Origin of the sequence: Synechococcus sp. N26, assembly GCF_900473975.1 — a bacterium.
GTDB lineage: Bacteria > Cyanobacteriota > Cyanobacteriia > PCC-6307 > Cyanobiaceae > Parasynechococcus.
Genome location: NZ_UCNM01000002.1, coordinates 274,730 through 328,611, shown reverse-complemented (window position 1 = coordinate 328,611; position 53,882 = coordinate 274,730). Strand labels below are relative to the sequence as shown.

At 63.0% G+C, this 53,882-nt stretch carries 61 protein-coding genes and 1 tRNA gene (2 of these 62 running past the window's edge); 32 read left to right on the top strand and 30 right to left on the bottom strand.

The window, feature by feature from the left end; all coding sequences use genetic code 11:
- A protein-coding gene (gene uvrB / locus DXY33_RS01720) for an excinuclease ABC subunit UvrB (RefSeq protein ID WP_115131481.1) crosses the window boundary here: on the bottom strand, nucleotides 1-1,259 show its 5' portion. 775 nt of this gene lie to the left of the window's left edge; only the first 1,259 of its 2,034 coding nucleotides appear in the window; the start codon lies at nucleotides 1,257-1,259; its stop codon lies off the left edge, out of view.
- Between the two features lie 71 nt (nucleotides 1,260-1,330).
- Between uvrB and DXY33_RS01715 the strand changes: the two genes are divergently transcribed.
- Together DXY33_RS01715 and mutS are read left to right on the top strand one after the other, a co-directional pair.
- The gene (locus tag DXY33_RS01715) at nucleotides 1,331-1,786 is read left to right on the top strand and encodes a GNAT family N-acetyltransferase (RefSeq protein WP_115131480.1); all 456 of its coding nucleotides are present in this window, start codon (nucleotides 1,331-1,333) and stop codon (nucleotides 1,784-1,786) included.
- 52 nt (nucleotides 1,787-1,838) lie between these two features.
- The gene (mutS, locus tag DXY33_RS01710; protein ID WP_115131479.1) at nucleotides 1,839-4,544 is read left to right on the top strand and encodes a DNA mismatch repair protein MutS; all 2,706 of its coding nucleotides are present in this window, start codon (nucleotides 1,839-1,841) and stop codon (nucleotides 4,542-4,544) included.
- Between the two features lie 11 nt (nucleotides 4,545-4,555).
- On the opposite strand, the gene DXY33_RS11905 is transcribed toward mutS, so the two are convergent.
- The 6 genes from DXY33_RS11905 to DXY33_RS01685 form a co-directional block, all read right to left on the bottom strand.
- The gene (locus tag DXY33_RS11905) at nucleotides 4,556-5,344 is read right to left on the bottom strand and encodes a hypothetical protein (protein WP_136975405.1); all 789 of its coding nucleotides are present in this window, start codon (nucleotides 5,342-5,344) and stop codon (nucleotides 4,556-4,558) included.
- A gap of 2 nt (nucleotides 5,345-5,346) precedes the next feature.
- Entirely contained in the window at nucleotides 5,347-6,135 is a 789-nt protein-coding gene (locus DXY33_RS01705) for a glycosyltransferase family 25 protein (RefSeq protein ID WP_115131478.1), read from the bottom strand.
- On the bottom strand, nucleotides 6,135-6,341 hold the full coding sequence (locus tag DXY33_RS01700; RefSeq protein WP_136975404.1) for a hypothetical protein: 207 nt from the start codon (nucleotides 6,339-6,341) through the stop codon (nucleotides 6,135-6,137). Before DXY33_RS01700 ends, DXY33_RS01705 begins: the two co-directional genes overlap by 1 nt.
- A 340-nt stretch (nucleotides 6,342-6,681) precedes the next feature.
- Complete coding sequence (gene ribH, locus DXY33_RS01695) at nucleotides 6,682-7,158, bottom strand: 6,7-dimethyl-8-ribityllumazine synthase (protein ID WP_115131476.1); 477 nt, start codon at nucleotides 7,156-7,158, stop codon at nucleotides 6,682-6,684.
- Nucleotides 7,159-7,221: 63 nt separating this feature from the next.
- Nucleotides 7,222-7,410 (bottom strand): photosystem II reaction center protein PsbZ, encoded by a 189-nt coding sequence (gene psbZ, locus DXY33_RS01690; RefSeq protein ID WP_006850156.1) that lies wholly within the window; start codon nucleotides 7,408-7,410, stop codon nucleotides 7,222-7,224.
- Between the two features lie 113 nt (nucleotides 7,411-7,523).
- Nucleotides 7,524-8,282 carry a DUF561 domain-containing protein gene (locus tag DXY33_RS01685; RefSeq protein WP_115131475.1) on the bottom strand — a complete coding sequence of 253 codons (759 nt, stop codon included), beginning with the start codon at nucleotides 8,280-8,282 and terminating at the stop codon, nucleotides 7,524-7,526.
- A 59-nt stretch (nucleotides 8,283-8,341) separates the two neighbouring features.
- On the opposite strand from DXY33_RS01685, the gene tilS reads away from it, so the two are divergent.
- Nucleotides 8,342-9,322, top strand: a complete 981-nt coding sequence (gene tilS / locus DXY33_RS01680; RefSeq protein ID WP_115131651.1) for a tRNA lysidine(34) synthetase TilS — start codon at nucleotides 8,342-8,344, stop codon at nucleotides 9,320-9,322.
- Here tilS and DXY33_RS01675 read toward each other — a convergent pair.
- The gene (locus DXY33_RS01675; RefSeq protein WP_115131652.1) at nucleotides 9,270-9,917 is read right to left on the bottom strand and encodes a precorrin-8X methylmutase; all 648 of its coding nucleotides are present in this window, start codon (nucleotides 9,915-9,917) and stop codon (nucleotides 9,270-9,272) included. The genes tilS and DXY33_RS01675 overlap by 53 nt on opposite strands.
- Before the next feature lie 9 nt (nucleotides 9,918-9,926).
- On the opposite strand from DXY33_RS01675, the gene holA reads away from it, so the two are divergent.
- The 3 genes from holA to DXY33_RS01660 are packed head-to-tail and all read left to right on the top strand — an operon-like array spanning nucleotide 9,927 to nucleotide 13,240.
- Entirely contained in the window at nucleotides 9,927-10,892 is a 966-nt protein-coding gene (gene holA / locus DXY33_RS01670) for a DNA polymerase III subunit delta (RefSeq protein ID WP_115131474.1), read from the top strand.
- A gap of 47 nt (nucleotides 10,893-10,939) precedes the next feature.
- Nucleotides 10,940-12,745, top strand: a complete 1,806-nt coding sequence (locus DXY33_RS01665) for an aspartate kinase (protein ID WP_115131473.1) — start codon at nucleotides 10,940-10,942, stop codon at nucleotides 12,743-12,745.
- Nucleotides 12,746-12,778: 33 nt separating this feature from the next.
- Nucleotides 12,779-13,240, top strand: coding sequence for a hypothetical protein (locus DXY33_RS01660; protein WP_115131472.1), 462 nt, complete (start codon nucleotides 12,779-12,781; stop codon nucleotides 13,238-13,240).
- Here DXY33_RS01660 and DXY33_RS01655 read toward each other — a convergent pair.
- The 3 genes from DXY33_RS01655 to DXY33_RS01645 are packed head-to-tail and all read right to left on the bottom strand — an operon-like array spanning nucleotide 13,226 to nucleotide 17,248.
- Complete coding sequence (locus DXY33_RS01655) at nucleotides 13,226-15,265, bottom strand: ribonuclease J (RefSeq protein WP_115131471.1); 2,040 nt, start codon at nucleotides 15,263-15,265, stop codon at nucleotides 13,226-13,228. The genes DXY33_RS01660 and DXY33_RS01655 overlap by 15 nt on opposite strands.
- Nucleotides 15,266-15,317: 52 nt before the next feature.
- Nucleotides 15,318-16,226: a 4-hydroxy-tetrahydrodipicolinate synthase gene (dapA, locus tag DXY33_RS01650; RefSeq protein WP_115131470.1), complete on the bottom strand. Its 909-nt coding sequence runs from the start codon at nucleotides 16,224-16,226 to the stop codon at nucleotides 15,318-15,320.
- Complete coding sequence (locus DXY33_RS01645) at nucleotides 16,226-17,248, bottom strand: aspartate-semialdehyde dehydrogenase (protein WP_115131469.1); 1,023 nt, start codon at nucleotides 17,246-17,248, stop codon at nucleotides 16,226-16,228. The genes dapA and DXY33_RS01645 overlap by 1 nt, the downstream gene beginning before the upstream one ends.
- A gap of 157 nt (nucleotides 17,249-17,405) precedes the next feature.
- On the opposite strand from DXY33_RS01645, the gene tig reads away from it, so the two are divergent.
- From tig to DXY33_RS01620, 5 genes are all read left to right on the top strand, one after another.
- Nucleotides 17,406-18,815: a trigger factor gene (tig, locus tag DXY33_RS01640; RefSeq protein WP_115131468.1), complete on the top strand. Its 1,410-nt coding sequence runs from the start codon at nucleotides 17,406-17,408 to the stop codon at nucleotides 18,813-18,815.
- 43 nt (nucleotides 18,816-18,858) lie between these two features.
- A complete protein-coding gene (gene clpP, locus DXY33_RS01635) occupies nucleotides 18,859-19,533 on the top strand; it encodes an ATP-dependent Clp endopeptidase proteolytic subunit ClpP (RefSeq protein ID WP_115131467.1) in 675 nt (224 codons plus the stop codon).
- A gap of 90 nt (nucleotides 19,534-19,623) precedes the next feature.
- Complete coding sequence (gene clpX, locus DXY33_RS01630; protein ID WP_115131466.1) at nucleotides 19,624-20,973, top strand: ATP-dependent protease ATP-binding subunit ClpX; 1,350 nt, start codon at nucleotides 19,624-19,626, stop codon at nucleotides 20,971-20,973.
- A gap of 4 nt (nucleotides 20,974-20,977) precedes the next feature.
- Complete coding sequence (locus DXY33_RS01625; RefSeq protein WP_115131465.1) at nucleotides 20,978-21,616, top strand: lecithin retinol acyltransferase family protein; 639 nt, start codon at nucleotides 20,978-20,980, stop codon at nucleotides 21,614-21,616.
- 23 nt (nucleotides 21,617-21,639) lie between these two features.
- Entirely contained in the window at nucleotides 21,640-23,508 is a 1,869-nt protein-coding gene (locus DXY33_RS01620) for a DNA polymerase III subunit gamma/tau (protein WP_115131464.1), read from the top strand.
- A 56-nt stretch (nucleotides 23,509-23,564) separates the two neighbouring features.
- On the opposite strand, the gene DXY33_RS01615 is transcribed toward DXY33_RS01620, so the two are convergent.
- Together DXY33_RS01615 and DXY33_RS01610 are read right to left on the bottom strand one after the other, a co-directional pair.
- Nucleotides 23,565-24,884 (bottom strand): glycosyltransferase family 2 protein, encoded by a 1,320-nt coding sequence (locus DXY33_RS01615; RefSeq protein ID WP_115131463.1) that lies wholly within the window; start codon nucleotides 24,882-24,884, stop codon nucleotides 23,565-23,567.
- Between the two features lie 24 nt (nucleotides 24,885-24,908).
- On the bottom strand, nucleotides 24,909-26,468 hold the full coding sequence (locus DXY33_RS01610) for a SpoIID/LytB domain-containing protein (RefSeq protein WP_115131462.1): 1,560 nt from the start codon (nucleotides 26,466-26,468) through the stop codon (nucleotides 24,909-24,911).
- Nucleotides 26,469-26,525: 57 nt separating this feature from the next.
- Here DXY33_RS01610 and rpmI point away from each other — a divergent pair, with 57 nt between their 5' ends.
- From rpmI to DXY33_RS01595, 3 genes are read left to right on the top strand one after another with little or no spacing between them, the layout of a single operon-like run.
- A complete protein-coding gene (rpmI, locus tag DXY33_RS01605) occupies nucleotides 26,526-26,723 on the top strand; it encodes a 50S ribosomal protein L35 (RefSeq protein ID WP_006852081.1) in 198 nt (65 codons plus the stop codon).
- Nucleotides 26,724-26,779: 56 nt separating this feature from the next.
- Nucleotides 26,780-27,127: a 50S ribosomal protein L20 gene (gene rplT, locus DXY33_RS01600; protein ID WP_011363098.1), complete on the top strand. Its 348-nt coding sequence runs from the start codon at nucleotides 26,780-26,782 to the stop codon at nucleotides 27,125-27,127.
- A gap of 11 nt (nucleotides 27,128-27,138) precedes the next feature.
- Complete coding sequence (locus tag DXY33_RS01595; RefSeq protein WP_115131461.1) at nucleotides 27,139-27,657, top strand: hypothetical protein; 519 nt, start codon at nucleotides 27,139-27,141, stop codon at nucleotides 27,655-27,657.
- Between the two features lie 38 nt (nucleotides 27,658-27,695).
- On the opposite strand, the gene DXY33_RS01590 is transcribed toward DXY33_RS01595, so the two are convergent.
- The gene (locus DXY33_RS01590; RefSeq protein WP_115131460.1) at nucleotides 27,696-28,241 is read right to left on the bottom strand and encodes a hypothetical protein; all 546 of its coding nucleotides are present in this window, start codon (nucleotides 28,239-28,241) and stop codon (nucleotides 27,696-27,698) included.
- Between the two features lie 51 nt (nucleotides 28,242-28,292).
- Between DXY33_RS01590 and DXY33_RS01585 the strand changes: the two genes are divergently transcribed.
- The 4 genes from DXY33_RS01585 (at nucleotide 28,293) to DXY33_RS01570 (ending at nucleotide 31,807) form a co-directional block, all read left to right on the top strand.
- Nucleotides 28,293-29,111, top strand: coding sequence for a thiazole synthase (locus DXY33_RS01585; protein WP_115131459.1), 819 nt, complete (start codon nucleotides 28,293-28,295; stop codon nucleotides 29,109-29,111).
- A 92-nt stretch (nucleotides 29,112-29,203) separates the two neighbouring features.
- Complete coding sequence (gene psb34 / locus DXY33_RS01580; protein WP_115131458.1) at nucleotides 29,204-29,377, top strand: photosystem II assembly protein Psb34; 174 nt, start codon at nucleotides 29,204-29,206, stop codon at nucleotides 29,375-29,377.
- 74 nt (nucleotides 29,378-29,451) lie between these two features.
- Entirely contained in the window at nucleotides 29,452-30,648 is a 1,197-nt protein-coding gene (locus DXY33_RS01575; RefSeq protein ID WP_115131457.1) for an NAD-dependent epimerase/dehydratase family protein, read from the top strand.
- 13 nt (nucleotides 30,649-30,661) lie between these two features.
- Nucleotides 30,662-31,807: a glycosyltransferase family 1 protein gene (locus DXY33_RS01570; RefSeq protein ID WP_115009694.1), complete on the top strand. Its 1,146-nt coding sequence runs from the start codon at nucleotides 30,662-30,664 to the stop codon at nucleotides 31,805-31,807.
- On the opposite strand, the gene mrdA is transcribed toward DXY33_RS01570, so the two are convergent.
- The 5 genes from mrdA to cbiD all read right to left on the bottom strand — a co-directional run bounded on the left by mrdA (nucleotide 31,804) and on the right by cbiD (nucleotide 37,402).
- A complete protein-coding gene (gene mrdA, locus DXY33_RS01565) occupies nucleotides 31,804-33,591 on the bottom strand; it encodes a penicillin-binding protein 2 (RefSeq protein WP_115131456.1) in 1,788 nt (595 codons plus the stop codon). The two genes, DXY33_RS01570 and mrdA, sit on opposite strands and share 4 nt — an antisense overlap.
- Nucleotides 33,588-33,977 (bottom strand): hypothetical protein, encoded by a 390-nt coding sequence (locus DXY33_RS01560; RefSeq protein ID WP_115131455.1) that lies wholly within the window; start codon nucleotides 33,975-33,977, stop codon nucleotides 33,588-33,590. Before DXY33_RS01560 ends, mrdA begins: the two co-directional genes overlap by 4 nt.
- 9 nt (nucleotides 33,978-33,986) lie before the next feature.
- Nucleotides 33,987-34,598, bottom strand: a complete 612-nt coding sequence (locus DXY33_RS01555; RefSeq protein WP_114988848.1) for a hypothetical protein — start codon at nucleotides 34,596-34,598, stop codon at nucleotides 33,987-33,989.
- A 78-nt stretch (nucleotides 34,599-34,676) separates the two neighbouring features.
- Nucleotides 34,677-36,263 carry a glutamine-hydrolyzing GMP synthase gene (gene guaA / locus DXY33_RS01550; protein ID WP_115131454.1) on the bottom strand — a complete coding sequence of 529 codons (1,587 nt, stop codon included), beginning with the start codon at nucleotides 36,261-36,263 and terminating at the stop codon, nucleotides 34,677-34,679.
- A 32-nt stretch (nucleotides 36,264-36,295) separates the two neighbouring features.
- Nucleotides 36,296-37,402 carry a cobalt-precorrin-5B (C(1))-methyltransferase CbiD gene (gene cbiD / locus DXY33_RS01545; protein WP_115131453.1) on the bottom strand — a complete coding sequence of 369 codons (1,107 nt, stop codon included), beginning with the start codon at nucleotides 37,400-37,402 and terminating at the stop codon, nucleotides 36,296-36,298.
- 38 nt (nucleotides 37,403-37,440) lie between these two features.
- Here cbiD and DXY33_RS01540 point away from each other — a divergent pair, with 38 nt between their 5' ends.
- Together DXY33_RS01540 and DXY33_RS01535 are read left to right on the top strand one after the other, a co-directional pair.
- Nucleotides 37,441-38,589, top strand: a complete 1,149-nt coding sequence (locus DXY33_RS01540) for an alanine--glyoxylate aminotransferase family protein (RefSeq protein WP_115131452.1) — start codon at nucleotides 37,441-37,443, stop codon at nucleotides 38,587-38,589.
- A 32-nt stretch (nucleotides 38,590-38,621) separates the two neighbouring features.
- Nucleotides 38,622-38,693: transfer RNA gene (locus DXY33_RS01535), tRNA-Gly, on the top strand.
- A gap of 351 nt (nucleotides 38,694-39,044) precedes the next feature.
- Here DXY33_RS01535 and DXY33_RS12145 read toward each other — a convergent pair.
- Both DXY33_RS12145 and DXY33_RS01520 read right to left on the bottom strand, forming a co-directional pair.
- Nucleotides 39,045-39,263: a hypothetical protein gene (locus DXY33_RS12145; RefSeq protein ID WP_038551887.1), complete on the bottom strand. Its 219-nt coding sequence runs from the start codon at nucleotides 39,261-39,263 to the stop codon at nucleotides 39,045-39,047.
- 38 nt (nucleotides 39,264-39,301) lie between these two features.
- Entirely contained in the window at nucleotides 39,302-39,625 is a 324-nt protein-coding gene (locus DXY33_RS01520) for a chemotaxis protein (protein ID WP_115131450.1), read from the bottom strand.
- Between the two features lie 83 nt (nucleotides 39,626-39,708).
- On the opposite strand from DXY33_RS01520, the gene DXY33_RS01515 reads away from it, so the two are divergent.
- The 3 genes from DXY33_RS01515 to DXY33_RS01505 are packed head-to-tail and all read left to right on the top strand — an operon-like array spanning nucleotide 39,709 to nucleotide 41,038.
- Complete coding sequence (locus tag DXY33_RS01515; protein ID WP_115131449.1) at nucleotides 39,709-40,221, top strand: AbrB family transcriptional regulator; 513 nt, start codon at nucleotides 39,709-39,711, stop codon at nucleotides 40,219-40,221.
- Nucleotides 40,222-40,254: 33 nt separating this feature from the next.
- On the top strand, nucleotides 40,255-40,656 hold the full coding sequence (locus DXY33_RS01510) for a DUF6554 family protein (protein ID WP_115131448.1): 402 nt from the start codon (nucleotides 40,255-40,257) through the stop codon (nucleotides 40,654-40,656).
- 22 nt (nucleotides 40,657-40,678) lie between these two features.
- Nucleotides 40,679-41,038, top strand: coding sequence for a hypothetical protein (locus DXY33_RS01505; protein WP_244275807.1), 360 nt, complete (start codon nucleotides 40,679-40,681; stop codon nucleotides 41,036-41,038).
- Here DXY33_RS01505 and DXY33_RS01500 read toward each other — a convergent pair.
- A complete protein-coding gene (locus DXY33_RS01500; RefSeq protein WP_115131649.1) occupies nucleotides 40,993-42,597 on the bottom strand; it encodes a DEAD/DEAH box helicase in 1,605 nt (534 codons plus the stop codon). The two genes, DXY33_RS01505 and DXY33_RS01500, sit on opposite strands and share 46 nt — an antisense overlap.
- Nucleotides 42,598-42,758: 161 nt before the next feature.
- Between DXY33_RS01500 and DXY33_RS01495 the strand changes: the two genes are divergently transcribed.
- Nucleotides 42,759-43,154, top strand: coding sequence for an HNH endonuclease (locus DXY33_RS01495; RefSeq protein ID WP_114988841.1), 396 nt, complete (start codon nucleotides 42,759-42,761; stop codon nucleotides 43,152-43,154).
- Between the two features lie 3 nt (nucleotides 43,155-43,157).
- Here DXY33_RS01495 and DXY33_RS12140 read toward each other — a convergent pair whose 3' ends face one another.
- Nucleotides 43,158-43,325 (bottom strand): hypothetical protein, encoded by a 168-nt coding sequence (locus tag DXY33_RS12140; protein ID WP_170950894.1) that lies wholly within the window; start codon nucleotides 43,323-43,325, stop codon nucleotides 43,158-43,160.
- A 32-nt stretch (nucleotides 43,326-43,357) separates the two neighbouring features.
- On the opposite strand from DXY33_RS12140, the gene DXY33_RS01490 reads away from it, so the two are divergent.
- Entirely contained in the window at nucleotides 43,358-44,311 is a 954-nt protein-coding gene (locus tag DXY33_RS01490) for an SDR family oxidoreductase (RefSeq protein ID WP_115131447.1), read from the top strand.
- On the opposite strand, the gene DXY33_RS01485 is transcribed toward DXY33_RS01490, so the two are convergent.
- Nucleotides 44,265-44,474 (bottom strand): hypothetical protein, encoded by a 210-nt coding sequence (locus DXY33_RS01485; RefSeq protein WP_244275805.1) that lies wholly within the window; start codon nucleotides 44,472-44,474, stop codon nucleotides 44,265-44,267. The two genes, DXY33_RS01490 and DXY33_RS01485, sit on opposite strands and share 47 nt — an antisense overlap.
- Between DXY33_RS01485 and pdxA the strand changes: the two genes are divergently transcribed.
- Nucleotides 44,455-45,471 carry a 4-hydroxythreonine-4-phosphate dehydrogenase PdxA gene (gene pdxA / locus DXY33_RS01480; protein ID WP_115131446.1) on the top strand — a complete coding sequence of 339 codons (1,017 nt, stop codon included), beginning with the start codon at nucleotides 44,455-44,457 and terminating at the stop codon, nucleotides 45,469-45,471. The genes DXY33_RS01485 and pdxA overlap by 20 nt on opposite strands.
- A gap of 1 nt (nucleotide 45,472) precedes the next feature.
- Here the strand turns inward: pdxA and accB are convergent, their stop codons facing one another.
- A complete protein-coding gene (gene accB / locus DXY33_RS01475; RefSeq protein ID WP_115131445.1) occupies nucleotides 45,473-45,949 on the bottom strand; it encodes an acetyl-CoA carboxylase biotin carboxyl carrier protein in 477 nt (158 codons plus the stop codon).
- Nucleotides 45,946-46,509: an elongation factor P gene (gene efp, locus DXY33_RS01470; RefSeq protein WP_011363074.1), complete on the bottom strand. Its 564-nt coding sequence runs from the start codon at nucleotides 46,507-46,509 to the stop codon at nucleotides 45,946-45,948. Before efp ends, accB begins: the two co-directional genes overlap by 4 nt.
- 65 nt (nucleotides 46,510-46,574) lie before the next feature.
- On the opposite strand from efp, the gene DXY33_RS01465 reads away from it, so the two are divergent.
- On the top strand, nucleotides 46,575-47,651 hold the full coding sequence (locus DXY33_RS01465; RefSeq protein ID WP_170950893.1) for a peptidylprolyl isomerase: 1,077 nt from the start codon (nucleotides 46,575-46,577) through the stop codon (nucleotides 47,649-47,651).
- Entirely contained in the window at nucleotides 47,648-48,634 is a 987-nt protein-coding gene (gene thiL / locus DXY33_RS01460; RefSeq protein ID WP_115131443.1) for a thiamine-phosphate kinase, read from the top strand. Before DXY33_RS01465 ends, thiL begins: the two co-directional genes overlap by 4 nt.
- A 90-nt stretch (nucleotides 48,635-48,724) precedes the next feature.
- Here thiL and gap read toward each other — a convergent pair whose 3' ends face one another.
- Nucleotides 48,725-49,750, bottom strand: a complete 1,026-nt coding sequence (gap, locus tag DXY33_RS01455) for a type I glyceraldehyde-3-phosphate dehydrogenase (protein ID WP_115131442.1) — start codon at nucleotides 49,748-49,750, stop codon at nucleotides 48,725-48,727.
- On the opposite strand from gap, the gene DXY33_RS12135 reads away from it, so the two are divergent.
- The 4 genes from DXY33_RS12135 to DXY33_RS01440 are packed head-to-tail and all read left to right on the top strand — an operon-like array spanning nucleotide 49,749 to nucleotide 52,588.
- A complete protein-coding gene (locus DXY33_RS12135) occupies nucleotides 49,749-49,901 on the top strand; it encodes a hypothetical protein (RefSeq protein ID WP_170950892.1) in 153 nt (50 codons plus the stop codon). The genes gap and DXY33_RS12135 overlap by 2 nt on opposite strands.
- 9 nt (nucleotides 49,902-49,910) lie before the next feature.
- On the top strand, nucleotides 49,911-51,320 hold the full coding sequence (murC, locus tag DXY33_RS01450) for a UDP-N-acetylmuramate--L-alanine ligase (RefSeq protein WP_115131441.1): 1,410 nt from the start codon (nucleotides 49,911-49,913) through the stop codon (nucleotides 51,318-51,320).
- Entirely contained in the window at nucleotides 51,317-52,222 is a 906-nt protein-coding gene (gene murB / locus DXY33_RS01445) for a UDP-N-acetylmuramate dehydrogenase (protein ID WP_115009713.1), read from the top strand. The genes murC and murB overlap by 4 nt, the downstream gene beginning before the upstream one ends.
- A gap of 24 nt (nucleotides 52,223-52,246) precedes the next feature.
- The gene (locus DXY33_RS01440; RefSeq protein ID WP_115131440.1) at nucleotides 52,247-52,588 is read left to right on the top strand and encodes a YbaB/EbfC family nucleoid-associated protein; all 342 of its coding nucleotides are present in this window, start codon (nucleotides 52,247-52,249) and stop codon (nucleotides 52,586-52,588) included.
- Here the strand turns inward: DXY33_RS01440 and rsgA are convergent.
- The 3 genes in view from rsgA to dnaJ are tightly spaced (at most 25 nt apart) and all read right to left on the bottom strand, a layout consistent with a single transcriptional unit that may run on beyond the window.
- The gene (rsgA, locus tag DXY33_RS01435; protein WP_170950914.1) at nucleotides 52,563-53,444 is read right to left on the bottom strand and encodes a ribosome small subunit-dependent GTPase A; all 882 of its coding nucleotides are present in this window, start codon (nucleotides 53,442-53,444) and stop codon (nucleotides 52,563-52,565) included. The genes DXY33_RS01440 and rsgA overlap by 26 nt on opposite strands.
- A gap of 25 nt (nucleotides 53,445-53,469) precedes the next feature.
- Nucleotides 53,470-53,697 carry a sulfurtransferase TusA family protein gene (locus DXY33_RS01430; RefSeq protein ID WP_115131438.1) on the bottom strand — a complete coding sequence of 76 codons (228 nt, stop codon included), beginning with the start codon at nucleotides 53,695-53,697 and terminating at the stop codon, nucleotides 53,470-53,472.
- Nucleotides 53,694-53,882, bottom strand: the 3' portion of a protein-coding gene (gene dnaJ, locus DXY33_RS01425; protein WP_115131437.1) for a molecular chaperone DnaJ. The gene runs 948 nt beyond the window's last position; 189 of the gene's 1,137 nt are visible here — the last part of the coding sequence; its start codon lies off the right edge, out of view; the stop codon is at nucleotides 53,694-53,696. Before dnaJ ends, DXY33_RS01430 begins: the two co-directional genes overlap by 4 nt.

The window sequence follows — 53,882 nt, the reverse complement described above, 5'->3', positions numbered from 1 at the left end:
ACCGGATCAAGCACTCCTGTGGGGCGAATCACCTGCTCAGCCACCTCACCTCCGCTCACCTCCATCTCCCAATCACCGGGGGTGGCTGAGACGAACACGGTCTGGCGTGCCTTCTCCCAGAACTCGGCACCCTTCAACGGTCGGTTATCGGCCGCACTGGGCAGGCGGAAGCCGTGCTCGATCAGCACCTTCTTGCGGGCCTGGTCGCCGTTGTACATCGCCTGCAGCTGCGAGCAAGTGACGTGGCTCTCGTCCACGATCAACAGCCAGTCGTCCGGAAAATAATCAATCAAGCACTCCGGCGGCGTGCCCTCCTCGCGGCCGGCCAGATGGCGAGCGTAGTTCTCTACCCCGTTGCAATAGCCCACCTGACCCAACATCTCCAGGTCGTACTTGGTGCGCTGCTCGAGCCGCTGGGCCTCCAGCAACTTGCCTTCGCCGTTGAGCACGTCCAGCCGCTCCCGCAGTTCGGAGCGGATGGCGCTAATGGCGGAATCCAGCCGATCTTTGGGGGTTACGAAGTGCTTGGCCGGGTAGATGTTCACCGCATCCATGCTCTGCAGGATCTCGCCGGTGGTGGGGTCGAGATAGCGAATCGCTTCCACCTCATCGCCGAACAGCTCGATCCGCACCAACCGGTCTTCGTAGGCCGGGCCGATCTCCAGCACATCCCCCTTCATGCGGAAACGGCCGCGGGCGATTTCGGTGTCGTTGCGGCTGTACTGGTTGTTCACCAGCTCCCGCAGCTGGCTGCGGATGTTGAGGGTCTCGCCCACTTCGAATTTCACCGCAGCCTTGAGGTATTCGCTCGGAATCCCCAGGCCATAAATGCAGCTGATCGAGGCCACCACGATCACGTCGCGCCGTTCAAACAACGAGCGCGTCGCCGAATGGCGCAGCATGTCGATCTCCTCGTTGATCGACGCCGTCTTGGCGATGTAGGTGTCGCTGACCGGTACGTAGGCCTCCGGTTGGTAGTAGTCGTAATAGGAGATGAAGTACTCCACGGCGTTCTCCGGGAAGAACTCCCGCAGCTCGTTGCAGAGCTGGGCCGCCAGGGTTTTGTTGTGGGCCAGCACCAGCGCCGGCCGGCCGGTCTGGGCGATCACGTTGGCCATCGTGAACGTCTTGCCCGTGCCCGTCGCCCCCAGCAGGGTCTGATAGCGCTCGCCGCTGTTCACCCCCGCCACCAGCTGCTTGATCGCCGTTGGCTGATCACCCTTCGGCGAATACGGAGCCGTGAGGTCGTAGGCGGGCATGGGTGCGGAGCCAGACGGCGGCCGTCAATTATCGCCGGGGAGCAAGATGAAGTGCTGCGGCTCCCCCACCCGTGACCCCGATCCGGCTGGTTCACCATGCCCCCGGTGCCCCCGGCCTGCGTTGGCTGGGCCTCGGGCCGGATCTGCACCCCAGCCGGGCGCTGCTCAAGCTGCAACGGCTGTTCGATCGCCACGCCTTCTGGGCCCGCGGCCGCAGCTTTGCTCAGCTGCGGCGGTTGCTGGCTGGTAGCGATGCCGTGGTGAGCCTCTGGCGCGGCAAGCGGCTGGTGGGCTTCGGCCGGGCCACCTCCGATGGCTTCAGCCGGGCCGTTCTCTGGGACATCGTCGTGGCCGGCGACCTGCAGGGCCACGGCCTCGGCCGCCGGGTGATCGAAGAACTGCTGCACACCCCGCCGGTAGTGGGAGTAGAGCGGGTGTATCTGATGACCACCAAGAGTGCCGGTTTCTACCGGCAACTGGGCTTCCAGGATGCGGACCCCCAACAGCTGATGGTGCTGCGCCGCTGAGGCATCTCAATCCTGTTGAGCCCGGTACGATCCGAATCCGTTAGATCAGCCGATGCCACGGTCCGCGTCCCAGTCCCCAGACGACGCCCTTCAGGGCAATCTGTTCGGGGCGCCTGAGCCGGCCGCACCGACTGCACCCACCAGCGAACCTGAGGCCGCCAACCACGACCTCAGCGACGACGAACTGGGGGCCGATGCCGCCGCCCGGCCCCGAATCCGCCAGGCCACGGCGAGCGGGGGCAGCAGCGAATCCCCAGATGCAAGCGATTCAGAAACCAGCAGCGACGAACCGGCCTGGGCCCACCACAGCCAACTTGATCCGCTGCAGCTGACACCGATGCTGCGCCACTACGTTGAGCTCAAATCGGCCCATCCCGAGCGGGTGCTGCTCTACCGCCTGGGCGACTTCTTCGAATGCTTCTTCGAAGACGCAATCAAACTCTCCCGGGTGCTGGAACTCACCCTCACCGGCAAGGAAGGCGGCAAGGCGATCGGCCGGGTACCGATGGCCGGCATCCCCCACCACGCCGCCGAGCGCTACTGCGCCGAACTGATCAAGCAGGGCTACAGCGTGGCCCTCTGCGATCAACTCGAAACCAACCCCACCAAAGGTGCCCTACTCAAGCGGGACATCACCCGGGTGCTGACCCCCGGCACCGTGCTGGAGGAGGGCATGCTCAGCTCGCGGCGCAACAACTGGCTGGCGGCGGTGGTGGTGGAGCCGGCCGAGGGAAATCAACCACTGCGCTGGGGACTGGCCAGCGCCGATGTAAGCACCGGCGAGGTTCAGGTGATGCAACGTGAGGAGAGCAGCACCCTGCACCAGCAGCTGGCCCAGCAGGAAACTTCGGAATTGCTCTGGGCCGCCGCTTTCGATGCCGAGCGTCCGGCCTGGTGCCCGGAACAAATACGGCTCACGCCGATGGCCAGCACCCCCTTCAGCCCAGTGGAGGCGGAGCGCACCCTGCAGCAGCACTACGGCCTCAGCAGCCTCGATGGCCTCGGCCTGCCGGAACATCCCCTGGCCCTGCAGGCCCTCGGCGGGCTGCTGAGCTACCTGCAGGACACTCAACCCCTGGAGGAGGACAGCCACATCCCCCTGGAAGTGCCAGCGATTGTGCACCGCGGAGATGCCCTGGTGCTGGATGCCCAGACGCGCCGCAACCTCGAGCTCACTGCCACCCAGCGAGACAACCAGTTGCAGGGTTCGTTGCTCTGGGCCATCGATCGGACCCTCACCGCCATGGGCGGCCGATGCCTGCGTCGCTGGCTGGAAGCACCGTTGATGGACCGCGAGGCTATTCAGCAGCGCCAGGATCTGGTGAGCAACCTGGTGAGTGAACGCAGACTGCGGCAGGCGATCCGCCAGCTGCTGCGGCCAATCGGCGACCTGGAGCGGCTGGCCGGCCGGGCCGGAGCGGGCCATGCCAGTGCCCGCGATCTAGTGGCCATCGCCGATGGCCTGGAACGGATGCCCCAGCTCACCGCTCGGCTGGAATCTGCGATCAGCGCAGGGCCGAAGTGGTTGCAGCAGCTGCTCAGCCCCGATCCAGCCCTTGCCGAGCTGGCCCGGACGATTCGCCGCAAGCTGGTGGAGGCTCCACCACTATCTCTATCAGAGGGCGACCTGATCCATGACGGCGTCGACCCGCTGCTGGATGGGCTGCGCAACCAACTGGACGATCAGGATGCCTGGCTCAGCCACCAGGAGCAGCAGGAGCGTCAACTCAGTGGCATCAGCACCCTGAAACTGCAGCACCACCGCACCTTCGGCTATTTCCTGGCGGTGAGCAAAGCCAAGGCCACCGCCGTGCCAGACCACTGGATCCGGCGTCAGACCCTGGCCAACGAGGAACGCTTCATCACCCCGGATCTCAAGGAACGAGAGGGCCGCATCTTCCAGCTGCGGGCACGGGCTTGCCAGCGGGAGTACGAGCTGTTTTGCCAGCTGCGCGAGCAAGTAGGAGCCATGGCCGCCCCGATCCGCCAGGCGGCCCGCGCCGTTGCTGCCCTCGATGCCCTCAGCGGCCTGGCCGATGTGGCCGCCAGCGGTGGCTACTGCGCACCAACCATCACCGACGGCCGGGGGCTGCGGCTGGAGGCTAGCCGCCATCCGGTAGTGGAGCAACGGCTGGTGGAAACCGCTTTCACCCCCAATGATGTGCAGCTCGGTGAAGGCACAGATCTTGTGGTGCTTACGGGCCCCAACGCCAGTGGCAAGAGCTGCTATCTGCGCCAGATCGGCCTGCTCCAATTGATGGCTCAGATCGGCAGCTGGGTTCCGGCCCGCTCTGCCACGATCGGCATTGCCGATCGTATCTTCACCCGGGTGGGTGCTGTAGATGATCTGGCCGCCGGCCAGTCCACTTTCATGGTGGAGATGGCCGAGACCGCTAACATCCTTCATCACGCCAGCGACCGTTCCCTGGTACTGCTCGATGAGATCGGGCGGGGCACCGCCACCTTCGATGGGCTATCGATCGCCTGGGCCGTTAGCGAACACCTGGCTGGCGTCCTGGGCAGCCGTACGGTGTTTGCCACCCACTATCACGAGCTCAACAATCTGGCCGCTGAACGCGACAACGTGGCCAACTTCCAGGTGACGGTGGAGGAAACCGGCGACGATCTGGTCTTCCTCCACCAGGTGCAGGCCGGCGGCGCCAGCCGCAGTTACGGCATCGAAGCGGCACGGTTAGCCGGCGTTCCCATGACAGTGGTACGACGGGCCCGTCAGGTGCTCCATCAGCTGGCGGCTTAAGCACAGGAAAATCAATACGGCCGAAGAACCCCTATATCCGCGAGTTGAACCATCAAATCAGCCAAGCAAATCTTTAACTCAGGGTCATCACCCTTACAAAACAGAGTACGTCTTAAAAGTGTCAATGCATCACGACTCAATAATAAATCTACCTCATCGTCTGTACGTGTACAACCCGCCGAAGCAAGGTGCAGTTTAGGACTAGTCACAAACGGGACAATAGTGCTCCAGGAATTAGAAACTTTAGCCATCGCAATATCAACAGCATGCAAAGAATCTGCTGTATTCAAAATTTCTTGGAGCTGCACGCAGAGGCGACCTGCAACTTCAGGAGCCATCAAGAGAGAATTCAGGCAAGGAATCTTAAATCCATCAGTCACTTCTAGCCATTGCCTACCATCACGCCTGGCCGCAGCAACAGCATGAAGCAAGCCTAAACATTGGCGAGGGGAAACATAGGCATCTGTGCAGAAAACATGCTTACGCACTGCAAGACCATTGAGCAGATCATCCTCAACCAGCCTTACAAACGAATCCGAGATATCGATATCATCTTCCATTAAATGAACCACAGAAGCAGATGATTGACTCGCCCGATCAAGCATGCGAATCCAACCCTGCCAAGCACCCCACTCTCCTTGCTTCAATCCTCGACAAGATGCTTCAGCAACATCACCTTCGACTCCAGCAACTCGTTGATAGTGAACAGAAAGTCCTAATTCGCCCAAACGCTTCCGCATCCAAAAAGCTCGCTCCCCACATCGATCCAGATTGAGCCAGAACCCTTCCAAACCAGCCATCACTAACTCGCTCCAAAATCGAGAGAGCGCTGGCGCTGAGCCGTCATAGAAGTCGCTTGGTCGTTCTCAGCCAAAACCAAAGGCGGAATAACCACAGAAGCCTGAAGATCCGGATACAAACGATTCATCTGAGCATCCAAGGTCATAGATGGCACCTGGGGGATGCCTCGACCGACTAGCAACGGTTCGGCCTCAAAACGCGGCAAACCATTGAACAAATTCTGTGCTCCACGGGGGGTCACCACATAACCCGGTAAACCCAGGGCTTTCTCCAAACGAACGACTCGCCGGTTCGGCTGTTGATCCAAAACTGACCTGATCTGCCGAAGCGAGGGGAACGCTGGTTCAAACAAACTGATGCAGTCGACACCTGAGAAGACTTCTGCGCGCAACACAGAGTTCAAGTTCCAACCCAACAACAGGACATCTATTTCTTCAGAAACCTGCTCAAGAGCTTCAGAACAACACCGCTGCCAATCCGACGCCACCATGACGTCGTCCTCCAGCACGCAGATTGGCCGGTTGAGTTCAAGACAGCGCCGCCACATCAGGAAATGACTCAGACCGGAACCGATTGCACCCTTGCTCCAACCGCTCTGCCAAGCCTTGGGCACTCGTCGGCTCTTGGAAATCGCATCCCACTGCTCAACGCCATCCACCCCATCGACAAACACATAATCCAACGCCGTTTCACCATTGCGCTGGGCAAAAGCAGCACGACGTTCCTGCGAGCGGCGCAGGGAAATCACCTGTGCTGGAAGCTCTAAAGCTTGGAAAAGGTCAGCTGGCATCAATCAGGCCGCTCCGTCTGCTGCAGCAACGTCAACACGTATCCCGGCCGCTGCTGATGCCCGTAGGCCACTGCCTCCTGCGAAATCGGATCAGGATGCAGGTTATCCAGCCCAGAAGTGGAACTCCCAGCAAATCCCCCCTCGAGATGCTGCAGCACATGAATGGATTCATGGCTGATCAAGGTGCAGCGAACCTCTGGGCTCATCGGACGTTGCTTGATCATTATCGAACGCAACCGACACAATCCGGCCCGATAGGTAGCGCCCTCTCCAGGTGGCTCCGGCTGTCCATCCTTCACTTTTATTGCCAGTCTGTGGCCTTCCGCAAGCAGCAAATCGGCTAAGGCTGGATTGTTCTGACAGGTGGGATAGGTACCGGGAGCAGCTTTGGAGTAGTCAAGCGCAACGTACTTGCGACGAACCCGATATGTCTGACTGCGGTGAGGCAACACGCTCGAACACAGCCAAACGCAAGCTGCCGATCACCAACACACACGGCGGAGGACATAGAGGCAGCAAACAGCCTCCCCAGACCATCCTGATTGATCAGGGCAAAGCCTTCATCAGGCTGCCCATCTCCAAGGCTTCCAAGCCATAACTCCAGCCCAGATTGCTCTTGATGCCCGCCCGCTCGAGGGCCTGCTGCATCGTGTCGGTGGTCAACACACCGAAAATTACCGGCACGGATGTGTCGCGGGCGACCGCAGCAATGCCCTTGCTTGCCTCAGCCACCACCACATCGAAATGGGGCGTGTCGCCGCGAATCACAGCCCCCAGGGTGATCAACACCTGGTACTTGCCGGAGCGGGCCATCTGCTGGGCCACAATCGGCAATTCAAATGATCCTGGAACCCAGGCTACATCGAGATTGGCGCTGGTTGCGGACACATCCACCCCGTGACGCTTGAGGCAGTCGAGACAGCCGCTCAGCAGCTTGGCGGTGACAAGATCATTGAAACGGGCCACGACAATGCCGACGTGCAGCCCAGCTGCGTCAGAGAAACGTCCTTCAAATGTAGCCATTGGGAAGGTGCCGACTGAATCTCAGCCATCGTGGCACCCGCCAGGTTCTGACTGAGGCTGAACTCAGACGACGAAGAAGCTCACACCCCAGTTCAAAAGCACCAGTGCTACCCACACAGCACTGCCAAGCAGGATCAGACGGTTAGAGCGGCCGCTGTCCTCACTGGAGGCATACAGCACCGGAACCGCAACGATCAAAGCGAAGGACGCCACCACCAGGGCCAGGACGGTCAGCGTGTTGATGAACTGCATGGGACTGGAAGTTAGGGATCGATTTTCACATGAGAGCTGTTGCTCCCGCGAGTGAGCAGAGCACTCTTCACACCATGAAGGGGAAGAGGCCTCCGCTCAGAGCAGATTCCGGTTCAGACGCGGGTCGCGACAGCGCTGCCGAGGGCATCACGCAGTCCACGCACCACCGCCACCATCGCCAACTCATCCTGCAGGCGGTTCACGGCAGAACCAACGCCCACGCCGGCCGCACCGGCAGCGGTGGCCATCGGCAGCGTCACCGCCGAAAGACCCGAAGCACACAGAACGGGCACATCGACGGCGCGGCTGATGCTGTGGGCCGCCGCCAGGGTCGGAGCAGCCTTCTCAATCAGGCCCAGGTGACCAGCACTGAAGGGTTTGGCACTGGTGCCGCCCTCGGTCTGGATCAGGTCGGCTCCGGCCGCCACCAAATCGATGGCCAACTGCTCCTGCTCATCCATCGGCAAAACGTGGGGCACGGTAACGCTCAACACCACGTTGGGCAGCAGTTGGCGGGTGCGGCGGGTGAGCTCCAAAACCTCAGCCGCATCAAAAATCCGGCCCTGGGGATAGAAAGCGTCGTAGTTGCCGATCTCCACCATCAGCGCACCGGCTTCTACTGCCGCGGGGAACTGCTCAGGCTCCACCGACGACACGCACACGGGCACGCCACCGGAGGCCTCGATCGCCAGACGCACCAGGGCGGGGTCGCAGGCCACGTCGATCAGATCAGCACCGCCACGCCCGGCGGCACGGGCGACCCGCTCCACACTGGCGGCATCGAAATTCATCAGGCCAGCGATCACCTTGAGCGCAGAGCGCTGCTCAAGGCTGCGCTGCAGAGAAACGGGCAGCTGCTGAAGACGGGTCATGGGGGACTGGACAGCGATGCCCTGATTCTCACACCGTGGGGGAAACGCACCCCTGCTTCTTGGGCTGGACTTCCTGGCATGACGGCCTGCACCGGCGCCTGCTGATGCAGCCGCAGCTGCTGCCCCAGGGCAGCTCTCTGCTGCTGGCGGTGTCCGGCGGACAGGACTCCATGGCCCTGCTGGCCTTGCTGCAGGACCTAACGCCCTTGCATGGCTGGAGCCTGAGCCTGTGGCACGGCGATCACCGCTGGCATGAGAACTCCAGCCGAATCGCCACCGAACTGAGCAACTGGTGCCAACAGCGGCAGCTCCCCCTGAAGGTGGACCAGGCAGCCCCAGGGCAGGTACCCAGCGAAAACAAGGCCCGGCAGTGGCGTTACGAACGGCTGACCCAACGGGGCCGCCAAGCGGGCGCCGATGTGGTGACGGGCCACACCGCCAGCGACCGGGCCGAAACAATGCTGCTGCAGCTGGCCCGCGGCAGCGACCTGGCCGGCCTGGCGGTCCTGCCCAGCGTCCGCCCCCTCAGCCCGGAAGGGCCGCTCCTGCGCCGCCCACTGCTGCACCTGCAGCGCCACGACACCCTCCAGATCTGCCGAAAGCTGGCGCTGCCGATCTGGGAAGACCCCAGCAACCAATCCCCGGAATTCGCCCGCAACCGGATCCGCATGGAGGTGCTTCCGGTGCTGGAGGCGTTGCATCCCGGCAGCACACAGCGGATGAGCGATCTGGCCGAAAGGGTGTCCCAGGTGCGGGACAGTCAGACGGAACTCAGCCGGATGACCCTGAAGCTTCTGGAAACTGCTGCGGGCCTGGACCGCCGCGGCCTGGGGGCATTGAGCTCAGCCAGCCGCCGCCTGCTGCTGGCGCAGTGGCTGCAGCAGCAGGGGGTGCCAGCCCTGCCGGCCAGCCAGCTGGGCGAGCTCAGCCGGCGACTGAAAAGCGGTGCCCCCGGCGGTGCGGCCGATCTTGCCGGGGGCTGGCAACTCAGCTGGAAAGGGGCGGAGCTGGTGCTGCAGCAGCGCGCAGCAGAGCATTGACCGCCGCGGCCACCAAACCCGCTCCACCCCTGCTGCTCTCCAAACGGATCTGGGCTAGGCCACTGGCCGCCAGATGCTTCTTGCTTTCCGCCACCCCCACAAAACCCACCGGCATGCCGATCACCAGGCTGGGGGCTGGAGCACCGGCGGCCACCTGCTGCAACAGCACCTCAAGGGCAGTTGGCGCACTGCCGATCAGCACTACCGGAGCCGGTAACGCCAGCGCGAGTGCGCGCCAGGCCTGCTCCATGCCCACCGCCGTGCGTGTTGAACCCGCCGGCACCGCCTCAGGTGCCCACTCCAGCACCGTATGCACCGCACTGCCGAGGGTGCGTTGGGCCATCGGGGCCACCGCCGCCGCCGCCATCGCTGTGTCCGTCAGGATCGGCGCTCCCTGCTTCAGCGCTGCCAAACCCTGCTCACAGGCCCCCTCGCTGAACCGCAGCAGTGTTCCCAACGAGAGATCACCGCTGCTGTGCACCAGCCGTTCCAGCACCTGCTGTTGCAGCGGTGGCAGGCCTGTATCCCCCAGTGCCGCCCGGATCCGCCGGATGCTTTCGGTGAAGATCGGGTGGTCCTGGGCCATCCACGCCATCATCAACCCATGCCGATCCATCTGCTCTGGGGTGATGACGCCGCTGCGCGGGACCGGGCCATCGATGCCCTGATCGGCAAGGTTGTCGACCCCAGCTGGAGCAGCCTCAACCTCAGCCGCCTGGATGGGGCCGACGCTGGTCAGGCCCTGCAGGCCCTCGAGGAGGCCCGCACTCCTCCCTTCGCCACGGGCGAACGGCTGGTGCTGCTGCAGCGCAGTCCGTTCTGCAATGGCTGCCCCAGTGAGCTGGCTGACCGGTTTGAGGCCGCCCTCGAGCTCATCCCCGACAGCAGCCACCTGGTGCTGGTGAACCCTGCCAAACCGGATGGTCGCCTGCGCACCACCAAAGCCCTGCAGAAACGAATCAAAAGCGGGCTCGATCAGGAGCAGAGCTTTCCGCTGCCGGCCGCCTGGGATGGCAACGGCCAGCGCCAGCTGGTGCAACGCACGGCCGAAGCCCTGGGCCTGAAGGTGGAGCCGGATGCCATCGATGCCCTGGTGGAGGCCATCGGCACCGATAGCGCCCGGCTCGAATCGGAACTGCGCAAGCTCTCCCTGCGGGACACCAGCATTTCCGCCGCACGGGTGCAGGAGCTGGTGGGAGGGCGCTCCACCAACGCCCTGGCCGTGGGCGATGCCCTGCTGGAGGGCAACCCCGGCGAAGCGATCGCCCGCTGGGATGCCCTGATCGAAGCCGGGGAACCAGCCCTGCGCATCGTGGCCACCCTCACCGGTCAAATCCGCGGCTGGCTCTGGGTGAGCCTGCTTGAACAGCAGGGGGAACGGGATGTGGCGGTGATCGCCAAAGCCGCTGGGATCAGCAACCCCAAACGCATCTACGTGATGCGCAAGCAGCTGCAGGGCCGCACGCCCAAGCGCTTTCTCTCACTCCTGGGCCGTCTCCTGGAGGTGGAGGCCCGGCTGAAACGCGGCGCTCAGCCGGGCGACGCCTTCCGCGACGGCCTGCTGGGCTGATCGCTGCCCGCCAGGTGAGAAAATCCAGCGTTGCTGAAGCCCGGTCCATGGCCCTCCTGGTGCAGAAATTCGGGGGCACCTCCGTCGGCAGCGTGGAACGCATCAAGGCGGTGGCTGATCGGATTGGACGTTGCCGGGAGGAGGGGCACGACGTGGTTGTGGTGGTCTCCGCCATGGGCCACACCACCGATGAATTGACCGGTCTGGCCAACGCCATCACCTCTGCCCCCACCCAGCGGGAGATGGACATGCTGCTGGCCAGTGGCGAACAGGTGTCGATCGCCTTGCTGGCGATGGCCTTGAACGCCCAGGGAGTCAGTGCGACGTCGATGACCGGTCCACAGGTGGGCATCGCCACGGAATCCACCCATGGCCGGGCCCGGATCCTCGGGATTCGCACCGACCGAATCCGCAACCGCCTCGCGGCTGGCCAGGTGGTGGTGGTGGCCGGTTTCCAGGGCACAAGCACCAGCAGCGATGGCCTTAACGAAATCACCACCCTCGGGCGCGGGGGCTCCGACACCTCCGCTGTCGCCCTGGCGGCGGCCCTGGGCGCCGATGCCTGCGAGATCTACACCGACGTTCCGGGTGTGCTCAGCACCGATCCGCGCAAGGTGTCCGATGCCCAGCTGATGGAGACGATCAGCTGCGACGAAATGCTGGAACTCGCCAGCCTTGGGGCCTCCGTGCTGCATCCCAGGGCCGTTGAGATCGCCCGCAACTACGGCGTGAACCTTGTGGTGCGCTCCAGTTGGAGCGATGCCCCCGGCACCCGGATCACCAGCCGTTCAGCCCGTCCGATCAGCAGCAGTGGCCTGGAGCTGGGCAGCCCTGTGGATGGGATGGAGGAAGTGGACGGACAGGCCGTGCTCGCCCTCTCCCACATTCCCGATCAACCTGGGATTGCCGCACGCCTGTTTGAAACCCTCTCCGAGGCGGGAATCAATGTGGACCTGATCATTCAGGCCACCCATGAGGGCAGCAGCAACGACATCACCTTCACGGTGGCGGAAGCGGATCTCGAGCTGGCCCGCGCTGTAAGCCAGAAGGTGCTGGATCAACTGGGCGGCGATCTGGCATCCGAAGCAGGGCTGACGAAGCTGAGCATCAGCGGTGCCGGAATCATGGGGCGCCCTGGCATTGCCGCCGGCCTGTTCAACTGCCTGTGTCAGCAAGGCATCAACCTCCGCCTGATCGCCACCAGTCAGGTGAAGGTGAGCTGCGTGATTGATTCCGGCGCCGGCAGCAAGGCGGTTCAAGCCGTACAGGAGGCCTTCGACCTGGAGGACTCGCAAATCCGCATCAATCCCACCGACAACGGCAACGGGGAGCCGGAAGTGCGCGGCGTCGCCCTCGACCGCGACCAGGTGCAACTCAGTGTTCGCCAAGTGCCCGATCGACCCGGCACCGCAGCGGCGCTGTGTTCAGCCCTGGCGGACAACAGCATCAGCCTCGATGCAATCGTTCAATCGGAACGTCAGCACAGCGACGGATCGCGCGACATCACCTTCATCCTGCGCAAGGACGACCGCGCCCGCGCCGATGTGGCCCTGGCCCCCCTGCTGGCCCAGTGGCCCGGTGCCGCTCTGGAGGATGGTGAGGCCATTGCCCGGGTGAGTGCTGTGGGCGCGGGGATGCCGGCAACGCCCGGCACAGCGGGGCGGATGTTCCGTGCGCTGGCGGACGCCGGCATCAACATCGGTCTGATCGCCACCAGCGAAATCAGAACCAGCTGTGTGGTGGCCGAAGATGCTGGGGTTCAGGCACTCCAGGTGGTGCACGCCGGATTCGGACTGGGAGGTGAGGAGCGTCACACCGCCCAAGGCACCGCTTCACCGCACGACCCCGACTAACGGACTACAACGGGGGGACTGGCCCCCCAACGCGTGGACGCCGATTTCGAGCAGCACTACCAAGCCGCGGAACGGGTGCTGCAGGGTGACGTGGACGCCACCATCGCCGCCCTGGCGGAACAGGGGCTGGAGCGCTGCCGAGCAGAAGACACCGCCAGCGGAGCAGGTTCGACGCCAGCAACCAACGGCGCCATCCCAGACCTGCTCAGGGATCCCTCCGGCACTCCGGTCCCAAGCCCAGAGCCAACGGTCACGCCGGAAGCCAGTTCAAACGTCGAGGTGGAGATGGCGAACCAGGAACCAGCACGCAGCGAAGAAGAGCTACCCGTCGCCATCGACCCCACACCCCAGGAGCCTGCTGCCAAAGATCTCTTAGAGAACTCATGGCTCCGCGTTCAACTCCAGCCCGACATCAAAAACCCCACCGACTCCGGAGAGCCGATGGGGCTGATTAACAGGATCAAAGGGGTCTTGGTCCGATCAGCTGGCCGCTGAACGACGACGACGGGTGCGGCCTGCAGGCATCTCCGGCTCCGGGGAAGCAGGGGCTGCCTTTTCAGCCACCGGTTGAGGAGCCACTTTCTCCACCACTGCGGTTGCCGACGCAGCACGCACAGGGGCTGGGGTTGCCGAGCCAGACCGGCCGTTGCCCTGGTTATTCCGCACTGGAGCGGGAGTGCCACCGCCACCGCCGTTGCGACGGCCATAGGGAGAGCCACCGCCACGGCCACCGCGACCGCGGGGAGCCGGACGGTCATCGGGCTCAGCATCGGCACGGCCCTTGTAGACCGGTGTGCCGCCAGGGGCCGGCTGCACCAGACAGAGGATCAGCGGCTCCACCTGCAGTTCACGACGCATCCGGCGGCCAAGGCCCACCTCCACTTCACGCTGCACACCCATCCAGTCCACCTCCGGTGCCTTGCCACCGGTGTTGCGGCAGAGCTGCTTCCAGCGGTTTTCAAGCACCCACTTGATTTCGCGCTCCACCCACAACGACATCTTGCGGGCATCAGCTGTGGTGACCACACCCCGCAGGTTCACCCGCGGCGGAGCCACCATGGCGCCATCGGTGCTGATGGCAGCGAGGATCGTCACCACGCCGTCTTCCGCCAGCTGCTGGCGTTCCTTCAGCACCCGGGCATCAACGATGCCGTTGCGGGATTGATCCAGTAGCTCGATGCCCGCCTTCACGGCATTGCCTTTGCGGATCGAATCCGGGGTGAGCTCCACCACATCACCGTTGTCGATGATCAGAGTGTTGTCGACCGGAACCCCCATCGCATGGCCGGTGCGGGAGTGCTGCACCAGCATCCGGTGCTCACCGTGCACCGGCACGAAGAACTTGGGCCGGGTGAGGGCCAGCATCAGTTTCTGGTCTTCCTGGAAGCCATGGCCGGAAACATGGATGCCTTCGCCCTTTCCGTAAACGACCTTGGCGCCAAGCATCATCAGCTTGTCGATGGTGTTGACCACAGAAATCGTGTTTCCCGGGATCGGGCTGGCCGAGAAGATGATCGTGTCGGTGGTCTTCACCTTCACCTGGGGATGCTCACCGCGGGAAATGCGGCTCAGGGCAGCCAGCGGCTCACCTTGGCTACCGGTCATCAGCAGCAGGGTTTCGCGATCGGGCACATCGTTGATCTGCTTGATCGGCACAAACAGTTCATCCGGCGCGCGCATGTAGCCCAGTTCCCGCGCCTTGGCGATCACGTTGAGCATCGAGCGGCCCAGCAGCCCCACCTTGCGGCCGTTCTTCAGGGCCAGCTCCAAAATCATCGATACGCGATGAATCGAGCTGGCAAAGGTGGTGACAATCACCCGCCCTTCGGCATTGGCGATGTGGCGATCCAGGTTGGGGAAGACCGAGCGCTCCGGCGGGCAGAAGCCAGGAACCTCGGAGTTGGTGGAATCGCTGAACAGACAGAGGACGCCCTTGTCACCGTGGTGAGCCAGGCGGGCCATGTCGAAGTTTTCGCCGTCGACCGGGGTGTGGTCGAACTTGAAGTCACCCGTGAAAATCACCGTCCCCACTGGTGTGGAGATGGCCAGCGAGAAGCTGTCGGCCATCGAGTGGGTGTTGCGGATGAACTCCACTGAGAAGTGCTGACCCACCTTCACCACATCGCGCGGACCGACGGTCTGCAGGGTGGTGCGGTCGCGAACACCGGCCTCATCCATCTTGCCGGTGAGCATCGAGAGGGCCAGCCGCGGCCCGTAGATCACCGGAATGTTGAAGTGCTTGAGGTGATGGGCGATGCCACCGATGTGGTCTTCATGACCATGGGTGACGATCATGCCGCGGATCCGCTTCTGGTTCTCGCGCAGAAAGCTGGTGTCGGGCAGCACCACATTCACCCCGTGCATGCCGTCGCTGGGGAAGGCCAGACCGGCATCCACCAGCATCAGGTCATCGCCGTACTCGAACACACAGGTGTTCTTGCCGATCTCGTGGAGACCACCCAGGGGAATCACCCGAAGGCAGGGCTCCTGACCCTTGCTGGATCGCGCGTTGTTGGCCATGGAAAACGATGGGTAAAAGAACGGGTTGCGTGAGCCGATAAGCCGGACCGGGCTAGGTCTGACGGAGGGCGGCCATGGCGGTGGAGAGCGAACGTTTCATGTCGTCAGAGAGGGGGCACAGGGGCGGACGGGGCGCACCGACAGACCAGCCATTGAGTTCCAGGGCAGCCTTGACGGGAATCGGATTGGTGGTGGCGAACAGGGCCTTGAACAGGGGAATCAACGCGTCGTGCAGGGCGAGTGCGGAGGCACCATCGCCGTTCAGATAGGCCTCGATCATGGCGCGGATCTCAGGGCCCGCCACATGGCTGCCCACACTCACGACGCCCACGGCACCCACCGCAAGCATCGGCAGGGTGAGGCCGTCGTCACCGCTGTAAATCGCCAACTGCGGACCGCAGGCCAGCCGCAAAGCCGTGACCTCTTCCGTAGTGCCGCTGGCGGCCTTGAAACTCACCACATTGGGGCAGTCCATCAGCCGGGCCACCGTGGCCGGGGCGATGCTGCAACCGGTGCGGCCAGGGATGTTGTAAAGCATCAACGGCAGCTCAGGTGCCGCTTCAGCGATGGCCCGGAAATGGGCCTCCAGACCCTCCTGGGGAGGCTTGTTGTAGTAGGGCACCACAACGAGAGCACCATCGGCACCGGCCGCCGCCGCATCCTTGGTGGCCTCCACCGCTTCCGCTGTGGAATTGCTGCCCGTGCCCGCCAACACCTTGGCGTCACTGCCCACAGCATCACGAACGGCCTGCAGCAGTTGCAACTGCTCGTCCCAGCTAAGGGTCGGCGATTCACCGGTGGTGCCGCACACCAGCAATCCATCGGATCCCTGATCCACAAGATGCCGGGCCAGGTTTGCGGCAACGCTGAGATCCACAGCACCGCTGGCATCAAAGGGGGTCACCATCGCGGTGACCACACGGCCGAAGGGAGTTGGGGAGAGGGTGGCGGCCTGGGTCATCACTTCTGAATCAATAGTTCAGCGATCTGAACAGCATTCAGCGCCGCTCCTTTGCGGATCTGATCCCCACACAGCCAGAGCTCCAGAGCATTGGCATCACTGATGTCCTGACGGATCCGGCCGATCGCCACCGGGTCGCGACCGGTCACATCCGTCGGCATCGGGAAACGGTTCGCCGCCGGGTCGTCAATCAACTCCACACCAGGTGCAGCCGCGAGCAGCTCACGTGCCTCATCAACCGGGAAAGGGGACTCGAACTCGATGTTCACCGCTTCGGAATGGGCCCGCAGCACGGGCACCCGCACGCAGGTGGCGGTGAAGCGCAGATCCGGCAGACCCATGATCTTGCGGGTCTCGTTCACCATCTTCATCTCCTCCTCGCAATAGCTGTTGGCCTGCAGGGGAGAGTTGTGCAAAAAGAGGTTGAACGCCAGGGAGTAGGGCAGCACCTCTCCTTTCGGAGTGCCACCGTCCAGCACCGTCTGCGACAGGTTTTTCAGCTCCTCCATGGCCCGGGCACCGGCACCACTGGCGGATTGATAGGTGCTCACCACCACCCGGCGCATCGCCCGCTTGGCCGCCAAAGGAGCCAAAGCGAGGGTGAGCAGGATCGTGGTGCAATTCGGATTGGCGATCACGCCCTTGTGGGCGAAGACCGCATCGGAGTTGACCTCGGGCACCACCAGCGGCACACCCTCCTCCATCCGGAAGGCACTTGAGTTATCCACCATCACCGCACCGGCGGAGGTGATCGCCTCGCGCCACTGCTTGGAAACAGAACCACCGGCTGACGCCAGCACCAGGTCGACCCCCTCAAAGGATTGGGCCGAAACCTCTTCGACCGTGAGGGTGCGGCCATTCCAGGTTTGGGTCTGGCCGGCCGAACGGGCCGACGCCAGCAGCTTCAGCTCGCCAACGGGGAAACGGCGCTCTTCAAGCAGCAGCAGCAGTTCCTGGCCAACAGCACCGCTGGCTCCGAGAACTGCAACGTTGAGAGGGCGATTGGGAAGGGTCGAAGACAAGCGGTGGAGTGGACGATCTGAACGAAAAACCGTCGTTTCTCAGATCCGACATCACTGCGTAGAGAACGTGATGCCGATCGAGCGACGCGCTCAGCTTACCGATCCAGCCTGAATTCACCGGTTGCATAAAGTGCTGGGCTGCCCTTTCCCTTCCCCCATGAGCGCTGCAGCCCTGAAGGTGACCACCGAAGCCCGCCCCAGCAGCCGCCTGGCGGTGACGGTCACCGTTCCTGGGGAGCGCTGCAAGACGAGTTACGAAGACGCCATCACCAGCCTCAGCCGCAGCATCAACCTGCCGGGCTTCCGCAAGGGCAAGGTGCCGCGCACGGTGCTGGTACAGCAGCTCGGAGGCGTGCGGATCAAAGCCACGGCTCTGGAAAAGCTGATCGATAACGCCTGGCGTGACGCCATCCAGCAGGAATCGCTGGAACCGATCAGTCAGCCTGATCTGAGCAGTGGTTTCGACGGTCTGCTGGAGAGCTTTGAGCCCGGCAAGGAACTCACCTTCACCCTGGAGGCCGACGTCGCCCCGACGCCGAAGCTCAAAACCACCAAGGGCCTGAAGGCGGAATTCGAAACCGTCGCCTACGACGCCTCACGGGTCGACGCGATGCTTGAGGACTCCCGCAAGCAGATGGCCACGGTCGTTCCGGTGGAAGGTCGTGCCGCCAAGAACGGCGACATCGCTGTGCTCGGCTTCAAAGGCACCTACAGCGATGACGGCAGCGAGATCGAGGGCGGCAGCGCCGATTCGATGGATGTGGACCTGGAAAACGGCCGGATGATCCCCGGCTTCATCGAAGGGGTCATCGGCATGAAGGTCGGCGAAACCAAAACCGTGGATTGCCAGTTCCCTGACGACTACCCGAAGGAGGACGCCCGGGGACGTAAGGCCGCCTTCGAGATCGAACTGAAGGACCTCAAGACCCGCGAACTGCCCGAGCTGGACGACGAATTCGCCAAGCAGGCCAGCGAACAGGAGACCCTGGCGGATCTGCGCAAAGATCTGGAGCAGCGGCTCAAGGACGACGCCGAACGCCGTCAGACCAGCAACCGCCGCGATGCCCTCGTCGCCGCCCTGGTGGAGCAGCTGGAGGTGGAGCTGCCGGAAGCCCTGATCCAACAGGAAAGCCGCAACCTGCTGGAGCAGACCGCAGCCCAGTTCGCCCAGCAGGGCATGGATGTGAAATCGCTGTTCACTCCCGACCTGGTGCGCAACCTGATGCAGAACTCCCGCCCTGAGGCCGAGGAGCGTCTGCGCCGCAGTTTTGCCCTCACCGCCCTGGCTGAAGCGGAGGACATCAAGCTCGACGACAAAGACGTGGACGCCAAGATCAAGGAGGTGAAGAAAGAGCTCTCCGCCGACGCCAAGATCGATCCCGAGCGCCTGCGTCAGGCCGTGATGGACGACCTGATGCAGGATCGTCTGATGGGATGGCTGGAGGAGAACAGCACCCTCACCGAAAAGGCACCGGCTGCCGATGACAGCAAGCCTGCGGCCAAGAAAAAGCCCGCCGCCAAGAAGACCGCGGCCAAAAGCAAGTCCAAGGCGGACGCCAAGGACTGAGCAACGCCCATAGATTGACCCAACTTCACCGCATACCGATCGCGTGATCGACGCCCGCAGTCACCACCCCATCCAGAACCGCTGGCGGGCCGCCATGCCCGTCTCGGCACCGGGGCCGCTGCCCACGGTTGTGGAACAGTCCGGTCGCGGCGACCGCGCCTTCGACATCTATTCCCGCCTGCTGCGGGAGCGAATCATCTTCCTTGGCACCGGCGTGGATGATGCCGTTGCCGATGCCCTGGTGGCGCAGATGCTGTTCCTCGAAGCCGAGGATCCCGAAAAGGACATTCAGATCTACATCAACTCACCAGGCGGTTCGGTCACCGCTGGTCTGGCGATCTACGACACGATGCAGCAGGTCGCCCCTGACGTGGTGACAATCTGCTATGGACTCGCCGCCAGCATGGGTGCCTTCCTGCTCTCCGGTGGCACCAAGGGCAAGCGCCTTGCCTTGCCGAATGCCCGGATGATGATTCACCAGCCTCTCGGTGGTGCCCAGGGGCAGGCGGTGGACATCGAGATCCAGGCCAAGGAAATCCTCTACCTCAAGGAAACCCTGAACGGGTTGATGGCGGAGCACACCGGCCAGCCGCTCGACAAGATCTCGGAAGACACCGACCGCGACTACTTCCTTTCTCCGGCAGAAGCGGTTGAATACGGCCTGATCGATCGCGTGGTGGACAGTTCCGGGGACGGAGGAATCATTACGGAGGGCTGACAGACGCCCTTCCGTTCTCGATCCTGTGTGTTCAGGGAGACCCCATCGGTTGATTCCTGAGTTGTTCTCCTGTGTGGTGCCCAGCGTTCGATGGCCAAGTTCGACGCCCATCTGAAGTGTTCGTTCTGTGGGAAATCCCAGGACCAGGTGCGCAAGCTGATCGCCGGACCTGGCGTCTACATCTGCGACGAATGCATCGATCTCTGCAACGAGATCCTTGATGAAGAGCTGGTGGATGGTCAGGGCAACCCACGCCACAGCCATGAGCCGAGCCGGAAAGCCACGCCAGCCGCCCGCAAGAGCAGCAAACCGGCCCCGACCCTGGCCTCCATTCCAAGACCTCAGGACATCAAGAGCTTCCTGGATCAGCAGGTGGTCGGCCAGGACGCGGCCAAGAAAGTGATGTCGGTGGCGGTCTACAACCACTACAAACGTCTGGCCTGGCAGGGGGATGGCCAGGGCGAAACCGAGGAAACGGCAACCCGGCTGCACAAGAGCAACATCCTGCTGATCGGACCCACCGGCTGCGGCAAGACGCTGTTGGCCCAGACCCTGGCCGAAATGCTGGACGTGCCCTTCGCCGTGGCCGATGCCACCACCCTCACCGAAGCGGGCTACGTGGGTGAGGACGTCGAAAACATCCTGCTGCGGCTGCTGCAGAAGGCCGATATGGATGTGGACCAGGCCCAGCGGGGGATCATCTACATCGATGAGATCGACAAGATCGCCCGCAAGAGCGAGAACCCCTCGATCACAAGGGATGTGTCCGGCGAAGGTGTGCAGCAGGCCCTGCTGAAAATGCTGGAGGGAACTGTGGCCAACGTGCCGCCCCAGGGCGGGCGCAAGCACCCCTATCAGGACTGCATCCAAATCGACACCAGCGAGATCCTGTTCATCTGCGGTGGTGCCTTCGTCGGTCTGGACGACGTGGTGCAGAAACGCATGGGCCGCAATGCCATCGGCTTCATGCCTAGCGACGGCCGTGGACGCAGCCGCGCCAACCGCGACCTTGAGGCCGCCCAAGTGCTGCGGCACCTTGAGCCGGATGACCTGGTGCGCTACGGCCTGATCCCCGAATTCATCGGCCGGATGCCGGTGAGCGCCGTGCTGGAGCCGCTGGACGAAAGTGCGCTGCAATCGATCCTCACCGAACCCCGCGATGCTCTGGTGAAGCAGTTCCGCACCCTACTGAGCATGGACAACGTGCAGCTGCAGTTCGCCGATGACGCCATCGAGGCGATCGCCCAGGAGGCTCACCGGCGCAAGACCGGTGCCCGCGCCCTGCGCGGCATCGTTGAGGAGCTGATGCTGGACCTGATGTACGACCTGCCATCGCAGACATCAGTCAAGGAGTTCACCGTCACCAGGGCGATGGTGGAGGAACACACATGCGGCAAGGTGCTGCCCCTGCCTGGCACGGAACAACAGAAGACCGCCTGAAGTCTTGGCTGCCGCTGACCACCTGGAGGTGCCGCGTCAGCACGGCCTGTTCAACCACCACGGCATCGACCTCGGGGACGGAACCGTCGCCCACTATCTGGAAGGGCGTGAAATCCTGCGCAGCCCCTTGGAGTATTTCAGCCAAGGGCAACCGTTGCGGGTGATCAACTACGTCGAGGCGTCTCCGCCTGGTGTGACCCTGCGCCGGGCCATGAGGCGCCTGGGAGAACAGGACTACAACCTGCTGTTCAACAACTGCGAGCACTTCGCCACCTGGTGCAAAACCGGACGGCATCGCAGTGGGCAGGTGGACACCGTGCTGGAACGGGCCCGCCACTGGAGCGGGCTGATGCCTTCGGCGCTGATGCGGGGCCTGGAGCTCCTGGTGCAACGGGGCCTGCTTGATGACGACGCCCGCGCCATGGCCAGGCGGGGTGTGGAGAAGTTGGAACGCCTGCGCCTCTCGCTGCTGCACAAGTTGGAGGGTCTGCTGAAACGGGCAGGAAAGGGAACGGATCGCCGGCTGTTGCTCACGGGCCAAAGCCTGGCCGATGAATTGGCCGCCGTCGAAGACCTCAAACAACGAATTGATGCCCTGCTCCAGCAGCACCCCGCCCTTCCAGGCTCCGATTCCTCTGAGTAATCTCCTCTCAACGCTCGCGGCGCATGAGTTCGGCCTACCAGCCGCTGCATCACAAATACCGACCCCAGCGCTTTGATCAGCTGGTGGGGCAGGAGGCGATCGCCGCCACCCTGGGCCACGCCCTTACCAGCAATCGCATTGCCCCGGCCTATCTGTTCAGCGGCCCCCGCGGCACCGGCAAAACCTCCAGCGCCCGCATCCTGGCCCGCTCGCTCAATTGCCTGAACAGCGAGGGGCCCACACCAGAGCCCTGTGGCATCTGCGAGCTCTGCACCACGATCGCCGCCGGCACCGCCCTCGATGTGATCGAGATCGATGCCGCCTCCAACACCGGCGTCGACAACATCCGCGAGCTGATCGAACGCTCCCGCTTCGCACCGGTGCAGGCCCGCTGGAAGGTGTACGTGGTGGACGAGTGCCACATGCTCTCCACAGCAGCCTTCAACGCCCTGCTGAAAACCCTGGAGGAGCCACCGCCGCAGGTGGTGTTCGTGCTCGCCACCACTGACCCGCAACGGGTGCTACCGACGATCCTGAGCCGTTGTCAACGCTTTGATTTCAGGCGCATTCCTTTGGATGCCCTCAACAATCATCTGAGCTGGATCGCCGAACAGGAAGCGATCGAAATCAAGCCTGAGGCCATTCATGTGGTGGCCCAGCGGTCCCAGGGAGGCCTGCGGGATGCGGAAAGCCTGCTGGATCAGCTGAGCCTGCTGCCGCCGCCGATCGAAGCCGCTGCGGTGTGGGATCTGCTGGGGGCCGTGCCCGAACAGGAGCTGTTGGAGCTGGTGGGGGCCATGAGCAGCGCCGAACCTGTGCAGCTGCTGGAAGCCACCCGCAACCTGCTGGACCGGGGCCGGGATCCCGGAGCCGTGCTGCAGGGTCTGGCCGGGATGCTGCGGGATCTGGTGCTGATGGCCGCCGCTCCAGAGCGACTGGAACTCACCAGCGTGTCGCCCCAGTTCCGCGAGCAGCTGCCCGCCCTTGCCAAGACCATCGGCAGGGTCCGCCTGCTGCAATGGCAAGCGCAACTGCGCGGCACCGAGCAACAACTGCGCCAAAGCGTGCAGCCGCGCCTTTGGCTGGAAGTGCTGCTTTTGGGGTTGCTGGCGGAACCGCTGGCAGCTCAGAGCGCAGCCGCCGCTCCGGCCCCAAGACAACCAGCGACAACACCAGTCGCACCTCCGACTCCCACTCCTTCCGGCGCAGCGCCTACAGCAGCTACAGCCCCAGCAATCGAGGCGCCCACCCCCAGCCCAAAACCTGCCCCTGCGCCATCACCGGAACTTCCGACGGTCTCCACCCCTGCACCGGCAGCCAGCACCAACCTGCCCGAGCTCTGGCAACAGATCCTGGGCAGCCTCGAACTGCCCTCCACCCGGATGCTGCTTTCGCAGCAGGCCCAACTGGTGCGCCTGGATGCCAACCGTGCCGTTGTGCAGGTGGCAGGCAACTGGATGGGGATGGTGCAGAGCCGGGCATCCCTGCTGGAACAGGCCGTGGCCAAAGCGCTTGGAGGCTCGAGGCAGCTGGTGCTGGAGGCCAGCAACAGCGCCATGCCACCTCCGCTGGCAACAGCCCCGGTCACACCACCATCAATCACTCCACCGACCACACCCCCCCCGGTCGCACCGACCATCACAACAACGCCGGTCGAGCCGCCAACACCGGTACCGGCCCCAATGCCGGCTCCCTCAGCAACACAGGCGCCAGCTCCGGTGCCAACGCCAGAACTACCGCACACCCAAACCAAACCTTCGGACGCCAACCCGACAGCTGCACCAACAAAATCAAGCGCTGAAACCAGTCCTCCCTCAGGCCTGGATCGTCAGGCCCGCAACCTGGCGGACTTCTTCAACGGTCAGGTGCTCGACGTTGACGACGTCAACTGAGTGAATGTCGATTCGGCGACCCTCCTTCCGGTCATGCCGTCCAACAGGCAACAACCTCAGGCCTGAACCGGATGCTCCACACCATGGCTGGTTTTGGCCCAGACCAAGCGTTTGGGGAGGAGTGACATCCGCAGCGTCACCCAGGGAATCACCACAAACCAGTGGCCGAGGTAGGCAATCGCCACAAGGAGATTGGCCAGGCTCGCTGAGGGGATCTCCGGCCCCTCGCTGCCACTGCGACAGCCGCGCCAATAAGCCAGACCCGAAACGCTGAAGGCCACCACAGACAAGGGCCAGTAGACCGGCAGGCTTCGAGTGATCAGAGCCGTGCTCAGATCAGCGAAGGACACCACCGGCAGGGCGTACTGGAGCAGAAAAAAGGCCGTCAGATCCCAACGCTGGCGAAGACTCAACTGCGCTGAGGTGAGCACCGGCCAGTAATCAAAGAAGCGCTGCAAACCGCCTTCCGCCCAGCGCTGCCGTTGTTTCCACAGGGCATGGAGACCAGGAACCGCCTCTTCCTGGACCGGAGGGTCCCACAACAATCCCACTAAGGCCCCATGGGTCAGCAGGCGGAAGCTGAGATCCAGGTCATCAGTGACGGTGTCTTCGTTGAAACCACCACTGGACTCGAGCACGGAGCGCTTGATCAGCTGTCCGTTCCCCCGCAGTTCGGCCACGCCTCCATTGGCCAGTCGGCCCGACTGGATCACCGCATCCAGAGCCATCTCCATCGCCTGTGATCGGGTCAACCAATTGCGATCGGCATCAATCACGGCCTTTCGCAGCTGTACCGCCGACCAGCCACCCTCCAAGGCGTAGGGAACAAGGCGCTCGAGCAAGTCGTCCTGCAACTGAGCATCCGCATCAAGCACCAGCAGCCACTCACCTGTGAGGCAGCCCAAAGCGGTGTTCAGCGCACCCGACTTGCCCCCACCGGCATTGCGCTGGCGATGGATCACGTTCAGCTCAGGGTGCTGGCCGGCCAGATCGTCCAGCAGCTCAGAGGTTCGATCAAGACTGCCGTCGTCGATCACCCATGTGGTGAGCTGTCCGGATGGATAGCGCAGGGATGTGAGCCGTTCCACCAAACGCGGCACCACCGCCTCTTCGTCGCGGGCGGCCACCACCACATCCAGGCTGGGAAGCGTCGTCCGATCAATCTCCGGCACCGACGCCGATGACCCACGCGTCAGCTGCCCGCGCATGACGGAACGGAGGCCATAGCCCCCAAGCATCAGGGCAAGACTGATTGCGGGCCAGAGCGAACGGGCGGAGTCCAGCCAGTGGGGAGCAGCACCAGCACATCCGCAGGCGAACAGGAACGCTGCCGATTTCACCCGACGGTGATCACCCGATGTGGCGTTCGAGCTCATCCAGCTGCCCAGGTGGGAAGGACTTTAAGGGGACTGCACCAGTGTTGAGAGTGGGCCGTAGACAGTCCCTGGGTAGTAATGGCTCAGGATCCGCTCCACGGGCCAGCCACGCCAGGCCAGATCAATGGCTCCAGCCTGCGACAAACCGGCCCCATGGCCAAAGCCACCACCCACCAACAACCAGTGTTCGCCCCCCTGAGGCTCCAAGACGAACAGGGTGCTGGGCAGCGTGCGAAGGGTGCGACGAATGGCATCCAACTTGAGGATGACCGGAGCGGCGTCGCTGCTGCCTGAGATCTGCAAGGCCAGCACCCTGCCGCTGGCGCCCCGCTCGAGCACCTTCAATTCCAAAGGCGAAACCAGCGGGTCTGCGGCTGCGCCGAGGGCCTGACGCAAAGTCGGACCCGAAAGGATTCGGGTCCAGCGGAAGCGGGGGTGCCGCTGGCCAAAGGCCCCGCTGCGATCCGCCAGCAACTCTTCCACCGCCTTGCGCTGCTGCAGGGGCAAGGGATGACGGTTGCTCCAGCCCTCATCCCCATCCGGCTTCGCACGCAGATAGGTGGTGGGCTGCATGGCCCAGGCTTCTGGCCCGGCAGCCATCACCCCGCCATTGGTGGCGTGATACACGGCGCTGATTGGCCGGTTGTTCAGGCTGAGCAACTTGCCCTGGGTGGCTGCAATCGCCTCGCGCACAGCAGCTCCCGCACTTCGGGGATCGCTGTAGACCTGACACTGGGTGTCGCTGCAGAGGTGATAGCCATCAACGCTGAAGCGATGGCTGTTGGCCAGAGCCCAGGTGCGCGCCAGAACGGTCTGGGCCTGCAACGCCGCCATCGGTGAACCGGCACCGATCTCGTGGGGCACCACCCCCTCGAGGTAGCGCTCCACCGGCACCTGCTCCACCAGCGTCCAGCTGCCGTAGGCATCCCGTTGCAAGCGGAAGGGCCCCTCAAAACGTCCACCCGCCCAGAGCAACCCATCCGAGGCCTCAATCAAGACAGGTCCTTGCAGGGGGCGCTCACCCTCCGGGATCTCCAACACCGCTTCGACGGTGCTGGTGACGGTGCCTTGCCAATCACGCACCGCCAGACCGTCGGGAACAGGCGAGCCCTCCGGCGCCCACACCTCCCACTCCTTGGGATGGGCCACCTCGGCCGCAACGCCCAAAGCACGCCAACGGGAGGCGACACGATCCGCCGACTCAAAGCTGGCGTAGGGACCTGCAATCCGGCGGGCCAACTGGAGCGGACGGGCCAAGGCGACGCTTCGCCAGGTGATCACGAAACCTGAACCACTGCCTTGCTCCCCGGTGGCGTCGCGAAGGCTGAGCGAGCCGGCAAAGGCACGCAGATTCAAAGGAGCTGCTGTTTCCGCAGCACCGAGATGATCCGCCAAGGCCACCCAGAGCACCGGTTCATGACCTTCAACCCGCGGTGGGTCAGCGACGGAACGGTGCGTCGCCCGCCGAACCGGTTCCACCACCGGGGGCTCAGTCAGGATGGGTTGCAGGCCATCACCCTGCTCACGGGCACGGCAGCCCAGGCCCACGCAAAGCAGCAATGTGAGCGTCAGGAACCGAATCATTCAGCAGGGGGCACGTCGGGACGTATTGTTGTCGTTTGTGTCCGAACGAGCAGACCAATGCCCAAGCTGAAGACCCGCAAAGCTGCCGCGAAGCGGTTCAAAGCGACCGGCACTGGCAAATTTCTGCGTCGTCGCGCTTTCCGGAACCACCTGCTGGACCACAAAACGCCCAAGCAGAAGCGTCATCTGGCCACCAAGGCCGTAGTGGACCGCACCGACGAAGAGCGCGTGACCCTGATGATGCCCTACGCCTGAGCACAGCTGCTCAGACGAGACCGTTCAACAAGACCTGATCCAACCCTTCCAACCTCATGGCCCGCGTCAAGAGAGGCAACGTCGCCCGTAAACGCCGCAACAAGATCCTGCGGCTGGCCCGTGGCTTCCGTGGTGGCAACGGAACCCTGTTCCGTACAGCAAACCAGCGGGTGATGAAAGCCCTCTGCAATGCCTACCGCGATCGTCGTCGTCGCAAGCGCGATTTCCGTCGCCTCTGGATTGCCCGCATCAACGCCGCAGCCCGCCTCAATGGTGTGAGCTACAGCCGTCTGATGGGCGGTCTCAAGAAGGCCGATGTGCGCCTGAATCGCAAGATGCTGGCTCAGCTGGCGGTCGTTGACCCCGGCAGCTTCACCAACGTTGTGGCTGCAGCCAAGAGCTGAATTTTCCAACCGTGAATCTGCTGCCCCAGACCTACCTGCTGGGCCTGGTCGGCCTGCTTGCCATCGTTGCGGTGGTGGTGGGCCGACAGTTTTTGCGTGTGCGTCGCGATGAGGCACGCCTGATTGAGCTCGAGAAATCCGACACGGCCTCGTCACGACAGGCGTCTGATCTCTACGAGCTCGGATCCGTTCAATTACGGAAGAGGCTGTATCCACAAGCAGCAGCCACCTTGAAGCAGGCCCTGAAACGCCTGAGTGATGAGCCGGATGAAGCCCGTGCGCTGATCGAAAACGCGCTCGGCTTTGCTTTGGCCGCACAGAAGGATTACTCCGGTGCCACCAAGCACTACAGGCTTGCTCTGAAGGCAAAAGCCGACTACCCCGTCGCCCTCAACAACCTGGCTTTTGCTCAGGAGAAGCTGCTGAAGGACGCTGAGGCGATCTCCCTCTATGAGCAGACACTTCAGCTGGAACCCGACAACACCACCGCAAAGAAAGGACTGAAAAAACTCAAGCGTCGGATCGGCTGAGTTCTTTCAGATGTCCTCAAAACCTCAAGAGTTTGGGGTCACCAGAGCGGCTGAACCGGAGGTTCTTCCTGGCAGCTTGCGGTCATCGCCAAGCGTCCACCCACTCCAGTGCTGGGGTCGGCCACGTTGATCAATCGAGGCGCCTGCCAACTGGTGGGACTGAACATCTGCAGGCCGAGGAAGACGCCACCAGGCTCAACGCCAGCGATCAGGGGATCCGCCAAGGGGATGAGATCCAGCTGATCCGACTTGGCATGGAGATTGCCTTGAACCGGCGTGGTGACGGAACCAAGGGTCATCGTGCCCCGGAGATCCACCATCTGGCCCATCGCCGTCATCTGGGTGATGTCCAACGTGACATCGACGGTGGGGTTGCCATCGAAGGGCTCAAAGGTTCCGCACCACTGTCGGGGCAGCGATTCCGCCAGCTCTGCAGCGCGTGCGACTGGATCGAAACTCTCCACTTCGAGTTCCTTGAGCTCCAGGGGAACCGCCAACTGAATCGGATCCAGAGGCAACTGGGGATTGGTCTGGAACGGCACCTGGCTGCCAACCGGGAGATCCATGGCAAGCAGGAACGGCATGGAAGACGATGGATGATGAAGGAACGCTAGGCCCTTTTGCTCAGACGCGTCATGGATTCGCCCTCCCCCAGCTCCGACCCCCTGACCATTGGCGGGCGTCAGTTCAACAGCCGTCTGTTCACGGGCACCGGCAAATATCCATCCATGAGGGCGATGCAGCAGAGCATCGAGCGATCCGGCTGCGACATGGTCACGGTGGCTGTGCGTCGGGTGCAGACCGTGGCGGCAGGCCATGAGGGCCTGATGGAAGCCATTGATTGGCAACGGATCTGGATGCTGCCCAACACCGCGGGCTGCACCAATGCGGAGGAAGCGGTGCGTGTCGCCAGGCTTGGACGGGAGCTCGCCAAGCTGGCGGGACAGGAGGACAACACCTTCGTGAAGCTGGAGGTGATTCCTGACGCCCGGCATCTTCTGCCCGATCCGATCGGCACCCTGAACGCCGCCGAACGCCTGGTAGAAGAAGGGTTCACGGTGCTGCCCTACATCAATGCCGATCCCCTGCTGGCCAAACGGCTGGAGGAGGTGGGATGCGCCACGGTGATGCCTCTGGGCTCTCCGATCGGCTCGGGCCAGGGGCTCAACAATGCCGCCAACATCGGTTTGATCATCGAAAACGCCGGGGTGCCGGTGGTGGTGGACGCCGGCATTGGTGTTCCAAGCGAGGCGGCACAGGCCCTCGAAATGGGCGCCGATGCCGTGCTGGTCAACAGCGCCATCGCCCTGGCGGGCGACCCCGCCGCCATGGCCGAGGCCATGGGCCAGGCGGTGATGGCCGGGCGGACCGCCCACCTTTCCGGGCGCTTGCCGCGGAGGGATCAGGCCTCTGCCAGTTCACCGACCACGGGCCTGGTGCAGACACCCCAATGAAGTGAAGAGACGTGAAGTGAGGTGAAGCCTGCTTCACAAAGGCAGGCAATGAGCATTTGGACTCATAAGGTCCGACCAGTCGCATTGGACCCATGTCGGTCACCACGGAAGACGGCGGTCGTCTCAACGCCTTCGCCAAGGAGCCACGCATGGAGGTGATGGACGACGCCACCAGTCAGAGCCGCAACCGCAGCTCAATGATGATGCTGGTCAGCGGTGGATTGATCGTGGCCGCCATGGTGGCGGTGACCGTCGCCATCAGCTGAGACGGTTCACACTGAAAATCCCTGTAGTAGCTTGCCAAGACTGAGCATCACGCTCGTTCCAGCAGGAGTTTGGGGTGAAAGTTCTCGTTCTCGGCGGTGACGGCTTCTGCGGCTGGCCCTGTGCGGTGAACCTGGCGGATCAGGGCCACGACGTTCTGATCGTGGACAACCTCAGCCGTCGCAAGATCGACATCGACCTTGAAGTTGAGTCGCTGACGCCGATCGTGAGCATCGGTGAGCGCCTCAAAGCCTGGGAGGAAACCGGCGGCAAGCCGATGCGGTTTGTCCACATGGACATCGCCCATGAGTACCAGCGGTTGCTGGATCTGCTTCGGGACGAGCGCCCGGATTCCGTGGTCCACTTCGCGGAACAGCGGGCCGCCCCCTATTCGATGAAGAGCAGCGCCACCAAGCGCTACACCGTCGATAACAACGTCAACGGCACCCACAACCTGCTGGCGGCGATCGTTGAAAGCGGTCAGAACATCCACGTGGTGCATCTGGGCACCATGGGCGTCTACGGCTATGGCTCCCACCGCGGCGCCACCATCCCTGAGGGCTACCTCAAGGTGGAAGTGCCCCAGCCCGACGGCAGCCGCTTTGAGGAGGAAATCCTCCACCCGGCAAGCCCCGGCAGCGTCTATCACATGACAAAGACGCTCGATCAGCTGCTCTTCCTCTACTACAACAAGAACGACAAGGTCCGCATCACCGACCTGCACCAGGGCATCGTCTGGGGAACCAACACCGATGCCACAGACCGTGACCCGCGGCTCACCAATCGCTTCGATTACGACGGCGATTACGGCACGGTGCTGAACCGCTTCCTGATGCAGGCCGCCATTGGCTACCCGCTCACCGTTCATGGAACCGGGGGCCAGACCCGCGCCTTCATCCATATCCGCGATTCCGTGCGCTGCGTCCAGCTGGCGCTGGAGAACCCTCCGGAACAAGGTGAGCGGGTGAAGATCTTCAACCAGATGACCGAAAGTCATCAGGTGGGTGAACTGGCCAAGAAGGTGGCCGCCCTCACCGGCGCTCAGGTCAACAACCTGCCCAACCCCCGCAACGAGGCCGTTGAAAACGATCTGATCGTGGACAACCGCTGCTTCATCGAGCTGGGCCTCAACCCCACCACCCTCGATGACGGCCTGCTGAAGGAAGTGGTGGAGATCGCCACCCGCTATGCGGACCGTTGCGACCGCAACCGCATCCTCTGCACCTCCGCCTGGACCAAAACCCAGGCCCAGGCCATCGGCACCGCGTCCTGATCGAGCTTCATCCTTGAAAGTCGCCTTCTTCACCGAAACCTTCCTGCCGAAGGTCGATGGCATCGTCACCCGTCTGACCAAGACGGTGAAGCATCTGGTGGACGCCGGCGATGAAGTGGTGGTCTTCTGCCCGGAGGGCTGTCCAGAGGAGTACATGGGGGCACGCCTGATCGGCGTTCCGGCAATGCCGCTGCCGCTCTATCCCGAGCTCAAACTGGCCTTGCCTCGGCCGGCGGTGTCCGACGCGATCGATGCGTTTCAACCCGATCTGATCCACGTTGTAAACCCGGCGGTGCTGGGTCTTGGCGGCATCTGGCTCGCGAAGAACAAAGGCATCCCTCTGGTGGCGAGTTATCACACCCACCTGCCCAAGTACCTCGAGCACTACGGCTTGGGAATGCTGGAGCCACTCCTGTGGGAGATGCTCAAGGCCGCCCACAACCAGGCCCTGCTGAATCTGTGCACCTCCACTGCCATGGTGAAGGAGCTCAGCGACAAAGGCATTCAGCACACTGATCTGTGGCAGCGGGGTGTGGACACGGAGTTGTTCCGTCCCGAGCTGCGCAGCGCGGAATTGCGCCAGCGGCTTCTCGGGGGCCATGACGACCGTGGAGCGCTGCTGCTCTACGTCGGCCGCCTCTCGGCGGAGAAGCAGATCGAACGGATCCGCCCCGTGCTGGAGGCCCTTCCCGATGCACGGCTGGCCCTGGTGGGCGATGGTCCCCACCGCCAACAACTGGAGAAGCACTTCGAGGGAACCGCCACCACCTTCGTCGGCTATCTCGCCGGGGACGACCTGGCAGGGGCCTACGCCAGCGGCGATGCCTTCCTCTTCCCCTCCAGCACGGAGACGCTGGGGTTGGTGCTGCTGGAAGCCATGGCAGCCGGTTGTCCCGTGGTCGGCGCCAACCGTGGCGGCATCCCCGACATCATCACCGACGGCGTCAACGGCTGCCTCTATGAGCCCGACGGCGCCGATGGTGGCGCTGCAAGCCTGATCGAAGCCACCCGCCGCCTGCTGGGCAACGACCTGGAACGCCAGGCCCTGCGCAGCGCTGCCCGCGCCGAAGCCGAGCGCTGGGGCTGGGCAGGCGCCACCGAACAACTGCGCACCTACTACCGCACGGTGCTGTCAGCGCCTCAACTCACGGCTGCCTAGCGCTGCCGGGTCCGCTCCCACTCCGCCAGCACCTTCTTGGCCATGGGCAGAGCGTGAACCGATCCCCCTCCAGGAGTGTTCTGGGCAAAGGCCACCACCACGATCTTGCCGTCGGGATAGGGGGCATAGCAGCCGAACCAGGCGTGATCAGGCCCTCCCGTGCTGTCTTCAGCCGTTCCGGTTTTGCCCGCCGCAGCAGGAATACCAGGGCCATTGAGTCCGGCACCGGTTCCGGCCTCCACCACTTTGCGCAGACCCTCCCGGATCGTCTGCAACGTTGATGGCTTCATCGCCACCTTGGTGCGGTGCTCCGGACTCAGCCAGTCGATGTCGCCGGCGGCGAGATGCGGCGTCACCAACCAACCACCATTGGCGAACACCGCATAGGCGCGGGCCAACTGCAAGGGAGTGATCTGCACCACGGACTGCCCGATAGAGGCGCTGGCCATGTCCTCAGGGATCCAGGGCACCGTGCCGGGCTCCGCCCAACCCCGACCGCGATCGGCCCAGGGCTCATCTCCCACCAGCCCGACACTCTCTTCCCAGCCGATCTCAATGCCGGTTTTCTGCTGGAAGCCCAGCTGATCAGCAGTCTGCTTCAACGCCAGGGATCCAACCCCGACGCCCACCTGATAGAAAAAAGTGTTGCTCGAATGGCGCAGGGCATCGGCATAACCGATGGTGCCGAAACCCTTGCCGTTGTGGTCCGGGAAGCAGTGGCCGCCGTAGGTGATGCAAGCCTTGGTCTGCAGCTTGGTGTCGGGCGGAAATTTGCCGGATTCCATGCCGGCCATCGCCGTCACCGGCTTCCAGGTGCTGCCGGGGTCATAGGGATTCATGGCCCGGGACAGCAACGGTTTCTTCGGATTGGAAAAGAGGGCGTCGTACTCCTTCTGGGTGGTGATCAGCTTGGAGAAGAAGTTCGGATCAAAGCTGGGACGGCTGGCTAGAGCCAACACAGCACCCGTTGCGGCCTCCAGCGCCACAACAGCGCCACCGGGCTTGTCGGCCAGCGCCTGCTCCGCCACCCGCTGCAGATCCAGGTCAAGGGTGAGCACCAAATCCTTTCCTGCTTGAGACGGTCGATCGCCCAGGTTGCGCTGCACCTCGCCCATGGCATTCACCTCGAGCATCTGGCCGCCCCACTTGCCACGCAGATGGCGCTCGTAGGCCGCCTCAACACCGGTGCGACCAATGCGGTCGCGGATCTTGTATCCCTTCTCCGCCAGGATTTCGAATTCGCTTTCCGTGATCGGCTGGGTGTAGCCGAGGGCATGGGCCGCCAGGGTTCCGTTGGGATAGGACCGCAGGATGTCGACATCCACCTGGGCGCCCCGCAACCCCAGGGCCTGTTCCCGGAAGCGCAGCACCTGTTCCGGCTTGAGATCGAGGGCCAACGTGGTGCGGTAACCATCCCGATCCAGGCCCTTCTGCCGGCGCTGGTCGAGCAGATCAGGCTTCAAATTCAGAAGCCGTGCCAAGCGATCACGCAGATCAGGCCAGTCGTCTTCGCTGACCAGGCGCGGCTCCAGGTATAGGGAGTAAGTGAGTTTGCTGGTGGCCAGCACCCGGCCTTTGCGATCAAGCAACCGACCGCGAATGGGCGAGCGGGGCACCAAACGGATGCGGTTTTCATCCGCCAGTTCACGGAAACGCGACCCCTCCAGTAGCTGCATCCACACCAGGCGGCTGACCATGGCGCCGCAGAACAGCAACACCAGCAACAGCAGCACCAGTGGTTGCTGACGCAGACCGGTCTGACGCTGCTGTGCAGAACGGGTCATTCCTGCTGCTGCGCTGGCAAACGGCGGCGCAACTCCTCAAGGCGTTCTTCGATCCGCCGCAAGGTCGGCAGCAAGTCCTCCGAGTCGTTTTGACGTTGTTCAACCGTTCCTGGTTCCTCGACGGACACCGAGACCGGCATCACCGGATTGCCCAGCCCGGGGCTCACGGCATCCAGCTGTTCCCGCACATCACGCGCCACGGGCTCACCCTCCTGCCGCAAATCAGCGATGGGGTCCTCCGAGCCGGCCGTGAACACCTCCACCACCTTGCCGGGACCACCCTGACGTGCGCGTTCCAGCACGGCCAGCCCCACAGGCAGCACGTCCTGCATCAAGGACAGACGCAACTGGTCGAGCGGGTTATCGGAGTTGGAATCAGCGGCCATGGGGCCAGATCAACGAACCCCAGTCTGTCCCGAAGGAAGCGCCAATGTCGGGCAAGCGGCACGGTCCGCCGCCAGGGACCAGCCCATCACCCCGCTGAGCACCATCAGCATCACCACAGGCACCAGGGCTTTCTGGGTGGTGTCCAGCAGGATCCACTCCCGCCAGGCACGCCAGAAGCGGCTGCGCTCAAAGCGACGGTGCTCACGGGTTTCGTCGCGCTGACGCCGCCGGATCGCCTTGTCCACCCAACGCTCGAAGGCCCGCTTCTTGGTGATCGTCATCTTGCGTTCCACCTCGAGCATCTGCCCGGAACCCAGTTCGGGATGGAAGGTGCTGATCAGCTCCAGGCTCTTGAGGAACATCTCCACAGCGCCATCGTGGACTGCGGTGGCATGATCATCCAGCTGCCCCCAGTCGAGTTCGGGGTAAAAACGGCTGCGGTTGGCCGTGATCTGATCCTCCGTCAGCTGGCCGGGTTCCCGCAGCCAGCGATCAGTGTTGCTGTCGAACCGCCGCCAGTAAAGGAAGGGGTTCAGATAGATCGTGCGGCCACCCAGCTGAATGCTGTCCTGCTGCAGTCGACGCTGCAGCTGAACATCCTGCTGTTGTGTCGCCGTCATATCCCAAAGGCCGGTGGCCCAAGGTATCGGTGATGCAGGGCCGTCGCCAGCCGTGATTCAGCCTGCGTCAGCCGCGAGTCACTCCCATTCGATCGTGCCGGGGGGCTTGCTGGTGATATCGAGCACCACACGGTTCACCCCCTTCACCTCATTCACGATCCGATTGGAGATGGTCTCCATCAGGTCGTAAGGAAGGCGGGACCAATCGGCAGTCATGCCGTCCTCACTGGACACACAACGCAGAACGATTGGCCAGGCATAGGTGCGTTTGTCACCCATCACGCCGACGGAACGCACCGGCAGCAGCACCGCGAAGGCCTGCCAGATGTCGTGATATAGGCCTGCTTCCTTGATTTCCTGGCGAACAATCAGGTCGGCATCACGCAGGCAATCGAGCTTCTCGTCGGTGACTTCACCCAAGATGCGGATGGCCAGACCAGGCCCCGGGAAGGGATGGCGGCGCACAATCTCCTCGGGCAGGCCGAGGCTGCGGCCCACCTTGCGCACCTCATCCTTGAACAGCTTGCGCAGGGGCTCCACCAGCTTGAACTGCAGGTCTTTGGGAAGACCACCAACGTTGTGGTGACTCTTGATCTTCACAGCAACCCGTTCGCCCGTCTTGGGGTCCACGTTGGTGCCGGCGCTTTCGATCACATCGGGATAGAGCGTGCCCTGGGCCAGGTAATCAAAGGGTCCGAGCCGCTTGCTCTCCTCTTCGAACACCCGGATGAACTCGGTGCCGATGATCTTGCGCTTCTCCTCCGGATCGGTGATGCCCTTCAGCTTGCCGATGAACCGCTGACGGGCATTGATGTACTCCACATGGATGTTGAACTTCCGATCAAAGAAATCCATGAGGAACTCGGGCTCACCCTTCCGCATGAAGCCCTGGTCGATGAACATGCAGGTGAGCTGATCTCCAATTGCCTTCTTGAGCAGGAAGGCAAGAGTGGATGAATCCACACCACCGGAGAGAGCCAACAGGACGCGCTTGTCGCCCACCTGCTCCCGCACCAGGCCAACGGCCTCATCAATGAAGGCCGCGGTGGTCCAATCGGGATCACAACCGCAAACGTGATAAACGAAATTGCGGATCAGGGCCATGCCGCAGGTGGAATGCACCACCTCGGGATGGAATTGCACCCCGTAGAGCTTGCGTTGCAGGTGCGCCACCGCCGCCTCCGGCGTGTTGGCGGTGTGGGCCAGGCGCACAAACCCATCGGGCAGAGCCTTCACTGAATCGCCATGGCTCATCCACATCGTCGAACCGTTGTCGACATTGGTGAGCAGGTCCGTGGGGTCGTCCACTTCCAGGGGCGCCTTGCCGTACTCGGCCTTGCCCGTGGCGGCTTCCACAACGCCCCCGAGCTGCTGCACCATCAGCTGCATCCCGTAGCAAACCCCCAGCACGGGAATGCCCAGATCCCAGATGCCGGGATCGCAGAGCGGAGCATGCTCTGAATACACAGAACTTGGGCCACCGCTGAGAATGATTCCTTTCGGAGCCATGCGTCGCAGCTCCTCGGCCGACGTGCTGTAACCGAGCACGACCGAATAGACCTCGGTCTCGCGCACGCGCCGGGCAATCAGCTCCGAATACTGGGAGCCGAAATCAAGGATGACGATGGCCGGCTGACGCTGACCGTCGGACGAGGGCTGGGACATCGATCCTGGGAGGTATCGCTCGCGGACGAGCGTCAATCCCTCAATGTAAAGAAGCGCTTCTCCCCCTCCGGTCCCCACCAGCGCAGGGTGCGGCTTCGATCGAACAGGGCAGCACCAATCCGCATCGACCAGGCGCCGTAGCGATCCACATAGGACTGGCTGCGCCGCTCCACGATCGTGGCCAGATGTTGCCCGAGGGCCGTGGCTTGATCAGCCTCCAGTGCCTGAAAGGCGTCCTCAACAGATGCAGCACCCCGCAGTTGCAGCAACTGGGCCACTGACAGACCGCCATCAAGGCCCAGGGCCACAAGCACCTCCAGACGGCCATCGGCCAGGTGGTGATGGGTGTGAAAGATGCCGCCGGCCAACTTGATCAATTTGCCGTGGTAGCCGAGCAGCAGCAGATCGCGAACACCGGCCTCCGCCGCGGCCACCAGCACGGGGCCCACCCAGTTCCCCACCTTCAGCACGGGCCCCAGACCCTGCTGGCGGGCCAGATCCAAGCCGTTCTCACCGATCACCAGAACGAGGCGTCCCTGAAACGCCGCATCCGCAACAAGCACCCTCAGGCCTGCCAACACCTGCTGCAGTTGATCCGGTGCGGCGCTGCGCTGCACCTCCGCCTGGGTGCCGATTAAGGCCAGACCATCAACAACACCGAAGGCGGCATTGCTGGTGCGTTCGGCCAGGACGCGGCCCCTCGGAAGAATCGGCTGCACCAGCAAGCCCCGACCCGGCGGCAGCAAGGGCAACAGATTCCGCTCCAACAGCTCACGGGCAAAACCGGAGAGGCAAACGTCCCCCTCAGCGCCAAAACGACCCACCCCTTCTCCGGCCTGCAGCTCGAGCACCGGCTGGGATGCAGCGATCCAGGCCACCCGCACCCAGACCTCAAGATCCCGCGTCAGATCAAGGCCAGGCCCTGGATCACAACGGCTGATGCCCAGGGCATCTCCTGGGGCCAGAGGAGCTGCCGAGCAGACCGGCACCTGCAGAGACGGTTGATCTGAGCCCTGACTCAACTGCTGCTCAGGGTCAAACGGCTCACCAAGCAACACCTGCAGGGCCGCCTTGGCCGCCGCCGCCACCCACACCGGCAGGGTCAATCCAGGGCTGGAGAGGGCGATGGAACCGGACAAGCTGTTTTCTAGAGTCGCCGATTGGCATCCCCCGCGCCATGCAGGACAAGCTCACCCTGATGATTCCGGGCCCCACCCCGGTGCCGGAAACGGTGCTGAAGGCCATGGGTCGTCACCCCATCGGCCACCGCAGCGGGGAGTTCCAGGCCATCGTGCGGCGCACCACCGAACAGCTCAAGTGGCTGCACCAGACGACAAGCGACGTGCTGGTGATCACCGGCAGCGGAACTGCCGCCATGGAAGCGGGGATCATCAACACCCTCAGCCGCGGCGACAAGGTGCTCTGCGGTGACAACGGCAAATTCGGCGAACGCTGGGTCAAGGTGGCCCGCGCCTACGGACTCGATGTTGAGGTGATCAAGGCGGAGTGGGGCCAACCCCTCGATCCAGAGGCCTTCCGCTCAGCGTTGGAAGCCGACAGTGCTAAAGCGATCAAGGCCGTGATCCTCACCCACTCGGAAACCTCAACAGGGGTGATCAACGACCTTGAGAGCATTGCCCGTCACGTGAAGGCCCACGGCACGGCACTGACCCTGGCGGACTGCGTCACCAGCCTTGGCGCCACCAACGTCCCGATGGATGAGTGGGGACTGGATGTGGTGGCATCAGGCGCTCAGAAGGGCTACATGCTTCCACCGGGCCTGAGTTTTGTGGCCATGAGTGCACGGGCCTGGGAGGCCTATGAGTGCTCCGATCTGCCCAAGTTCTATCTGGATCTGGGCCCTTACCGGAAAACAGCGGCGAAGGACAGCAACCCCTTCACCCCGGCCGTGAACCTCTATTTCGGGCTCGAAGCTGCTCTGGACATGATGCAGAAGGAAGGCCTAGAGGCGATTTTTGCCCGCCACGCCCGCCATCGCGCCGCCGCCCAGGCAGGCATGAAGGCAATAGGCCTGCCCCTGTTTGCTGCCGAGGGTTGCGGCAGCCCGGCCATCACCGCAGTGGCCCCTGAAGGCATCGATGCCGAACAGTTGCGCAAAGCCGTGAAGGAGAAGTTCGACATTCTTCTGGCTGGAGGACAAGACCACCTCAAAGGTCAGGTGTTCCGCATCGGCCATCTCGGCTACGTCTGCGACCGGGATGTTCTGACCGCCGTCGCTGCGATCGAATCCACCCTTCAGTCCCTTGGTCTGCACAAAGGCAGCATGGGAGCAGGGGTTGCTGCAGCCTCCGCTGCTCTTAGCTAAAACACAGGTGGCGAGAGCGATCTCGCCCCTTTGCGGGTGTAATTCAGTGGTAGAATGTCAGCTTCCCAAGCTGAACGTCGCCGGTTCGAGTCCGGTCACCCGCTTGATCAAATTTCAAACGCTCATCAAGAACGAGACTTGACGAGCTGAAGAACCTGAGGCCCGGCAGATCCAGCACGGCGCTCGTGTTCCAGTGCCTGCAAGATCAACGAGCCCGCCTCATTGATTCGTCCATCTTCTGCGCAGTGGCGGGCCTTGATGAACAGAGCCTGGGCTGCTGATTCATGGTCCTGACGTTGTTGAGCAGCTGTCTCCGATTGTTTTGTTTTCGTAAGCGTTAGGGTCAACGTTCGGATTCCCTTGTCAACAAAAGATTAGCTCTAATTGATATTTAGACCATCCCACACGCGATCTGCACGATTGCCGATCAACCCCGTCGATTGCTTGGATTCCGATCAGGTACCCGGTTCCTCCGCATTGCCCCCCAGATCGGCAATCCGGTCGCGCAACTGCGAGCAACGGCGCTGATCACCTTTGGCTTCAGCGAGGGCAAGCGCGAATTCCAGCTTCTCGAGCTGATGACCACCTTCAAGGAAACCTGACCGGGTCCAGATGGTCATGCCATGCAAGGTGCGAGAAGCACAAGCATTGGAGGCAGGGATGGTGGTCGCCATAGTTGCCTTTCTTTTTATTTTGGCACCGCGCGCCACCCCTACGCGACATCGCGGCCCGCTTCTGTTTCGGCCTCCTGACCCCAGGCATGGTTCTGGGAGGACTCCTCAGCCATTTCAGGCTCTGGCATCGGAGCTGTGCTCTCCAGCAGCTCCCGCGTTTCCCGCAGCAGAGCTTCTACGCCCTCGAGCGTGGTGATTTCTTCGTCTGGGACAGCATTCAGATTCTGCTGCTGATGGCGCAGTTGGAGCTCGAGCGCTTCCTGACGCTGTTCCAGTTTCACCAAGCGCTGCGACAGAGCCGTGATGGTTTGAGCGAGATCTTCCGCTGTGCGGGTGATCCGAAAGGACACGGAGGACGTCATCACCGAAAGCTGATGGTTGCGCTGATGACAACACAGGAGCGCCGCTGTCTCAAGATCAAGCTGACATGACGCGATCGAGACCGATGCCTTCCTTGGCAACGCTGGCGCTGTACCTGCTGGCTGGAACCGCCATCGGACTGCTGGCTCTGTTCAGCGGCATTCCCGCCGCACCTCTGGCGGGAGCCTTACTAGGTGCTGGCATCGTCAGCATGAGCGGCCAGCTGGAACCAGCCACATGGCCAGCGGGAACGCGCACGGTTCTGGAGATCGGCATCGGCACCGTGATCGGAACTGGCCTGACGCGAACGTCCTTGGAGCAACTGCAACTTCTCTGGAAACCAGCGGTTCTGATCACCTTGGCGCTGGTGCTGACAGGACTGGTCGTCGGCCTCTGGACCAGCCGCTTGCTCGGCATTGATCCCGTCGTGGCCTTGCTTGGCGCTGCCCCGGGAGGCATCAGTGGCATGAGCCTGGTCGGTGCCGAATTCGGCGTCGGTGCCGCGGTGGCCGCCCTCCATGCCGTGAGGCTGATCACCGTGCTGCTGGTGCTGCCCTTGGTGGTGCGGCTGATCGTCCCCTCGACAGCTGGAAGCTGATCGATACCTTGGGACCAATCCACAACTGACGTCATGGGTCCCATCAGGTCATCGCTGGTTCTCTCCGCCGCGGCCCTGATCGGCACTCTCAGCACCATGACCTCCCCCCTGCAAGCGACCGAAGAGAAGGGAGCCAAGATCTATTGCTTCATGCGGTCCAACGGCAACGACCACGAGGTGAGCTGGAATGCCGCCTACGCCGTGATCAAGCGGCAGCGCAGCGGCGTGTTCAAAACATCCCCGGAGCATGCCTCGGTGATGATTACGGAAGCCGTCGTCCAGGACCCCGGCAATTTCCCCGACTGTGGCCAGTTCCTTGGTGATCTGTTCGGCGGGAACACTCAACCAGCCACCGCTGCCGCCCTTGCAAACTCCTCCTCCGTCACCGAAAGCAGCATCGAGAGCAGCGACGACACCACGCGCTACAGCTACTGAGCCCTCAGGGCTTCTGAGGCTGATGCTTTCGGCTGCCGTGTTGATGGCGGGCTGCCAGAGCAAGCAACCCGCGACGCCTGCCAACCCACCGACGCCACTCGTCTCCAGTTGCCTCGGTGGCTTCCGCATGAATGACCTTGAGCTGATCGTTAGACGCTGTGATGAGGCCATCGAGCAGACACCGGATCAGGCCGATCTGCATCGCGACCGCGCCCTGGTCTTGACCCTGCTTGGCGATCAAGCCAAAGCCTGCGACGACGTCGCGATAGCAGTGTCGCTGCTGGAGCAGTCGAGCCAGCCGGTCGACCCGATGCTGCAGCACGAACTCCAGGTGCGTCAGAGCAATTGCAAACAATCCCGCACCATGGCGGGGAGTGATTGACGTTGCAGCGACAAGCGCCGGGGCCCCAGCAACACCTCGATCCGTTGCGCCTTGCTCGCCAATAAGCCATCCACCAGCTGGTCGGCTGCGCCGAGCTGCAGCCAATGGCAAGTCAGGCCATCTCCCATTCCCAGACGGTGACAGCGGTCTTCGGCTTGGTCGAGATCGCCCGGCGTCCAGGGGCGTTCCAGCAACACCACATGACGGGCCCGGTGCAGGGTGAAGCCAAGGGCACCGGTGCCGAAGGTGGCCAACAGACAATCGTTCTGACCCTGCTGGAACCGATCCACACTCCCCTGGCGTTCAGCAGGGCGCTGACGACCGGTCAACAACTCGCCACCAAGGGTTTGCTGCAACAGCTGCAATGGGGCCACAAAGCCACTGAACAGCACTACAGCCTCGCCTTGCCGGCGCAGTGACTCCACCAGCTTCTGGGCCGCCGGCAATTTGAATTCCGCAGCGATCTGGCGCATGGAGGTGAGCAAAGCCAGGTGCTCTGCATCCCGTCGCACCTCTCCGAGCTGAGCCCTACGCCGGTAGTCATCCAACACCAGCTCGACACGATGGTCGAAACCCGTGAGCTCAGCCTCCGACAGCGCTACGGGGTGAAGACGTCGCTGCTTGGGAGGAAGGTCCACCACCTGCTGCTTGCGGCGATGCAGGATCAACGGTCGAGTTAAGCGCCGCAGCTCCTCCAACTGACTGGCGCCGGACGCCTGCCAACGTTTGCCGGATCGACCCTCCCGCCAGTGCCCCTGGCAATACCGCTCTTCGAACTGGCGTTGATCCCGAGCAATCGGATGATCCATCGCCGCAAGCAGGGGATACAGCTGGGACGGGCGACCGTTCTTCATCGGGGTTCCCGTGAGCATCCAGATCGCCCGCAGACGGGGATGACGGGCCAGACGCAGCAAGGCAGCCGTGCGCTGGGCCTGAAGCGACTGGGCGTAGTGCGCTTCATCCACCACCAGGAGCGTTCCCGCTGGTGGGAGGGTGTCGGGAAGCCGAGCCCAGCTCGCCAGCTCCAGCTCAACCCCAAGGGCCTCTGATTCCCGGCGCCAGTGGGGATGCAGGCCGACGGGAGCCACCACCAGCAACCGCAGCTCGGCGCAACGCATCAGGGCACGGGCCGCCAACAGAGCTGTAAGGGTCTTCCCCAACCCCATCTCATCCGCCAGAACGGCACCGCGACGGGCCAGGAGCCAGCGGACCCCGGAGCGTTGATGGCGCAGAGGCCGACGACCATCCTGCAGGACTTCGTCGAGATCCGCTGCAGCCACAAGGGTTCGGTGCGGTGGCAGCGGTGGCAGCGGCTGCTGGCACCAGTCGAGCCACTGCTGCAGTGCAGAGGTGACGGGGAAACGGCGCCCCAGGGCCTGCTGAAGCGCATCGGCTGCGGCCAAGGGAAAATCCCACCCCTGGCCAGCACCGTTCCAACGCCCTCGGGGCTTGATCCGACGCAACTGGGACTGGGTCACCGCATCAAAGGGGCTGACCACGCGAATCAGACCCGCTGGAGAGAGGTCCAGGCAACAGGTCAATGTGGGTTTTGGCGGCACCAACAGGCCCCCACAAACAATCACTTTAGTGAACCCAGATCAGCGCGCAAGCATTGAGATCAAGATTCACATCACAGGCTGAAAAATTATCGAAAATGCAGCGCTCGACACATTGACGGGCTTTTCGTTCAAGGCAGAATTCCCTCAACCGATGCATTCGGATGCATAGCAGGGACGCGGTTTTTCTCGACGAACTCTGTCCCAAATTACGCGTTCGAAGATGGCGTCAGTCTCTTCACACTTTTACCGGCAAAAGTTGTATTTATTGCGGAAAACCTTCCGAATCAATTGATCACATTCACCCTCAGGCCAAAGGGGGTTCAAGCGTTACTGAAAACTGCGTACCGGCCTGCTTGTCCTGCAATGGCCGCAAATCCGACGCCGACGTTTTCGACTGGTACCGGCGACAGCGCTTCTATGACCCACGCCGCGCCATGGCGATTCGGGCCTGGATGGATGGCGACCTACGACTCGCCGTCCGCCTGCTGCAGTGGGCCCAACCGGATCAGCCCATCAACGAGCCGGACGACATCTCAATCGCGGCTCAGGCCGCCTGAGGCTCACCAAACCCGGCAGACATCCGAGGAGTGGTGACGCTGGCAAATGGAGGCCTGAACACCCGGGTCTTCAGGGGCCAACACCACAGCACCGGCGAGCAGGGCAGCCGTCAGGATGGCCCGAAGCAGGATGGGCCCGGAGCGGGAACGATGGAGAGACGACGACGTCACGACAGTACATTTGACCTAATACAGGTGTACTGATGCTTGCTGATCTTGTCAAGCGCTCGCAGCCTCTGGCGGCTGACACCAAGCTTCTGGTGCTGGGCGGCGGATACAGCGGACGTTGTCTGGCCGGGCTGGCTCGAGCCCTGGGAACACCGGTGCTCTGCACCCGCCGTTCCCTCGACTCTGCCGAGGCAGATCTGCTCTTCGACAGCAACGGTCAGGACCAGCTCGACCCTGCTGCCCTGGAGGGCGTGACCCATCTGCTGTCCACCATCCCCCCAGATCGCGAAGGCAACGATCCGGTCTTGTTAAAGCTGCTGCCAACGCTCAGAAGCCTGCCGCTGCGCTGGGCGGGCTACCTCTCAACCACAGGGGTGTACGGCGACCGTCAGGGCGGTTGGGTGTCGGAACAGGACGACCCGGCGCCAGCGCTGGACCGCAGCATGCGCCGCGTCAACTGCGAACAAGCTTGGTTGCGCTCAGGGCTGCCGATCCAGATTCTGCGTCTGCCAGGCATTTATGGCCCAGGCCGGTCGGTGCTCAACAGCTTGCAGCAAGGGCGGGCCCGCTTGATCGACAAGCCTGGCCAGGTGTTCTGCCGCATCCATGTGGAAGACATCGCAGGGGCCTGCTGGCACCTGATGCATCGCGCCGAGCAGGACGCTCCGGCAAGCCCTGGCCATGGAAGCATCGTGAATGTGGTGGATGACCTCCCGGCTCCCAGCGCTGAACTGATGCGGCATGCGGCAGACCTGTTGGGTTGTGCCCTGCCGCCGCTGGAGCCGTTCGACCAGATCGTGGACAGCATGAGTCCGATGGCGCAGTCGTTCTGGAGCGAGAACCGCCGCGTCAGCAACCACAGGCTCTGCCATGAGCTCGGCTATGCATTGCTGCATCCGAACTACCGCGTTGGGCTGCAGGATTGCCTGGACCAGGACAAACTCAATCTGTCTGACCTGAGTTCTCCCCCTCAATCAGCCAACGGTTGAAATCGAAACCCTCGCCTTCCTCAGGCAGGGAAAGCCCCACATCCTCAAGAAAACGGGAGAGATGCAGTTCGATCCAGCCATTGCTCAGGCCAGCGGCCAATCCCACCAACAAAAACCCCAGCAGCAGCAAACGCAGCACAGCGATGGGCCCCCACGATTCCACGAACCCTAGGCATGAGCTGGTGATCGCTCTCGGCGATCCCGCGGGCATCGGCATGGAAGTGGTACTCAAAGCCCTCGCCTCAGCCACGCTCCCCCCAGAGCTCCAACCCCTGCTGGTGGGTTGCCGGCGCACGCTGATCAGCACCCACGCGCGACTGCAGCAGCAAACGAGCCACCCCCTTGCCGACCCCGCAGCCCTCAGGATCGACGATCAACCGCTAGAAGCCAGCGTTCAGCCAGGACAGCCCACCACCAGCGGAGCCGATGCGGGGTTTCGCTGGCTGACTCGCGCCGTCGAACTACTGCAGGAACGGGGGTCCCGCGCCCTGGTCACCGCCCCCATCGCCAAACACCTCTGGCATGCGGCCGGCCACCGCTATCCCGGGCAGACCGAACGGCTGGCTGAGTTGGCTGGACGCCAGCGCTCCTCAATGCTGTTCACCGCCGTCTCTCCCACCAGCGGCTGGCGCCTGAACACCTTGCTGGCCACCACCCACATCCCCCTCAGCCAGGTCCCTGAGGCGCTGAGCCCAGACCTGGTGCAGCACAAACTGAACGTGCTGGAGGGGTTCTGTCGACGCTTCACGAGCACACCCCATCTGCGCATTGCCGGTCTGAATCCCCATGCCGGTGAAGCCGGTCAACTGGGCCACGAAGAAGCCGAATGGATGCTGCCGCTGCTGGATCAATGGCGGAAGGACCATCCTCAGGTGCAGCTAGTGGGTCCTGTTCCTCCTGACACCTGCTGGATCAGCGCTGCTCGCGCTTGGCAGTCGCCAAACCAGCCTGGTCCTGACGGGATCCTGGCCTTGTATCACGACCAGGGGCTCATTCCCGTGAAGCTGCTGGCCTTCGACGCAGCGGTGAACACCACTTTGGAACTGCCGTTCCTACGCACCTCCCCCGACCACGGCACCGCCTTCGACATTGCAGGCCAAGGGATCGCCAGCCCTGAGAGCACGACGGCAGCCATTCAGGCCGCCTGGGACCTGAGCTGACTCAGGCCGGCTTGACCCGCATCAGCACCTGACCAAATTCAACGGGCGTGCCGTTGTCGACCAGGATCTCCACCACTTCACCGCCAACCTCAGACTCCAGCTCGTTCATCAGCTTCATCGCCTCAAGGATGCAGACGGTCTGGCCGACATTGATGCGGCTGCCCACCTCAACAAAGGCAGGTTCGCCCGGAGCGGGAGCGCGGTAGAAGGTACCCACCATCGGAGCCGTGACTTCGAGCAGGTCACTGCGGGTTGCGGTGGATGCAGGCGGTGCAGCTGCATGCTCAGCGGGCGCAACAGGCGCTGGTGCAGCAGCAACGGGAGCGGGCATGACCGGGGCCATGACGGCCTGGGCCGGCAGGTTGCGACGGATTTCCAGACGGAAGTCGTCCCCTTCCAACCGGAACTCCTGGATGTCGCTCTCGCCGAGCGCTTCCAGCAAGCGGTGCAGTTGTTCGTGATCCAGCTGCATGGTCATCCGTTTTCGCGCCCGAGGTAACTGTCGTTGCGGGTGTCCACTTTGATCTTTTCTCCCACAGAAAGGAAGAGCGGAACCATCACTTGTGCACCGGTCTCAAGAATGGCGGGCTTGGTGCCACCGGTGGCGGTGTCGCCTTTGACGCCAGGGTCGGTTTCTTTGATCTCCAGAACCACGGAGTTGGGCAGTTCAACCTCGAGGGGGGTGTCGTTCCAGGACACCACGTTCACTTCCATACCCTCTTTGAGGTATTTGCGGCTCTCGCCGATCTGGTCGGCGCTGAGGCGGGTCTCCTCGTAGGTGGCCATGTCCATGAAGACATAGTCCTCACCTTCCATGTAGGTGTGCTGAAGCGAGGATTTCTCCAACATCGCCTGGGGAAGCATTTCCCCGGCGCGGAAGGTCTTCTCCACCACGTTGCCGGACTTCACCGCCTTGAGCTTGGTGCGCACGAAGGCAGATCCCTTGCCGGGCTTGACGTGCAAGAACTCGACAACACGCCAGACGGCCCCATCGATCTCAATCGTGGTGCCGGTGCGGAAGTCGTTACTGGAGATCATTCCCACCGAACGGTTCATCGGACTATACGGCTGTGCCAAAGTCCCGTCAGCACTGGGGTTCCCCCTTGGTCCATCAGCGTTTGAACGCCGTCCTTGCTGTTCTGATCAGCTTTGCTCTGATCACAATCGCCGCCCCTGCCTGGGCCGCATTGCCCCAGGGCAATGCTGTGAAGGACCCTGCCGCGATTCTTCGGGACGCGCTTCCCTTCGATCAGGACGACATCCGCGAACTGCAGCATCGGCTGGAACTCACCAGTGACGATCTGCGGGCCAAACGCTGGACAGCCCTCGGCAAGACGGTGTCACGCACTGAATCACTGCTCAACACTCGCCGCGACACCATCCTGAACGCGGTCCCTGAAGCCAAACGCGGTACGGCTGAAGCACTGTTTGAGCGCGTGGATCAGGGCCTTGAAGACCTCAAAGAGAAGGTCAAAGCCACCGACAAACCAGGCTTCATCGCCGATCGACGCCGGACGCTGAGCTTCATCGGTGATGTAGAGGCCCTGCTGGTGCCCGACGGCTTTGAACGGGAGATCCCCGCAGACTTCGATGCCCTGCCACGGCTGCAGGGACGAGCCACCCTCAACATCAGCACCACCCAGGGGGAGCTGACCACCGTGGTGGATGGCTACAACGCCCCACTCACCGCAGGCGCCTTCGTCGATCTCGCCCTCAAGGGCTTCTATGACGGACTGCCCTTCATCCGGGCCGAAGACTTCTACGTGCTTCAGAGCGGTGATCCGGAAGGTCCGGAGATCGGCTACGTGGATCCAAAGACCAAGCAGGAGCGCCATGTGCCCCTGGAGATCCGCGTGCCGGGCGAAGACGACACGATCTACAACGAAACCTTTGAAGACGTGGGCCTGTACATGGCCACACCGACCCTTCCGTTCGCAACCCTGGGCACCCTTGGCTGGGCCCATTCAGACCAGGCCCTCGACGACGGATCCTCGCAGTTCTTCATGTTTCTCTACGAGGCAGAGCTCACCCCGGCTGGTCTGAACCTCGTGGATGGCCGCAATGCAGCCTTCGGCTACGTGGTGGATGGATTCGATGTTGTGGAGGAATTGGGCGTCGATGACCGGATCACCGCCGTGAAGGTTGTTGAGGGAGCGGAGCAGCTCAAAGCCCACGCATGAGCCCGACCCTGGCGGAACTGACTGAAGCGGAGCTGCTCAGGCGGCTGGCTCGCTTCGCTCCGCCCGATCAGCTCAGTGACGACACTGCAGCCCTGGCCGCCGACGTCCGGCCGCTACTGATCAACACCGACGTTCTGGTGGATGGCATCCATTTCAGCGATGCCACCACAACCGCCATAGATGTGGGCTGGCGCGCAGTTGCCGCCAACCTGTCCGACTTGGCCGCCAGTGGTGCCATCGACATCGATGGAATCACCGTGGCCCTGGTCGCCCCAAGCCACACCCATTGGGACTGGGTGGACGGGGTGTATCAAGGCATCAGTGCCGCCCTGGGGCAGTACGGCGGCGTTCTGCTGGGGGGTGACTGCTCCAAAGGAGAGCAGAGGCTGCTCTCGATCACGGCACTCGGCCGCCTCGGACCCCTGCGTCTGCATCGCAACGCAGCCCGCCCTGGCGATGTGCTGGTCACCAGTGGGCCCCATGGGCTCAGCCGACTGGGCCTCGCCCTCCTGCAGGACGAACCAAGCGTGCGTGAGATCGCTTTGTGCTCAACCCTGCGGGACCAGTCGATCGCACGCCACCAACGCCCGACACCTCGGCTGAAGGACGTCCAGCAGCTGCTGGCCTGCAAACCGGAGCATCTGCCCTGGCGGGCCGGGGGAACCGACAGCAGCGACGGACTGCTCTCTGCCGTCGCAGGTCTCTGCAGCAGCAGCGGCTGCGGAGCGGTGCTGCACAACGACCAGCTTCCAACGGCCGAAGGCTGGCCTGAGGGAGCTCGATGGACGGATTGGTGCCTCGCCGGAGGAGAGGACTTTGAGTTGGTGCTGAGCCTTCCCGAAGCCTGGGCCGATGCATGGCAGCGATGCATCCCCGAAAGCCAGCGCATCGGCCAGATCAATGCTGAAGCGGGCGTCATCCGCTGGGCCCACAACCACAAGCCAGTGGCCACGAGCGGATTTGATCACTTCGGTCAGCCCTGAGCAGCCCTGGGCGACCCCCTAAGCGATCGTGCCTGACCAAAAAAAATCCCCCCCAGGTCGGGAGGGATCAAAAAAGCGATCAACGGGCGATCACTTCCAGTTCTTGGCCACCACTTCGGCGAGGTCAACAACACGCTGGCTGTAGCCCCACTCGTTGTCGTACCAGGCCAGGATCTTCACAGCCTTGTCACCCATGGCGTAGGTGAGGTCAGCATCAAAGATGGTGGACTCGTTGGTGCCGGCGTAGTCGGTGGACACCAGGGGCAGATCGCTGTACTTGATGATCCCCTTCATGCCGTTCTCGGAAGCCGACTTGATGGCGGCCTTGATGTCGTCGACGCTGGCGGCGCGGGAGGGACCGAAGGTGAGGTCAACAGCGGAGACGTTCGGGGTGGGAACGCGCATGGCGAAGCCGGTGAGCTTGCCCTTCACCTCGGGGTAAACCAGAGCCACGGCCTTGGCTGCACCGGTGGTGGTGGGAACCATGTTAAGAGCTGCAGCACGGGCGCGGCGCAGGTCGCGGTGGCTGTTGTCCAGGATCCGCTGGTCGCCGGTGTAGCTGTGAATGGTGGTCATCAGACCCCAGTCGAGGCCGAAGTTCTGATCCAGAACCTTGACGATCGGTGCCAGGCAGTTGGTGGTGCAGCTGGCGTTGCTGAGGATGTCCCAGTCCTCGTGGCGGTACTGGTCGTCGTTGACGCCCACAACGAAGGTGCCGACGCGATCACCCTTACCAGGGGCGGTGAGGATCACCTTCTTGGCGCCAGCCTGGATGTGCATGCTGGCTTTCTCATCGGTGTTGAACACACCGGTGGACTCGATCACCAGGTCAACGCCCCACTCCTTCCAGGGGCAGTTGAGGGGATTGCGGTCGGCGAAGAATTTGATCTCCTTACCGTTGACGAACATCGAGGTGTCCGTGGTCTTGATGTCCACGGAGGGATCGAGACGCCCAAGGATGGAGTCGTAGGTCAGCAGGTGAGCGCTGGTGGCGGGGTCGGACGTGGAGTTCATCCCCACGATTTCCAGGCCGGTGTCAGCACCCCGGCTGATCCATCCCCGCAAAACATTGCGACCGATCCGGCCGAATCCATTGATCGCAACGCGCAGGGTCATGGCAGAAGCGGCAAAGCCGCGCAAGGGTTTTGGCCGCCGATCATACAGAAATCAGCAGAAATACCTTGTTCCACCCCGCTTCAATCAGCTCGATCCGGCCCTCAGCACGGCAGACAAGCAGCGGCAACTGACTTATCTTGCTTCCGACTGAAGCCCTCCGTTGCCGCGCCTGCTCGACCGTCAGACACCAGTCCACTTCATCGGTGTCGGCGGAATTGGTATGTCGGCTTTGGCAAGAATTCTCATTGACCGCGGTCACTTCGTCAGCGGCTCAGACCCGCGTGACAATGCGACAACGCGACAGCTGAAGACCCTCGGGGTGAAGGTCTTCCGTCAGCAGGACGCCACCTGCATTGATGCCGTCACGGAAGCAACAGCCGCTGGCTCGCCGGTGGTGGTGATCAGCACAGCCATCCCGGAGAGCAATCCGGAACTGCAACGAGCCCGTCAGCAGGGGCTGGAGATCTGGCATCGCTCCGATCTACTGGCGGCTCTGATCGAGCAGCAACCCTCCATTGCAGTCGCCGGCAGCCACGGCAAGACCACCACCAGCACCTTGATCACCACCTTGCTGCTGGAGGCCGATCAGGACCCAACAGCTGTGATTGGAGGCATCGTCCCCAGCCTCGGCAGCAATGGTCACGCTGGCCAGGGGAAGCTGCTCGTGGCCGAGGCGGATGAATCCGACGGGTCCCTGGTGAAGTTCAGCCCCAGCCTGGGGGTGATCACCAACCTGGAGCTGGATCACACCGATCACTACTCCAGCCTCGACGAGCTGATCTCCACCCTGCAACGCTTCGCAGGGGGTTGCGATCGCGTGCTGGCCAATCACGACTGCCCGATCCTTCAGGAACACTTCCAGCCAACGGCCTGGTGGTCCAACCAGAGCGCCGAATCCGTTGACTTCGCCGCCCTGCCCTTGAGCCTTGAAGGCGATCGGTGCGTCGCCCGTTTCTATGAAGCCGGCCACCCCGTCGGCGACTTCACCCTGCCGATGGCCGGGCTGCACAACCTCAGCAATGCCACAGGCGCCTTGGCCGCCTGCCGCATGGAAGGTCTCCCCTTTGACCAATTGGTGGAGGGCCTCGCTGGCCTAAAGGCACCGGGCCGCCGATTTGATCTTCGGGGCACCTGGAAGGGCCGTCACATCGTTGATGACTACGCCCACCATCCCAGTGAGGTGCAGGCAACCCTGGAGATGGCACGCCTGATGGTGCGCAGTGGCCGCAGTCCGCTCCCCACAGCACCACAACGGCTCCTGGCGGTGTTCCAGCCGCACCGCTACAGCCGCACCAAGCAGTTCCTCGATGGCTTCGCCAAAGCCCTACAGAACTGTGATCTGCTGCTGCTGGCTCCCGTCTATCCCGCAGGCGAGCAACCGCTGCAGGGCATCAGCAGCAACGTCCTGGCGGATCGGGTGCGCAAGCTGAAACCGAATCTTGAAATCGCCGTCGCAGACAACCTCGATCAACTCACCGAGCTGGTGATTCAGCACAGCCGCGAGAACGATCTTGTTCTGGCCATGGGTGCTGGCGACGTGAATGGACTGTGGTCAAGGCTGACGTCATGACCCAGCAGTGTGATGCCCGCCTACCGCAGGCCCGAGTCAAACTGGCGGACTACACCACCTGGCGGGTGGGAGGAGCGGCCGAATGGCTGGCCGAACCCGCCAGCCTTGAGGAAACTCAGGCCTGGATCGAATGGGCCGCTCACCAAGGCATGCCCTGCCGCGTCATCGGCGCTGGGTCGAACCTGCTGATTCACGATGACGGCCTGCCGGGGCTCTCGCTCTGTCTGCGCAAACTTCAGGGGCTGCAGCTTGATGCCACCACGGGGACCGTTGAGGTGCTCGCCGGCGAACCGATCCCGTCACTGGCAAGACGCGCTGCCCGCGCTGGATTGCATGGTCTGGAGTGGTCGGTTGGCATCCCGGGAACCGCTGGCGGTGCGGCTGTGATGAATGCAGGAGCCCAGGGAGGCTGCACAGCGGAATGGCTGGAGTCGGTGCGTGTCATGCCCATGGAAGGGGGCAACTGCTTTGAGCTGCAGCGGGATCAACTGGACTTCGCCTACCGGCACAGCCGTCTTCAAGACGACAACCTCGTGGTGTTGTCGGCACGGTTCCGCTTGCAGCCCGGTCACGATCCGGATGAACTGAAGCGGGTCACCACGGCGAACCTCAGTCACCGCACCACCACGCAGCCCTACCAACAACCCAGCTGCGGCAGTGTCTTCCGCAATCCCGAACCGCTCAAGGCCGGACGGCTGATCGAAGAGCAAGGACTGAAGGGAACCCGGATCGGCGGCGCCGAAATCTCAACCGTGCATGCCAATTTCATCGTCAACACCGGTGATGCCGAGGCGAAGGACATCGCCCAGTTGATCCAGCTGGTGCAGGACCGCATCGAAGCCGAACACGGAATCCGTCTGCACCCCGAAGTGAAGCGGCTGGGATTCGCTTCGGCGGCTTAACCTTCCGACTCCCACAGGATCGCCATGGCAGGGTTCGGACTCCCTAATTTCGGCCAGCTCACCGAAGCCTTCAAGAAGGCTCAGGAGATTCAGCAGAACGCTCAGGCCCTGCAGGACGAACTGGACGGGATGGAGATCGAAGGCAAGAGCAGCGATGGCCGCGCCAGCGTTTGGCTGTCGGGCAACCAGCAACCGCTGCGGGTACGACTGGACCCAACCCTGCTTCAGGAGGGCCAACAGGCCAGCGAAACGGCCACCCTTGAAGCCCTGCAGGCGGCCTATGAGCAATCCACCGCCACGATGAAGGGCCGGATGGAAGAACTCACCGGTGGCCTGAATCTCAACCTCCCCGGGATGGGCGGCTGAGGCTGCTCTGCTCGATCAACGCGGCCTTGTACAGGGCATAGCGTTCCCAGTCCGTGGACACACCGCAGTCGGGCTCACCGCGATGCAGGCAGTCGCGGAAGCGACAGGGCCAGGGATCAAGTTGCTGACGCAGCTCCGGAAAGAGGACCCCCAGTTCCTGGGGGTTATCCGGCAGATCAGGGCGGTTGAACCCGGGGGTATCAGCCACCCTCGCGCTCGGCCCCAGGGGAAACAGCTCGACGTGGCGGGTGGTGTGGCGCCCGCGCTGCAGTCGACCGGACACCGCAGCCGTGCGCAGTTGAAGGTCAGGGCGCAACTGGTTCAGCAGGCTGCTCTTGCCCACCCCAGAAGGCCCACACAGCACCGACAGCTGCGCACCAGCCAGACGCTGCCGTAAAGCATCAATGCCGGTTCCGGCTGCACTGGACAGCACCAGCGGGTCATAGCCCCACCCCTGCAACCGGGTCACCAGCCGATCGAGCGCTGCAGCTGAAAGAAGGTCTGTCTTGGTAAGCAGAAGGATCACCTCCAGCCCGGTCCGTTCCGCCGTCAACAGAAAGCGACTGGCCTGATCAGGATCAAAGCTGGGCTGTTCCACTGCCAACACCACAGCCACCAAGGAAACGTTCGCCACCGGTGGGCGTGTGAGAAAACTGTGGCGTGGCTCGACCTCGGCCACCACGGCACGCCCCTGGCCTGGATCAATTGCCTCGACGCGAACCCGATCGCCCACATAAACGGCTTCACCCCGATGGCTAAGCCGGGTGCGACGGGTGCAGAGCAGCCGCCCTGGGCATCCATCGGGTGCGACATCCAACTCAACCTCCAGGTAGTTGGCCTGGAGCGCCACCACCATCCCTGATGCCACCGAACGGCCGGTGTCAGCCACCGCAGATCACCTCGATGGTGATGGCATCCGGCGTTTGATCAATGCACTCCACACGATGGCCTGCATCCCTCAGGCCTGGAAGAACCATGGCCTCAGGCTCCCCCCGATCGAGACAGACCTCCAGACAGTCACCGCTGTTCATCTGCTCGAGGGTGAGCTTGCAGCGAATGAAATTCACCGGACAGGGCGTTCCCCGCAGATCCAGGGAACGCCTGCTCATCCCTTCTGACCGAACAAGCGAGCGAACAGACCACTGTTGTGGTGGTGGTGTTGCTTGCCGCGGGCGGAATGGTGACCCGCCAACTGCTCGAGGAGCTCCCGCTCCACATCACTGATCCGCTTGGGCAGATCCACGGTGACCGTCACGCGCTGATCGCCCCGTGCCACCGGATTCCCGAGCTTGGG

What these genes read in the sequence shown, in the direction of transcription:
- DXY33_RS01685 (WP_115131475.1), bottom strand. Translation starts at nt 8,282, where the DNA reads ATGACCCGTCTTCAGCAGCTGCCCGTTTCTCTGCAGCGCAGCCTTGAG.
- DXY33_RS01555 (WP_114988848.1), bottom strand. Translation starts at nt 34,598, where the DNA reads ATGACGGCGACACAACAGCAGGATGTTCAGCTGCAGCGTCGACTGCAG.
- mutS (WP_115131479.1), top strand. Translation starts at nt 1,839, where the DNA reads ATGCCACGGTCCGCGTCCCAGTCCCCAGACGACGCCCTTCAGGGCAAT.
- DXY33_RS01515 (WP_115131449.1), top strand. Translation starts at nt 39,709, where the DNA reads ATGCCTTCCTTGGCAACGCTGGCGCTGTACCTGCTGGCTGGAACCGCC.
- holA (WP_115131474.1), top strand. Translation starts at nt 9,927, where the DNA reads ATGCCGATCCATCTGCTCTGGGGTGATGACGCCGCTGCGCGGGACCGG.
- thiL (WP_115131443.1), top strand. Translation starts at nt 47,648, where the DNA reads ATGAGCCCGACCCTGGCGGAACTGACTGAAGCGGAGCTGCTCAGGCGG.
- DXY33_RS12145 (WP_038551887.1), bottom strand. Translation starts at nt 39,263, where the DNA reads ATGGCGACCACCATCCCTGCCTCCAATGCTTGTGCTTCTCGCACCTTG.
- gap (WP_115131442.1), bottom strand. Translation starts at nt 49,750, where the DNA reads ATGACCCTGCGCGTTGCGATCAATGGATTCGGCCGGATCGGTCGCAAT.
- DXY33_RS01705 (WP_115131478.1), bottom strand. Translation starts at nt 6,135, where the DNA reads ATGCCAGCTGACCTTTTCCAAGCTTTAGAGCTTCCAGCACAGGTGATT.
- murB (WP_115009713.1), top strand. Translation starts at nt 51,317, where the DNA reads ATGACCCAGCAGTGTGATGCCCGCCTACCGCAGGCCCGAGTCAAACTG.
- tig (WP_115131468.1), top strand. Translation starts at nt 17,406, where the DNA reads ATGAGCGCTGCAGCCCTGAAGGTGACCACCGAAGCCCGCCCCAGCAGC.
- psbZ (WP_006850156.1), bottom strand. Translation starts at nt 7,410, where the DNA reads ATGCAGTTCATCAACACGCTGACCGTCCTGGCCCTGGTGGTGGCGTCC.
- DXY33_RS01620 (WP_115131464.1), top strand. Translation starts at nt 21,640, where the DNA reads ATGAGTTCGGCCTACCAGCCGCTGCATCACAAATACCGACCCCAGCGC.
- mrdA (WP_115131456.1), bottom strand. Translation starts at nt 33,591, where the DNA reads ATGACCCGTTCTGCACAGCAGCGTCAGACCGGTCTGCGTCAGCAACCA.
- DXY33_RS01490 (WP_115131447.1), top strand. Translation starts at nt 43,358, where the DNA reads ATGCTTGCTGATCTTGTCAAGCGCTCGCAGCCTCTGGCGGCTGACACC.
- rpmI (WP_006852081.1), top strand. Translation starts at nt 26,526, where the DNA reads ATGCCCAAGCTGAAGACCCGCAAAGCTGCCGCGAAGCGGTTCAAAGCG.
- DXY33_RS01585 (WP_115131459.1), top strand. Translation starts at nt 28,293, where the DNA reads ATGGATTCGCCCTCCCCCAGCTCCGACCCCCTGACCATTGGCGGGCGT.
- DXY33_RS01505 (WP_244275807.1), top strand. Translation starts at nt 40,679, where the DNA reads ATGCTTTCGGCTGCCGTGTTGATGGCGGGCTGCCAGAGCAAGCAACCC.
- DXY33_RS01495 (WP_114988841.1), top strand. Translation starts at nt 42,759, where the DNA reads ATGCATAGCAGGGACGCGGTTTTTCTCGACGAACTCTGTCCCAAATTA.
- DXY33_RS01610 (WP_115131462.1), bottom strand. Translation starts at nt 26,468, where the DNA reads ATGATTCGGTTCCTGACGCTCACATTGCTGCTTTGCGTGGGCCTGGGC.
- DXY33_RS01440 (WP_115131440.1), top strand. Translation starts at nt 52,247, where the DNA reads ATGGCAGGGTTCGGACTCCCTAATTTCGGCCAGCTCACCGAAGCCTTC.
- DXY33_RS01700 (WP_136975404.1), bottom strand. Translation starts at nt 6,341, where the DNA reads ATGAGCCCAGAGGTTCGCTGCACCTTGATCAGCCATGAATCCATTCAT.
- DXY33_RS01675 (WP_115131652.1), bottom strand. Translation starts at nt 9,917, where the DNA reads ATGGCGTGGATGGCCCAGGACCACCCGATCTTCACCGAAAGCATCCGG.
- DXY33_RS01560 (WP_115131455.1), bottom strand. Translation starts at nt 33,977, where the DNA reads ATGGCCGCTGATTCCAACTCCGATAACCCGCTCGACCAGTTGCGTCTG.
- ribH (WP_115131476.1), bottom strand. Translation starts at nt 7,158, where the DNA reads ATGGCTACATTTGAAGGACGTTTCTCTGACGCAGCTGGGCTGCACGTC.
- clpX (WP_115131466.1), top strand. Translation starts at nt 19,624, where the DNA reads ATGGCCAAGTTCGACGCCCATCTGAAGTGTTCGTTCTGTGGGAAATCC.
- DXY33_RS01540 (WP_115131452.1), top strand. Translation starts at nt 37,441, where the DNA reads ATGCAGGACAAGCTCACCCTGATGATTCCGGGCCCCACCCCGGTGCCG.
- DXY33_RS01615 (WP_115131463.1), bottom strand. Translation starts at nt 24,884, where the DNA reads ATGAGCTCGAACGCCACATCGGGTGATCACCGTCGGGTGAAATCGGCA.
- DXY33_RS01665 (WP_115131473.1), top strand. Translation starts at nt 10,940, where the DNA reads ATGGCCCTCCTGGTGCAGAAATTCGGGGGCACCTCCGTCGGCAGCGTG.
- DXY33_RS01590 (WP_115131460.1), bottom strand. Translation starts at nt 28,241, where the DNA reads ATGCCGTTCCTGCTTGCCATGGATCTCCCGGTTGGCAGCCAGGTGCCG.
- psb34 (WP_115131458.1), top strand. Translation starts at nt 29,204, where the DNA reads ATGTCGGTCACCACGGAAGACGGCGGTCGTCTCAACGCCTTCGCCAAG.
- accB (WP_115131445.1), bottom strand. Translation starts at nt 45,949, where the DNA reads ATGACCATGCAGCTGGATCACGAACAACTGCACCGCTTGCTGGAAGCG.
- rplT (WP_011363098.1), top strand. Translation starts at nt 26,780, where the DNA reads ATGGCCCGCGTCAAGAGAGGCAACGTCGCCCGTAAACGCCGCAACAAG.
- pdxA (WP_115131446.1), top strand. Translation starts at nt 44,455, where the DNA reads ATGGGCCCCCACGATTCCACGAACCCTAGGCATGAGCTGGTGATCGCT.
- DXY33_RS01510 (WP_115131448.1), top strand. Translation starts at nt 40,255, where the DNA reads ATGGGTCCCATCAGGTCATCGCTGGTTCTCTCCGCCGCGGCCCTGATC.
- dapA (WP_115131470.1), bottom strand. Translation starts at nt 16,226, where the DNA reads ATGACCCAGGCCGCCACCCTCTCCCCAACTCCCTTCGGCCGTGTGGTC.
- DXY33_RS12135 (WP_170950892.1), top strand. Translation starts at nt 49,749, where the DNA reads ATGGCAGAAGCGGCAAAGCCGCGCAAGGGTTTTGGCCGCCGATCATAC.
- guaA (WP_115131454.1), bottom strand. Translation starts at nt 36,263, where the DNA reads ATGTCCCAGCCCTCGTCCGACGGTCAGCGTCAGCCGGCCATCGTCATC.
- DXY33_RS01430 (WP_115131438.1), bottom strand. Translation starts at nt 53,697, where the DNA reads ATGAGCAGGCGTTCCCTGGATCTGCGGGGAACGCCCTGTCCGGTGAAT.
- DXY33_RS11905 (WP_136975405.1), bottom strand. Translation starts at nt 5,344, where the DNA reads ATGGCTGGTTTGGAAGGGTTCTGGCTCAATCTGGATCGATGTGGGGAG.
- DXY33_RS01655 (WP_115131471.1), bottom strand. Translation starts at nt 15,265, where the DNA reads ATGGCCAACAACGCGCGATCCAGCAAGGGTCAGGAGCCCTGCCTTCGG.
- DXY33_RS01520 (WP_115131450.1), bottom strand. Translation starts at nt 39,625, where the DNA reads ATGACGTCCTCCGTGTCCTTTCGGATCACCCGCACAGCGGAAGATCTC.
- efp (WP_011363074.1), bottom strand. Translation starts at nt 46,509, where the DNA reads ATGATCTCCAGTAACGACTTCCGCACCGGCACCACGATTGAGATCGAT.
- rsgA (WP_170950914.1), bottom strand. Translation starts at nt 53,444, where the DNA reads ATGGTGGTGGCGCTCCAGGCCAACTACCTGGAGGTTGAGTTGGATGTC.